The 57,671-nt window shown below is 70.2% G+C and carries 46 protein-coding genes and 1 pseudogene (1 of these 47 running past the window's edge); 16 read left to right on the forward strand and 31 right to left on the reverse strand.

The window, feature by feature from the left end:
- A partial coding sequence (locus HKD39_RS10015) for a transposase (protein ID WP_171199748.1) occupies window positions 1-196 on the forward strand: 196 nt, incomplete at its 5' end.
- Window positions 197-321: 125 nt separating this feature from the next.
- Here the strand turns inward: HKD39_RS10015 and HKD39_RS10020 are convergent.
- Window positions 322-1,233 carry an HNH endonuclease gene (locus HKD39_RS10020; protein ID WP_212754406.1) on the reverse strand — a complete coding sequence of 304 codons (912 nt, stop codon included), beginning with the start codon at window positions 1,231-1,233 and terminating at the stop codon, window positions 322-324.
- 159 nt (window positions 1,234-1,392) lie between these two features.
- Here HKD39_RS10020 and HKD39_RS10025 point away from each other — a divergent pair, with 159 nt between their 5' ends.
- On the forward strand, window positions 1,393-1,950 hold the full coding sequence (locus HKD39_RS10025; RefSeq protein ID WP_171199749.1) for an rRNA adenine N-6-methyltransferase family protein: 558 nt from the start codon (window positions 1,393-1,395) through the stop codon (window positions 1,948-1,950).
- A gap of 6 nt (window positions 1,951-1,956) precedes the next feature.
- Here the strand turns inward: HKD39_RS10025 and HKD39_RS10030 are convergent, their stop codons facing one another.
- The 13 genes from HKD39_RS10030 to HKD39_RS10090 all read right to left on the reverse strand — a co-directional run bounded on the left by HKD39_RS10030 (window position 1,957) and on the right by HKD39_RS10090 (window position 19,598).
- Window positions 1,957-3,024: a lactonase family protein gene (locus HKD39_RS10030; RefSeq protein ID WP_171199750.1), complete on the reverse strand. Its 1,068-nt coding sequence runs from the start codon at window positions 3,022-3,024 to the stop codon at window positions 1,957-1,959.
- A 65-nt stretch (window positions 3,025-3,089) separates the two neighbouring features.
- Window positions 3,090-3,824 carry a cell division protein FtsQ/DivIB gene (locus HKD39_RS10035; protein ID WP_171199751.1) on the reverse strand — a complete coding sequence of 245 codons (735 nt, stop codon included), beginning with the start codon at window positions 3,822-3,824 and terminating at the stop codon, window positions 3,090-3,092.
- Window positions 3,821-5,431: a UDP-N-acetylmuramate--L-alanine ligase gene (gene murC / locus HKD39_RS10040; protein ID WP_171199752.1), complete on the reverse strand. Its 1,611-nt coding sequence runs from the start codon at window positions 5,429-5,431 to the stop codon at window positions 3,821-3,823. The genes HKD39_RS10035 and murC overlap by 4 nt, the downstream gene beginning before the upstream one ends.
- Window positions 5,428-6,672, reverse strand: coding sequence for an undecaprenyldiphospho-muramoylpentapeptide beta-N-acetylglucosaminyltransferase (gene murG / locus HKD39_RS10045; RefSeq protein WP_343074679.1), 1,245 nt, complete (start codon window positions 6,670-6,672; stop codon window positions 5,428-5,430). The genes murC and murG overlap by 4 nt, the downstream gene beginning before the upstream one ends.
- Window positions 6,673-6,803: 131 nt before the next feature.
- On the reverse strand, window positions 6,804-8,618 hold the full coding sequence (gene ftsW, locus HKD39_RS10050) for a putative lipid II flippase FtsW (protein ID WP_171199754.1): 1,815 nt from the start codon (window positions 8,616-8,618) through the stop codon (window positions 6,804-6,806).
- Window positions 8,615-10,426, reverse strand: a complete 1,812-nt coding sequence (locus tag HKD39_RS19560) for a Mur ligase family protein (protein WP_246232405.1) — start codon at window positions 10,424-10,426, stop codon at window positions 8,615-8,617. Before HKD39_RS19560 ends, ftsW begins: the two co-directional genes overlap by 4 nt.
- A 5-nt stretch (window positions 10,427-10,431) precedes the next feature.
- On the reverse strand, window positions 10,432-11,520 hold the full coding sequence (gene mraY, locus HKD39_RS10060) for a phospho-N-acetylmuramoyl-pentapeptide-transferase (protein WP_171199755.1): 1,089 nt from the start codon (window positions 11,518-11,520) through the stop codon (window positions 10,432-10,434).
- A 199-nt stretch (window positions 11,521-11,719) separates the two neighbouring features.
- On the reverse strand, window positions 11,720-13,411 hold the full coding sequence (locus HKD39_RS10065; RefSeq protein WP_171199756.1) for a UDP-N-acetylmuramoyl-tripeptide--D-alanyl-D-alanine ligase: 1,692 nt from the start codon (window positions 13,409-13,411) through the stop codon (window positions 11,720-11,722).
- Window positions 13,408-15,186: a UDP-N-acetylmuramoyl-L-alanyl-D-glutamate--2,6-diaminopimelate ligase gene (locus HKD39_RS10070; RefSeq protein WP_171199757.1), complete on the reverse strand. Its 1,779-nt coding sequence runs from the start codon at window positions 15,184-15,186 to the stop codon at window positions 13,408-13,410. Before HKD39_RS10070 ends, HKD39_RS10065 begins: the two co-directional genes overlap by 4 nt.
- 11 nt (window positions 15,187-15,197) lie before the next feature.
- On the reverse strand, window positions 15,198-17,393 hold the full coding sequence (locus HKD39_RS10075; RefSeq protein ID WP_171199758.1) for a penicillin-binding transpeptidase domain-containing protein: 2,196 nt from the start codon (window positions 17,391-17,393) through the stop codon (window positions 15,198-15,200).
- A complete protein-coding gene (gene ftsL, locus HKD39_RS10080) occupies window positions 17,390-17,902 on the reverse strand; it encodes a cell division protein FtsL (RefSeq protein ID WP_171199759.1) in 513 nt (170 codons plus the stop codon). The genes HKD39_RS10075 and ftsL overlap by 4 nt, the downstream gene beginning before the upstream one ends.
- The gene (rsmH, locus tag HKD39_RS10085) at window positions 17,899-18,873 is read right to left on the reverse strand and encodes a 16S rRNA (cytosine(1402)-N(4))-methyltransferase RsmH (protein WP_212754435.1); all 975 of its coding nucleotides are present in this window, start codon (window positions 18,871-18,873) and stop codon (window positions 17,899-17,901) included. Before rsmH ends, ftsL begins: the two co-directional genes overlap by 4 nt.
- A gap of 287 nt (window positions 18,874-19,160) precedes the next feature.
- Entirely contained in the window at window positions 19,161-19,598 is a 438-nt protein-coding gene (locus tag HKD39_RS10090; RefSeq protein WP_343074680.1) for a division/cell wall cluster transcriptional repressor MraZ, read from the reverse strand.
- Window positions 19,599-20,286: 688 nt separating this feature from the next.
- On the opposite strand from HKD39_RS10090, the gene HKD39_RS10095 reads away from it, so the two are divergent.
- From HKD39_RS10095 to HKD39_RS10105, 3 genes are read left to right on the forward strand one after another with little or no spacing between them, the layout of a single operon-like run.
- A complete protein-coding gene (locus HKD39_RS10095) occupies window positions 20,287-21,540 on the forward strand; it encodes an AAA family ATPase (protein ID WP_343074671.1) in 1,254 nt (417 codons plus the stop codon).
- A 34-nt stretch (window positions 21,541-21,574) separates the two neighbouring features.
- Window positions 21,575-22,939 (forward strand): DUF58 domain-containing protein, encoded by a 1,365-nt coding sequence (locus HKD39_RS10100; protein ID WP_171199760.1) that lies wholly within the window; start codon window positions 21,575-21,577, stop codon window positions 22,937-22,939.
- A complete protein-coding gene (locus HKD39_RS10105; RefSeq protein WP_171199761.1) occupies window positions 22,936-25,620 on the forward strand; it encodes a transglutaminase TgpA family protein in 2,685 nt (894 codons plus the stop codon). The genes HKD39_RS10100 and HKD39_RS10105 overlap by 4 nt, the downstream gene beginning before the upstream one ends.
- A 271-nt stretch (window positions 25,621-25,891) precedes the next feature.
- On the opposite strand, the gene HKD39_RS10110 is transcribed toward HKD39_RS10105, so the two are convergent.
- From HKD39_RS10110 to HKD39_RS10125, 4 genes are all read right to left on the reverse strand, one after another.
- Complete coding sequence (locus tag HKD39_RS10110; protein ID WP_171199762.1) at window positions 25,892-26,149, reverse strand: hypothetical protein; 258 nt, start codon at window positions 26,147-26,149, stop codon at window positions 25,892-25,894.
- 52 nt (window positions 26,150-26,201) lie between these two features.
- Window positions 26,202-26,594 (reverse strand): DUF3040 domain-containing protein, encoded by a 393-nt coding sequence (locus HKD39_RS10115; RefSeq protein ID WP_171199763.1) that lies wholly within the window; start codon window positions 26,592-26,594, stop codon window positions 26,202-26,204.
- Between the two features lie 171 nt (window positions 26,595-26,765).
- Window positions 26,766-28,082, reverse strand: coding sequence for a DNA polymerase IV (gene dinB / locus HKD39_RS10120; RefSeq protein WP_171199764.1), 1,317 nt, complete (start codon window positions 28,080-28,082; stop codon window positions 26,766-26,768).
- A gap of 16 nt (window positions 28,083-28,098) precedes the next feature.
- Window positions 28,099-29,034 (reverse strand): class I SAM-dependent methyltransferase, encoded by a 936-nt coding sequence (locus HKD39_RS10125; protein ID WP_171199765.1) that lies wholly within the window; start codon window positions 29,032-29,034, stop codon window positions 28,099-28,101.
- Between the two features lie 132 nt (window positions 29,035-29,166).
- Here HKD39_RS10125 and HKD39_RS10130 point away from each other — a divergent pair, with 132 nt between their 5' ends.
- Window positions 29,167-30,321, forward strand: coding sequence for a ParA family protein (locus HKD39_RS10130; protein ID WP_425488440.1), 1,155 nt, complete (start codon window positions 29,167-29,169; stop codon window positions 30,319-30,321).
- Window positions 30,322-30,527: 206 nt separating this feature from the next.
- Here the strand turns inward: HKD39_RS10130 and HKD39_RS18790 are convergent, their stop codons facing one another.
- On the reverse strand, window positions 30,528-31,145 hold the full coding sequence (locus HKD39_RS18790) for an SAV_6107 family HEPN domain-containing protein (protein ID WP_212754408.1): 618 nt from the start codon (window positions 31,143-31,145) through the stop codon (window positions 30,528-30,530).
- 150 nt (window positions 31,146-31,295) lie between these two features.
- On the opposite strand from HKD39_RS18790, the gene HKD39_RS10140 reads away from it, so the two are divergent.
- A complete protein-coding gene (locus HKD39_RS10140) occupies window positions 31,296-31,973 on the forward strand; it encodes a GNAT family N-acetyltransferase (protein WP_212754409.1) in 678 nt (225 codons plus the stop codon).
- 40 nt (window positions 31,974-32,013) lie between these two features.
- Here HKD39_RS10140 and HKD39_RS10145 read toward each other — a convergent pair whose 3' ends face one another.
- A complete protein-coding gene (locus HKD39_RS10145; protein WP_171199767.1) occupies window positions 32,014-33,693 on the reverse strand; it encodes a DUF885 domain-containing protein in 1,680 nt (559 codons plus the stop codon).
- A 103-nt stretch (window positions 33,694-33,796) separates the two neighbouring features.
- Entirely contained in the window at window positions 33,797-34,351 is a 555-nt protein-coding gene (locus tag HKD39_RS10150; protein WP_171199768.1) for a hypothetical protein, read from the reverse strand.
- A gap of 143 nt (window positions 34,352-34,494) precedes the next feature.
- Here HKD39_RS10150 and HKD39_RS10155 point away from each other — a divergent pair, with 143 nt between their 5' ends.
- Window positions 34,495-35,160 (forward strand): GOLPH3/VPS74 family protein, encoded by a 666-nt coding sequence (locus tag HKD39_RS10155; protein WP_171199769.1) that lies wholly within the window; start codon window positions 34,495-34,497, stop codon window positions 35,158-35,160.
- Between the two features lie 197 nt (window positions 35,161-35,357).
- Here the strand turns inward: HKD39_RS10155 and HKD39_RS10160 are convergent, their stop codons facing one another.
- The 3 genes from HKD39_RS10160 to HKD39_RS10170 form a co-directional block, all read right to left on the reverse strand.
- The gene (locus HKD39_RS10160; protein ID WP_171199770.1) at window positions 35,358-38,312 is read right to left on the reverse strand and encodes a vitamin B12-dependent ribonucleotide reductase; all 2,955 of its coding nucleotides are present in this window, start codon (window positions 38,310-38,312) and stop codon (window positions 35,358-35,360) included.
- A gap of 170 nt (window positions 38,313-38,482) precedes the next feature.
- Window positions 38,483-38,992: a transcriptional regulator NrdR gene (gene nrdR, locus HKD39_RS10165; protein WP_171199771.1), complete on the reverse strand. Its 510-nt coding sequence runs from the start codon at window positions 38,990-38,992 to the stop codon at window positions 38,483-38,485.
- Window positions 38,993-39,277: 285 nt separating this feature from the next.
- Window positions 39,278-39,562, reverse strand: coding sequence for a LysM peptidoglycan-binding domain-containing protein (locus HKD39_RS10170; protein ID WP_171199772.1), 285 nt, complete (start codon window positions 39,560-39,562; stop codon window positions 39,278-39,280).
- A gap of 888 nt (window positions 39,563-40,450) precedes the next feature.
- On the opposite strand from HKD39_RS10170, the gene lexA reads away from it, so the two are divergent.
- Window positions 40,451-41,230: a transcriptional repressor LexA gene (lexA, locus tag HKD39_RS10175; RefSeq protein ID WP_171199964.1), complete on the forward strand. Its 780-nt coding sequence runs from the start codon at window positions 40,451-40,453 to the stop codon at window positions 41,228-41,230.
- Window positions 41,231-41,249: 19 nt separating this feature from the next.
- Here lexA and HKD39_RS10180 read toward each other — a convergent pair whose 3' ends face one another.
- The 4 genes and pseudogenes from HKD39_RS10180 to HKD39_RS10195 form a co-directional block, all read right to left on the reverse strand.
- A complete protein-coding gene (locus tag HKD39_RS10180; protein ID WP_171199773.1) occupies window positions 41,250-42,047 on the reverse strand; it encodes a deoxyribonuclease IV in 798 nt (265 codons plus the stop codon).
- A 275-nt stretch (window positions 42,048-42,322) separates the two neighbouring features.
- A pseudogene (gene tatA / locus HKD39_RS20480) lies at window positions 42,323-42,691 on the reverse strand (Sec-independent protein translocase subunit TatA); the annotation flags it as partial.
- A 363-nt stretch (window positions 42,692-43,054) separates the two neighbouring features.
- Complete coding sequence (gene hflX / locus HKD39_RS10190) at window positions 43,055-44,521, reverse strand: GTPase HflX (RefSeq protein ID WP_425488441.1); 1,467 nt, start codon at window positions 44,519-44,521, stop codon at window positions 43,055-43,057.
- A gap of 279 nt (window positions 44,522-44,800) precedes the next feature.
- A complete protein-coding gene (locus tag HKD39_RS10195; RefSeq protein WP_171199776.1) occupies window positions 44,801-45,331 on the reverse strand; it encodes an ArsR/SmtB family transcription factor in 531 nt (176 codons plus the stop codon).
- A 292-nt stretch (window positions 45,332-45,623) separates the two neighbouring features.
- Here HKD39_RS10195 and HKD39_RS10200 point away from each other — a divergent pair, with 292 nt between their 5' ends.
- Window positions 45,624-46,922, forward strand: a complete 1,299-nt coding sequence (locus HKD39_RS10200) for an MFS transporter (RefSeq protein WP_212754410.1) — start codon at window positions 45,624-45,626, stop codon at window positions 46,920-46,922.
- A 202-nt stretch (window positions 46,923-47,124) separates the two neighbouring features.
- On the opposite strand, the gene dapF is transcribed toward HKD39_RS10200, so the two are convergent.
- The 3 genes from dapF to HKD39_RS10215 form a co-directional block, all read right to left on the reverse strand.
- Window positions 47,125-47,970: a diaminopimelate epimerase gene (dapF, locus tag HKD39_RS10205; RefSeq protein ID WP_343074672.1), complete on the reverse strand. Its 846-nt coding sequence runs from the start codon at window positions 47,968-47,970 to the stop codon at window positions 47,125-47,127.
- Window positions 47,971-48,135: 165 nt separating this feature from the next.
- On the reverse strand, window positions 48,136-49,056 hold the full coding sequence (miaA, locus tag HKD39_RS10210) for a tRNA (adenosine(37)-N6)-dimethylallyltransferase MiaA (protein ID WP_171199777.1): 921 nt from the start codon (window positions 49,054-49,056) through the stop codon (window positions 48,136-48,138).
- On the reverse strand, window positions 49,053-49,787 hold the full coding sequence (locus HKD39_RS10215) for a hypothetical protein (protein ID WP_171199778.1): 735 nt from the start codon (window positions 49,785-49,787) through the stop codon (window positions 49,053-49,055). Before HKD39_RS10215 ends, miaA begins: the two co-directional genes overlap by 4 nt.
- Window positions 49,788-51,027: 1,240 nt before the next feature.
- Between HKD39_RS10215 and HKD39_RS20485 the strand changes: the two genes are divergently transcribed.
- The 6 genes from HKD39_RS20485 to HKD39_RS10245 form a co-directional block, all read left to right on the forward strand.
- Entirely contained in the window at window positions 51,028-52,242 is a 1,215-nt protein-coding gene (locus tag HKD39_RS20485) for a DUF349 domain-containing protein (protein WP_171199779.1), read from the forward strand.
- A 260-nt stretch (window positions 52,243-52,502) separates the two neighbouring features.
- Entirely contained in the window at window positions 52,503-53,825 is a 1,323-nt protein-coding gene (locus HKD39_RS10225; RefSeq protein WP_212754411.1) for a glycoside hydrolase family 183 protein, read from the forward strand.
- Window positions 53,826-53,914: 89 nt separating this feature from the next.
- Window positions 53,915-55,417 carry an extracellular solute-binding protein gene (locus tag HKD39_RS10230; protein WP_212754412.1) on the forward strand — a complete coding sequence of 501 codons (1,503 nt, stop codon included), beginning with the start codon at window positions 53,915-53,917 and terminating at the stop codon, window positions 55,415-55,417.
- A 26-nt stretch (window positions 55,418-55,443) separates the two neighbouring features.
- Window positions 55,444-56,433, forward strand: coding sequence for a carbohydrate ABC transporter permease (locus HKD39_RS10235; RefSeq protein WP_212754413.1), 990 nt, complete (start codon window positions 55,444-55,446; stop codon window positions 56,431-56,433).
- Entirely contained in the window at window positions 56,430-57,257 is an 828-nt protein-coding gene (locus HKD39_RS10240) for a carbohydrate ABC transporter permease (protein ID WP_171199780.1), read from the forward strand. The genes HKD39_RS10235 and HKD39_RS10240 overlap by 4 nt, the downstream gene beginning before the upstream one ends.
- Window positions 57,258-57,485: 228 nt before the next feature.
- Window positions 57,486-57,671: the beginning of a glycoside hydrolase family 43 protein gene (locus HKD39_RS10245; protein WP_171199781.1), read on the forward strand. Its footprint extends 1,611 nt past the window's final position; only the first 186 of its 1,797 coding nucleotides appear in the window; the start codon lies at window positions 57,486-57,488; its stop codon lies off the right edge, out of view.

Here is a 57,671-nt window from a genome sequence, read left to right on the forward strand (position 1 = left end):
CGCGACGATCGACACCTGGTGGCCCGCGATCCAGATCGCCCTGACCGAGGGCGTCAGCAACGCCCGTACCGAGGGCTACAACCGGATCATCAAACAAACCAAACGCGTGGCCTGCGGGTTCCGCAACATGACCAACTACCGAAGGCGCATCATGATCCACATCGCCGTCACCCGACAGCGACCGACCGCAGCATGAACGACCCACCCCGCGGAAAGTCGAAGAGCCAGCTTACGTGCATATCGAATGCACATGCTGGGCCCACCAGTGCCGCGACGACGCATCCTACCTGCGGGTATCGACGGAAGCTTCGCGACTGGAGATTAGGCACCCCGGGCGAAGGATTCATGATGAAGCGCCAGTAGGTCAGGGTTTGGCCACTCACTTCTTGACCTGGGCAACGCCCGCAACCGCTGGCCGTGGAGTCGCTTGAGCCCGTGCTCGAGCAGGGGACCGTCGATCTCGACCAGGATGTCCGAGCGAATCTGGATGTCAAGGTCAGGTGTAACACCAAGGATGCCAGCGTCGTAGGCCGCATGGTGAATCTTGCACATGGCGAGTCCATTTCGGACGGCCGCGCCTCCGAGTTCATGGCGATCCGCAACAATATGCGCGGCGTCGAGCAAGACAGCGTGCGCTAGAGCGCAGACCGAGCATCGATACTCGTAGGCACGCATCACCATGCTTCGAAACACGGGTTGATGCAGCCGTCGCATCACCTCAGCACGAACATACCGACGAAGTGTCTCCTCGATGACAGACTCCGGCTGCATGGACTGTAGGCCGTCGGTCGCGACCACGAACTGATGCGAATCCGGTTCCTCGCCGATGAGGTACACAGGGTAGATCGGCTTGTACTGGGCAGGGCCAACGCCCCAGAACCAGATCAGTGGCGCCCGCTTATTCATTGCGTGACGAAGCGCGCGGTTCTCGAAATGGTTGCCGTCCTTGCCGCGCCACTTGTACCGCAGGAACCCGTCCGCTCCGACTGCATCGTCGTATGGACGAACCTGCTCGTTGCGACGCCAGACGGTTCGTATCGATAGTGCCGCCACAAGCTCCTTCGGCTTACGGATCCCGAGCTGGCGATCCATGAGTCGGAAGGCGACCCCCTGGAACTCGAAATCAGCGATCTCGTCGGTTGACAACGCGTCACACCCGTCTGCCGTCCGTCGGGCCAACCAGTCCATCGCAGCGACGCGCAACTCGAGGTCGCGGTGATCGTCCCAGGTCATGGCTACATCGTGGCACTTCAACCCGTCTGACGCCTCAGATGTGACCCGGGTACACGCGCCGTTGGCGCACGACGAAACGGCGGTCCTTAATTGGTTGCCGACACCCAACGGCGATCCCTACCGTGGGCGACATGTTCATGGTCTTTGTGATGGTGCGTCGTGTCCGCGGGCGGGGAGAGCCGGCGGGCGTGGGGATGGCATCCGCTTACTGACAGCTGGGCGCGGCGGGTGGTCGCGGAGGCGGACGTCGGCGAGGGCGATGTGGTGGTGGATCTGGGCGCGGGAGCGGGAGCGCTCGCGGCGCCGCTGCTGCGGGCGGGAGCGCGCGTCACCGCCGTGGAACTGCACCGGCGCAGGGCCGAGCAGCTGCGGCGCAGGTTCGGCGACAACGAGAACTTCCGGCTCTTGGTGACCGACGCGGCGGCGTTCAGGTTGCCGCAGCGGCCGTTTCGGGTCGTCGCGAGTGTGCCGTACTCCTCCGCGTCGGCGATCGTTCGCCGGCTGCTGGCACGCGACAGCCTGCTGGTGCAGGCGGACATTGTCGTCCAGCGGCAGTTCGCGCGGCGCGTCGTCGAGGGCGGGCTGAACGCTCGCGGGCAGGGACGGTTCAGGGGGGAGATCGTTCGGCCACTCCCCCGGTCGGCCTTCCGGCCGCCGCCGCGGGTGGACTCGGTGCTGCTGCGGATCAGTCGCGGCCGCCCACCCCGCCGGCGTTAGCGACGCTCAGCTCGGCAACAGACACGCCGGCGAACCGGCGGGCACCCGCTGCACCGATTCGCCGGGCAGTCCGTCGGCGTCACGTGGCAGCACCGCGATGTCGCCGGAACGCTGGTTGGCGACCAGCAGCACCCGGCGGTCGCCCAGCGTGGTCGGCAGGTGATGGCGGGGCCAGTCGCCGCCGGACGAAACCCGCGACAGCACAGCGGGTTCCTGGTCAACCGACAGCGTCACGATCAGGTTCGCGCTGCGCACCCCGGCGTACAGCTTGCTGTTGTCCTCCGACAAGCACAGCTCGGCGGCCGCATCCGGCTCCCTACCTGCGCTCTCGGCGGTGTCTTCCAACAGCGACACTCGGCTGGTGATCGCATAGCCGCCACCAGCCTCGGCAACGCCCTCGGCGTCACCGTCCGGATCGGCGTCCGGCGACAGCGTGATCACCTCGCACGAATACTCGGTCACGACGAACAGCCGCCCGTCCGGGTGCAGCGCCAGGTGCCGTGGCCCGCTGCCCTCCGGCAACACCACCGCTCCGTCGTCCAGCAGCCCCACCTGATCGTCCAACCGCCAGAAGCGGATGGTGTCGTGCCCCAGGTCGGCGCTGGCCACCCGGCCGTCACCCAGATACACCGACGAGTGCGCGCGGGACTGCCGCGGACGCTCCGGCGAATACGGATCGAGCCCCGGCTCCCCCACCGCCGACTGCCCCAGCCCGCCCTCGGCATCGACGTCGTAGCGGATCAGCTTCCCGTCGCCGTAACAGGCCGCCAGCAGCGCCGAATACTCCGGCACAAACGTCAACTGGCACACGATGTCTCCGGCCGGCACCGGGTCGCCGCACGGCCGCAGGCCCTCCTCGCCGTCGGACGAGAACTCCTGCACCTGACCCGTCATCTCCAGCGCCGCGTACACCATCGGCAGCTGCGGATGCGCCGTCAACCACGACGGCGAGTCCGCCTCGACCACGTCCCAGCTGTCACCGAGCAGACCGTCGGGCTCCGTTGCCACGGCGGCGATCCCGGTGGCAGCGCCGTCGCCGGAGGCGGTGTACCCGCCGATCCAATACATGCTCATCGCTGTCCTCACTTGTTGGTACTTGTTGGTCGCCCTGTCCGCAACGACGGCAACCGGCCGGGAAACTACTTGACCGTCACCCGATCCGGGTTGGTCAGGTTGAACGTTGTCCCCTTCTCGTTCAGCAACAGCGCCAGCACCTGGGCCTTGCGCTGCGCCTGGGTGCCGTCGCCCCAGATCACCTTGCGACCGTCGTCGAGCACCAGCACCACCTCGTACGGGCTGCCGGCGGTGATGCTGGACACCAAGCGGGACACCGACTCCGGCAGGCTGTTCGCCACCGAGATGGCCGCCTTGGTGGCGGGGTCGCCAGGGCCAGGCGTCGCCAACTGCAGCACCGGCAGCGTCGCCGGCCGGCCGGTCTGCGCCAGGTACGGCAGCCCGGTGGAGTCCATCAGCCACCAGCGGCCGTTGGCCTGAGTGGTCGCCACCGGTACCCGCTGCTGCACTGTCACCTGCACCTGGTCGGGCCAGCGCCGCGTCACCGTCGCGTCGGCCACCTGCGGAATATCGGAGATCGAAGCGTCCAACGCCTCTAGATCGACCGACACCAGCGGCTTGCCGATCTCTTGTGCGGTGCGCTGCCGAACCTGTTGCGACACTTCGGCATCGGCGCCCATCACCGTTACCTGCCCGACCGCCAACCAGCTGCTGCGGTACAGCACGTACCAGCCGCCCGCCAGCAGGGTCAGTACCAGTGTGAACGCCAGCACCCACGGCCAGTTCCGGCGCCGGCGCGGCGAGCGCGGCCGCGCTGCCCTGCTCGCGCCCTGCTCCTGACGCTCGGTGGTTGCCGTCATCGGCCGTCCTCCCCACGCGCCGCAGGTCCGGTTCCAGCGGCATCATCACCAGCACCGGCAGGATCACCGGATCCCTTGACCGCCAACGCTTCCAGCAGCAGCGGGCCCACCGAGGTGATGTCGCCGGCGCCCATGGTGATGATCACGTCGCCGGGCCGCGCCAGCTCGGCGACCGCACCGGCCGCGCTGCTCAGGTGCGGGTGGAACACCACCTGGGTGTCGCCGCCGATCCGGCCGCTGATCAGCTCTCCGGTGACGCCTGGCTCCGGATCTTCTCGCGCCCCATACACATCCAGCACCACCGCCACGTCGGCCCGGCCGAGCGCCTCGGCGAACTCGTCGGCAAACATCCGGGTTCTCGAGTACAGGTGCGGTTGGAACACCACCACCAACCGGCCGCCGTCCGGCACCACCGCGCGGGCCGCCGTCAGCTGCGCCCGCACCTTGGTCGGGTTGTGCGCGTAGTCGTCGTACACGGCGACGTCGCCGGCCCTGCCCTTGAACTCGAACCGGCGCCGCACTCCCGAGTACGACGCCAACCCCTCGGCCATGGTCTGCGCCGGGACGCCGAGCTCGAGGCCGGCGCCCAGCGCCGCGGCGGCGTCCAAAAGCATGTGCTCACCAGGGAATTGCAGCTCGAGCCGGACCGGCGCCCCGCCGGGCACCGTGACCTCGGCGCTGATGGTGTGCCCGTCCCGCGTGGTCGGGCCGATGCGCAGGTCGACACCCGCACGCTGGCCGTAGCGGATCACCCGCGGCCCGGCACCAGGCGCGGCGGCCAGCCGCTCCAGCAGTTCCGCCACCCCCGGGTCGTCGCCGTCGGCGACCAGGAACCCGCCGGGTTGGATCCGGTCGACGAACTGATCGAACACCGCGGCGTAGGCCTCGGCGGTGCCGTGCTGGTCGAGGTGATCGGGCTCCAGGTTGGTGATCACCGCGCCGTGCGGGGTGAACGCCAGGAACGATCCGTCGGACTCGTCGGCCTCCGCGACGAACACGTCACCGGTGCCGTAGTGCGCGCCGGCGCCGGACTCGTTGAGCTCGCCGCCGATCGCGAATGATGGGTCCAGCCCGGCGTGCTGCAACGCCATCGTCAACATCGAGGTGGTGGTGGTCTTGCCGTGGGTTCCAGCGATGCAGACGCTGCGCAGGTCGGACATCAACGCCGCCAACGCTTCTGCCCGGTGCACCACGGGAATGCCGCGCTCGCGGGCGGCCGCCAGCTCCGGGTTGTCCGGCCGGATCGCGGTCGACACCACCACCGCGGTCGGTGGCTCGCCGAGCAGCTCGAGGTTCTCGGCGCGCTGCCCGATAGCGGTCGTCACCCCGCGCGCCGACAGGCCGGACACGATGTGGCTGCCCTTGGCGTCCGACCCGGACACCCGCGCGCCGCGGTCGGCCAGCAGCCGGGCGATCGCGCTCATCCCGGCGCCGCCGACGCCGATCAGGTGCACCCGATCCAGCGAAACCCCGCTGCTGGTCAGCGGAATCGCCGAGCGGCCGGCGCTGCCGACACCCGAGACACCGCCGGGAGCACCCGAAACATCACCGGCACCCGAAACATCGCCGGCACCGGTGCTGGGACCAGTGGGCGGGACGCCCGTCATCGGCGCCACCCCCGCCAGCGGGTGTGCCGGCGCGGACCGGACTCGGCGGCCTCGGTGACGATCTCGGCCAGCTCGGCGCCGACGTCGTGCCCACCCACCGTTGTGGCCGCCTGCTGCATGCTGCGGAAACGCTGCGCCGCAGCGGGATCCGAGCCGGACAACAGCGGAATCACCTGCTCGGCAACGGCTTCGGCGGTGAGGCCCGCGTTGTCGATGACGAACGCGCTGCCGGCATCGATCTGCCCGGTCGCGTTCAACCGCTGTTCGCCGTTGCCGTGCGGCAGCGGCACGTACACCGCAGGCAGCCCGACCGCCCCGATCTCGGCGACCGTCATCGCCCCGGAACGGCCGAGCACCAGATCGGCGGCGGCGAACGCCAGGTCCATCCGGTCCAGGTACGGCACCACGACGTACGGCGGCGCACTCTTCCCGGGCTGGGCCGATGACGCTGACGACGCTGACGACGCCGACGACACCGGTGGCAGGGTGATCTCATTCTTGCGGCCGGCGGCGTGCAGCACCCCGACACCGGCGGCGGCGAACTGCGGCGCGGCGCCACTGACGGCGTCGTTGATGCGTTGCGCCCCTTGCGATCCACCCCATACCAGCAGGGTCGGCGCGTCCGGGTCGAGCCCGAAGAACTGGCGGGCCTGCGCACGCAGCGCTGCCCTGTCCAGGTTCGCCAGCTCCGGGCGCACCGGGATGCCGATCACCTTGGCGTTCGCCAACCCCGAGCCCTCGACCGCAGCCGCGACGGTGGTGGCGAACCTGGCACCGATCTTGTTGGCCAGCCCGGCGCGGGCGTTCGCCTCGTGGATGACGATCGGCACCCGGCGGCGCGCCGCCAGGTAGGCCGGCAGCGCGACGTAGCCGCCGAAGCCGACCACCACGTCGACATTGCGGTCGGCCATCACCTTGCGGGTGGCCTTGATGGCCTTGCGCAGCCGCGGCAGCAGCGTCAGCAAATCTTTGGAAGGCTTGCGCGGCAACGGCACCGGCGGGATCAGCTCGAGGTCGTAGCCGCGCTGCGGCACCAGCGTGGTCTCCAAACCACGTGGGGTGCCGAGCGCGGCGATCTGCACGGCGGGGTCGTCGGCGCGCAGCGCGTCGGCCACCGCCAGCGCCGGTTGGATGTGGCCCGCGGTGCCGCCACCGGCCAACAACACCGACAGTGGTCGCCGGTCGGCGCTCGAACTGCCGGCGGCGCCGGCATCGCGGCCCGGTGCCGTCGGCGGGTTCACCCCGGACGGCCGCGCGCCGGACGAATGTGCGCCGGACGAGTGCGCAGTGGATGACTGCGCGCTGGACGAATTCACGCTGGGTGGGTTCACGCTGGACGAATTCACGCTGGATGGGTTCACGTTCTCAGAGTTCATGCGCTGCGCCTGCGGGGATCGCTGGGCGGATTCGGTTGCCGGGTGCGGGATTGGCCACCGCGACCGGTCGGCGGTGACACCGGCGAGGTCCGGCCGGAAGGGGCATTGCGCGGTTGCCGGAGCGGCGGTTGCTCCGGTCGCGATCGGGGTTGGTCGGTCCGCGATCGAGACTCGGCCCGGCCACCGGCGACCACCCGCTGACCGCCACGCTTGGTCCGCCGTCCGGCGGCCTGATCGGCACGCGAACTCCCGGCACGCGAACCCGCGCCGCGGGAACGATCCGCACCAGGACGATCGGCACCCGAACTCGCTGCGCGGGAACGATCGCCGCGTGGGCGGCCGGGCTGCGAACGCTCGTCACGCGGGCCGACGGGCGGCCGACGACCGCCGCCGCTCTCGGCCGTGACCGCGGCCCGGCCGGCACGCTCACGTTCAGCACGCTGACGGTCGGCACGCTGGCGGTCGGCCCGCTCGCGAGCGGCGATCTCCTTGCGCTTCTTGGCTTCCGCCCTGCGCTCGGCCCGAGCGGCGACCTTCTTCGCGGTGCGCTTGGGGGTGCTGCCAGAACCCGGCTCGGGCGGGTGAATACCGAGGAACCGGGCGACCGGCCCAGGACCACCGGCATGCAGCGCGGCCGCCGCTGCCGGCTCCCGCCGGGCCAGGTTGGCCAGCACCCCGAACGCCGTCATGGTCACCACCAGCGACGAGCCGCCGGAAGAGATCAGCGGCAGCGTCAGGCCCGTCGTCGGCAACACCCCGACCACGTAACCGATGTTGATCGCGGCCTGCCCGACCAGCCACACGGTGATCGACCCCGCGGCGATCTTGGCGAACGGGTCGACATTGCGGCGGGCGATGCGCAGCCCGGTGTAGGCCAGCGCGGCGAACATCGCGATGACAAGGCCGGCGCCGATCAGCCCGAGCTCCTCACCGATGATCGCGAAGATGAAATCGGAATCGGCGAACGGCAACCAGCGCCACTTCTGCACCGAATTACCAAGCCCTACACCGAAAATGCCGCCGCGGCCCATCCCGTACAGACCCTGGAACAGCTGGAAGCTGGCGTCCGGATCTTTCGCGGGGTTGACGAACGCCAGCAGCCGCGCCATCCGGTAGTCGGCTGAGGTGGCCAGGTACAGCATGCCGCCGACGGCCAGCACCGCCGCAAGGCTGTACAGCCACAGCGGCGCCCCGGCGAACCACATCACCGCGCCCAGCACAATGGCCAGCACAATCAGCGTGCCCAGGTCCGGCTGCAGCATCACCAACAGCGCGATCAACCCGGCCACCGGGATCACCGGGATCAGCAACTGCTTCAAAGACCCCAGCGACGAACGCTTCGCGGCGAAAACGTGCGCCGCCCACAGCAACAACGCGAGCTTGGCGAACTCACTGGGCTGCAACGAGAATCCGCCGCCCAGCGAAATCCAGCTGCGCGCGCCGTTGGTCATCTTGCCGACGACAAGCACCGCAGCCAACAGCACCAGGCTGACCATGACGAAGGCCGTTGACCAGGCCCGCACCACCCGCACCGGTAGCCGCACCGCCACCATGAAACCGATGGCGCCGATCACCGCAAAGATCAACTGCCGCTGGAACACTGAGAACGACGAGTTGTCGCAGACCTGCGGTCCGTCCTTCGGACCCAGATTGGCCAGGCACGAGGTGTACGACACCACCGACGACGAAGACAGCACCATGATCAGCCCGGTCACCAGCAGCAGCGACATCAGCGCCACCACCAGGTGGAAGGACGTCATCGGCCGGTCCAGCCAGCCCTTGAGCCGGCGGCCGACAGCGGCGGGCGTCACCGGCCGACCTGCCCGGCGAGCTGGCGGGCGGCGGCAGCGAACGCCTCCCCCCGCGCAGCGTAGGAGGCAAACATGTCCAGCGACGCCGCGGTGGGCGCCAGCAGCACGGTGACGGAATCACGCGGCTGCTCGGTCACCTCAGGTGCGTCCTCTCCGGCGGCAGCATCTGATTGCCACCCTCCGGCGGCAGCATCTGACTGCCACCCTCCGGCGGCGGTGGCCAGCTGCCACGCCGCGCTCACCGCGCGCTGCATCGTTTCATCGTCGTTGCTGGGCAGTTCGATCCGCGGGACATCGGGCGCGTGTCGGCGCAGAGCCTGCGCAATGAGCGGCGCGTCCACCCCGAACAGCACCACCCCGGCGAGCCGGTCGGCGACCTGCCGCACCAACTCGTCGACCGACGCGCCCTTGAGTTGCCCGCCGGCCAGCCACACCACCCGCGGGTAGGCAAGCAGTGACGCCGCGGCGGCGTGCGGGTTGGTGGCCTTGGAGTCGTTGACGAAAGTGACGGTGCCGCCCGCGGTTTCGCCCCCTGGCAGGACGACGGTCGCGACCGGCTCGTTGCGGTGCGCGCCGGGCGCCAGCTCGCGCACCGCGGCGGCGATCGCCTCGGGTGGGACGCCGACCGCGCGGGCCAGCGCCGCCGCGGCGATCGCGTTGCTCAGGTTGTGGTCCCCCGGCAGGGGCAGGTCGGCCACCGCGAACAACTCGCGCTCGGCGGGGGCAGCGTCGTGCGGCCACGCAACAGCGTTCTCCACCACCGACCCGCTGTGCTGATTGCGGCTCCCCACCACACCGCCGCTGTCCCCATTGCGGCTCCCCACCACACCGCCGCTGGTGACGCCGATCTGGCCGGGCGCCGGTTCACCCAGGGTGACGCCCACCCGCAGCGGCGCCGGCGACTGGGCCAGCAGGGCGGCGGCCCCTGGGTCGTCGACGACGGCGACCGCGACGTCGCCGGTCAGCGCGCGGGCCTTGTCGGCGGCGTACCCGGCCATCGAACCGTGCCAGTCCAGATGGTCCTCGGCCAGGTTCAGCACCAGACCGGCGGTCGGGTGCAGGCTCGGCGCGTAGTGCAGCTGAAAGCTGGACAGCTCGGCGGCGACCACGTCCTGCCGGCCCGGCGCGGCCTGGTGTTTTGCCGGTCGGTCGGGCAAGGAACCGGCGTCCGCGGAACCGGCGAGCACCGCCTCCAGCACCGGCCAGCCGACGTTGCCGCTGGCCGTCACCTGCTTGCCTCCGGAGCGCAGCATGGCCGCCAGCATCCCGATGGTGGTGGTCTTGCCGTTGGTGCCGGTCACCACCAGCCAGTCGCGCGGCGCGTGCTCGGCACCGGAATCAGCAGCGCTTGGACCTGCAGCTCCGGAACCAGCCGCGCCAGCGCCAGCACCAGCACCAGCAGCGCCGGCGTGGTCCAGCCGCCAGGCCAGCTCCACCTCACCAATCACGTCGATGCCGGCGGCGTAGGCCGCGGCCAGCAGCGGGTGATGCGGCGGGATCCCCGCCGACGTCACCACCAGATCTGGTGCGTCCGGGCCGGACGGAAGCTCCTGCGGATCACCCAGAAACGTCACAGTGCCGTCAGTGCCCACTGCACCGTGAGCGCCGTCAGCACCGCGAGCGCCGTCAGCACCATCAGCCAACTCGAACAGCTCAGCGGGCGGGGTCCGGTTCGCGGTGGCCAGCACCCGGCAGCCCAGCCGCAGCAGCAGCCGCACCACCGGCAGTCCGGTCACGCCGACTCCGGCGGCCAGCACCACGTTGCCGCGGCCCGGCAGCCCTGGCGGCGGATCCTGCAGGTCGCTCATCGCGGTCAGGTGCCGCTGACGCTGAGCCAGTCGGCGTAGAACAGCCCGAGGCCGAGCGCCGCGGCCATCGCCGCCAACAGCCAGAACCGCACCAACACCGTGGTTTCCGGCCAGCCGGCCAGGTCGAAGTGGTGGTGGATGGGCGCCATCTTGAACACCCGCACCTTGCGGGTCTTGTACACCACGATCTGGATGATGTCGGAGATCATCTCGATCACGAACAGTCCGCCGATGGCCACCATCAGCAGCTCGGTCTTGGTGAAGATGCTCAGCCCCGCGACCATCCCGCCGAGCGCCAGCGAACCGGTGTCACCCATGAAGATCTTGGCCGGATGCGCGTTCCACCACAGGAATCCGATGCAGCCGCCGAGCGCCGCAGCGGCGACCACCGCGATGTCGAGCGGGTCGCGCACCTGGTAGCAGCCGCTGGCCAGCACACCCTCGACGCAGGAGTTGCGGAACTGGAAGAAGGCGACGAACACGTAGCTGCCCAGCACCATCACCGAGCTGCCGGCGGCCAGGCCGTCGAGCCCGTCGGTGAAGTTGACCGCGTTGGACCACGCCGAGATCAGGATGACGGCGAACAGCACGAAGCCGACGGTGCCGAAGCTGAGCCAGGCCAGATCACGGGTGTACGACAGGTGCGTCGACGCCGGGGTGAGCCCGCTGTGCGACGAGCGGAACATCAGCGCAAGAATCCCGAAGCTGATTGCAATCAGCAGCTGCCCGACCAGCTTGGCCCGTTTGTTCAGGCCGAGGTTGCGCTTCTTGCGGATCTTGATGAAGTCGTCCAGGAAGCCGACGAGGCCGAGCCCGGTGGTGAGGTACAGCAGCAACCAGGCCGACGCCGTCGGGCCGCCGCCGTCGCCGCCGATCCAGTTGACGACGATGGTCGCCAGGTAGCCGGCCCACATCGCGGTGATGATCGCGACGCCGCCCATGGTCGGGGTGCCGCGCTTGACCTTGTGTGACTGCGGTCCGTCCTCGCGGATCTCCTGCCCGAAGCCGATGCGGGAGAACACCTTGATCAGGTAAGGGGTGAGCGTGATCGCGACGGCGAGGCCGACCACCGCGGCGATCAAGATGTTCTTCACCGGTTCGGTTCCTGGCCTTTCAGGTCAGTGGCTGTCGGGTGGCTGGCTGTTCTGGTGGCTGGCTGTCGGGCGGCTGCTGGCCAGTTCGGATGGCCCGGCTCGGTCGGGTGGCTGGGCATCCGAGTCGGTTGCTCACCCTAGCGGCGATCGGCCCGCCGCTGGGTCCGGCTCCCCGACGCTCCGCGCGCCGGTTCGGGGGTCACGGTGCCGCTCCGGTCTCGCCGGCGACGGCGTCGCCAAGGTAACGCAGCCCGCTGTCGCGGCTGGACTTGAACAACACAACGTCGCCGGGCTGCAGCAGCCGCTTCAGCTCGTCGCGCGCGGTGTCCGCGTCGGCCACCCTGATGATCTGCGGACGTGCGCCCTGGTCGGCTGCCGCTGCCGCCGTCGGTGCCGATGCCGCTGCCGGTGCCGACACCGAGGACGCCCGACGCCCCGACTCGGTTGCCTCGGCGGCGCCGTCGGCAATGTTGCCGGCCAGGTCGCCGACGGTGACGAGCACCGCAACACCCAGCTCGGCGGCCAGCCGGCCCACCTCGGCGTGCAGCCGTGCCTCGTCGGCGCCGAGTTCGAGCATCCCGCCCAGCACCGCGACGGTGCGCCGGCCGGCTGTACCTGCTCCGGTGACGCCACTGCCCTCCACCCCGGCGGCACCGTTAGTACCGGCGGCACCCATGGCGCTGAGCGCACGCAGCGCGGCGGCCATCGACTCGGGGTTGGCGTTGTACGCGTCGTTGATCACCGTGACGCCGTCCTGGCGCTGGTGGATCTCCATCCGCCAGCGGCTCAGCGGCCGGGCCGCGGCCAGCGCCTCGACGATCTGCGGGACGCCCACCCCGGCACGGTGCGCGGCGACGATCACCGCCAGTGCGTTGCGGACCTGGTGCGCCCCGGACACCCCGAGCCGCACCGCGATCGGGTCGGCAAGGCCGAGCACCGCCCCGGTCAGAGTGAAGCCGGCGCGGCCCTGCGCGTCCAGCACCACATCGGCGGCGGTGACGTCGGCGGTGCCGGTGCCGGCCGGTGCGGCCAGCCCGACGGTGATCACCTCGGCGCCGGTGCGCTCGGCCATCGCCGCCACCCGCGGGTCGTCGGCGTTGAGCACCGCAAGCCCGCCGGCACCGTCGGACGTGCCCGGCGGCAGGGCGGCGACCAACTCGGCCTTGGTCTCGGCGATGGCGTCGGCGCTGCCGAACCCGAGCAGGTGCGCGGACCCGACGTTGAGCTCGATGCCGATGTCCGGCGGCGCGATGTCGGTGAGGTAGCGGATGTGCCCCGGCCCGGACGCACCCATCTCGGCGACCAGGTAGCGGGTGCGCCCGGTGATGCGGCACACCGTCAGGGGCACGCCGACCTCGGAGTTGTACGAGCCGACCGGGGCCACCGTCTCGCCTGCGGTGGCCAATACCTGGCCCAGCAGGTCTTTGGTGGAGGTCTTGCCGGAGCTGCCGGTGATCCCGATGACGGTGAAACCCGTTGCCGCATCGGTGTTCCCGGCGGCACTGTCGACCGCATTCGCGGCATGTTCAGTGGCGGCCAGCTCGCGGCGCCGGTCGATCACCGCACGGGCCAGCCGGGCGAACGCCTCCTGCACGGCGTCGTTGTCGGCCACCAACAACAGCGGCACCGGCGTCGCGGCGTCCGTCCCGGTCAGGTCGTCCTCCCGCAGCGGCCGACTGCCCAGCACCGCCACCGCACCGGCCGCGACGGCGGCACCGGCGTAACGGTGGCCGTCGGCGTGCTCGCCGATCCTTGAGATGTACAGCCCGCCCGGGCCGCTCTCCCGGGAATCGGTCACCACCGGTCCGTCCACCAGCAGGTCACCCGCCGTCGACGGGGTCAGGGTGGCGTCGGTCACCTCGGCGATCTCGGCCAGCGTCATCGGAATCATTGCGGCGCCTCACCTTTCCCGACCGACTCACCCTTCCCAGCCGACTCGGCCGCCGATCCCACGCCACCGGCGCCCGACCGCGCGCCCAGCGCGGATTCCAGCTGGCGCAGGTCGGAGAACGGGTGTTTGACGCCGTCGATCTCCTGGCCGGTCTCGTGGCCCTTACCGGCGATCACCACAGCATCACCGTGACCGGCCAGCGCGACGGCCATCGCAATGGCCTCGGCACGGTCGCCGATCTCCAGGATGGTGTCCGCGCGCAGCCGTGCCTCCCCCAGCTCGTCCTCACCCAATTGGTGCGCACCCTCCAGCACGGCAGCGCGAATCTCGTGCGGCACTTCGGATCTCGGGTTGTCGTCGGTAACGATCACCACGTCGGCCAGCTCGACGGCGGCCTGCCCCATCAGCGGCCGCTTGCCGGCGTCCCGGTCGCCGCCGGCGCCCAGCGCCACGATCACCCGGCCGGGCACCGACGCCCGCACCGCGGTGAGCACCGCCCGCACCGCCGCCGGTTTGTGCGCGTAGTCGACCACCGCGAGAAAATCCTGCCCGGCGTCCACCCGCTGCATCCGGCCAGGCACCTGCACGGCGGAAAGTGCCTGCGCCGCTGCCTGTATCGCCGACGGATCGGTGTAACCGGCGGCGTGCACACAGGCCAGCGCCAGCAACGCGTTGCCGGCATTGAACGGCCCAGGCAACCCCAGCTCGGTCTGCAGGGCCAGCCCGTCCGGCCCGGCGATCTGCAGCTGCTGGCGGCCGGTGGCGTCGGCGGTCAGCGCTTCCAGCCGCCAGTCGGCGGCGGCACCGTCCGGCGAGATGGTCACCATCGGGCGGCCGCCGGGGCTGGGGTGCTCGGCGGCCAGTCGGGCACCGTACTCGTCGTCGATGTTGCTGACACCGGCACCGAGCGGGGTGCCGCCGGCCGCGGCGGGCTGTCCGTCGAACAGCGACGCCTTGGCCAGGTAGTAGTCCTCCATGGTGGGGTGAAAGTCCAGATGGTCCTGACTCAGGTTGGCGAAAGCCCCTACCCGGTAACGGGTTCCGCCGACCCGCCCGAGCTGCAGCGCGTGGCTGGACACCTCCATGGCGACCGCCTGGACCCCACGCTGGCACATCACCGCAAGCAACGCCTGCAGATCGGGGGCCTCCGGCGTGGTGAACGCGCTGGGTAGTTCGGTGCTGGTGCCGTCCGGCTCGGTGATGCGGGTCATCACGGTGCCGAGCAGCCCGGTGGTGAGCCCTTGCGCCCGCAGCGCGGCCTCCAACAGGAAGCACGTGGTGGTCTTGCCGGACGTCCCGGTGACGCCGATGATCTGCAGCCGCTCCGACGGGTGGTGGTAGATCGCCGCGGAGGCCGGCCCGAGCGCGCGCCGCGGCTGCTCGGTGAGCAGCACCGGCACCGAAAGACCTTGCTGGCGAACCAGTTCCCGTCCGGCAGCGTCGGTGAGCACCGCCACCGCCCCGGCGGCGACGGCCTGCCCGGCGAACTCGGCGCCGTGCACCCTGGCACCGGGCAGCGCACCGAACAGGTCACCGGGGCGGCAGTCGGCCGCGCGGACCGCTGCGCCGCTGAGCGCCACCTCGTCCGCCGGGTGGTCAACAGAACCCGGTTCCAGCCGCACGGCCAGCGCCGGGTCGAGCCCGGTCGCCACCTCGGCCAGCGGCACCGGGGTGAGCCCGGTCGGTCGGTCGGTCGGGCCGCCAGCCGCTCCGGCGGTCGGGTTACCACCGGCCGGGTCGCTGGGGCCGGCGGGGACACGGGAATCAGACGGCACGGCGGGCAAGGCTACCCGCCCAGGTTCGGGTACAGCTTCCGCAGCGGCGCCATCTTCGCCGACGGCGGTACGTTGGCCGCGTTCATCAGGTAGCTGCCGAAGTCGTGGAACAGCGGGGCGGCGCTGTCGCCACCCTCGCGGTCACCGCCCGGCCGGTCCAACGCGATCGCGATCACGTACTTGGGGTTGTCCGCCGGCAGCATCCCCGCGAATGTGGTGGTGTACAGCGACTGCGAGTAGCCGTTGGTCTTCGGGTCGATCTGTTGCGCCGTACCGGTTTTGCCGGCCACCTGATAGCCGGCGATGGCGGCCTTCGGTGCGGTGCCGCCGTAGGCCATCGAACCGCGCTGCACGGTCGCGGTGAGCATGGTGCGCAGCTGCGCTGCGGCGGTTGCGCTCATCGCGCGGGTCTTCTTGCCGGGTTGCGCCGGCGTGGTGACGCCGTCGGTCGTTGTGCTCTTGACGATCGATGGTTGCACCCGCACCCCGTCGTTGGCGATCGCCTGGTACATCGAGGCGAGCTGCAGCACCGTCATCGCGACGCCCTGCCCGATCGGCACGTTCGCGAACGTCGCGCCGCTCCACTGCGACGGGTCGGACAGGATGCCGGCGGACTCGCCGTTCAGCTGGATGCCGGTCTTGCTGCCGATGCCGAGCTTGCGGATCTGGTCGTACCAGACCTGCGGGCCGAGCTTCTCGGCGATCATCAGGGTGCCGACGTTGCTGGACTTGCCGAGGATGCCGGTCGCCGTCATGTCCACCGGTACGTGGCCCCAGGCGTCGCCGACGGTGATGCCGCCCATCTCGATCTTGTCCGGCACCGTGAACACCGTGTCGGGGGTGATCAGCTTCTTGTCCAGCGCGGCGGCCATGGTGACCACCTTCGCCACCGAGCCAGGCTCGACCGGGGTGGAGACCGCCAGGTTTCCGGTCTTCTTCGGATCCTCACCCGGCCGGTAGCTGGCCATCACCGGGACCAGGCCGGTATCGGCCTGCATCACCACCATGGTTCCGCCCTTGGCACCGGAATCGGCGACGGCCTTGGCGAGCAACTGCTGCCCGGTGTACTGCAGGTCGGCATCGATGCTGAGTTGGATGGAACTGCCGTCCCTTGCCGGGTTTTGCTGGCTGACGGTGCCGGGAATGGCGGCGCCGCCCGGGTAGTACTGCTCGGTGCGGGAGCCGTCCTTGCCGCCCAGCAGCGCGTCGAAGTGGCTCTCGATGCCGGCCAGGCCGTGACCGTCCCAGCCGGTGGAGCCGATCAGCGGATCGGCGATGCCGGCGTTGGGGTACTGCCGCATCTGCTGCGACTCGGTGACGACGGCGTTCAGCGCCTGGTTCTGCTGCTTGACGCTGAGCTTGTACTTCTTGTCCAGCAGCAGCGGGCGGACCTTGGCAAGCACCGCCTCGGCCTGCGCCGGCATCAGGTTGTCGGCGACGTAGAGGTACTTCTTGCCGGTCTGGTCGAGGTCTTTGCGGATCTTGGCCTGACTGATGCCCTCGGCCGCGGTGCTGCCCTGCAGCTGGGACCAGATCACCGCGGCCACCGCGTCACGCTGGGCCTTGTCCTGGAAAAGCTTGGGGCGCACCGCAAGTCGAGCACCCTCAATGGTGAACGCCATCGGCGTGCCGTCGGCGTCGGTGATCAGGCCGCGCTGTGCCGTCAGGGTGACGGTGCGGTCGCGAATCTGGTCACCGGCCGCGGCCCAGGCGTTGCCCTGCACGCCCTGCACCCACACCAGCTTGGCGAAAACGCCGGCGAGCAGGGTGAGCAGCACCGCCAGCGCGATGTTGCCGCGCCGCGGCAGGTTGGCCTTGACTCCGCGGGAGCGCTTGACCCGCCGGCCCCGCACCGACTTCACCTTGCGGGCCGGCCGCGGTGAGGCGACGACCCTGGCGCCGCCTGCGCTGCCGTGTCCGCGCTGGGGTGCGCGCTTGGCGCCGGGCTTCGAGCCGCTGGCCGGACGCTCGCCACGGGCCGGACGGTCGGTGCGGGCCGGACGGTCGGTGCGGGCGGGACGGTCGGTGCGGGCGGGACGGTCACTGCGGGCCGGGCGGTCACTGCGGGCCGGGCGGTCGGTGCGAGCGGCGGGCGCTGATTCCCTGCGCGGCACGGTGTTCCGGGTCGGACGGGACCCGCGCGCCTGCTGCGAACCGCTGTCCCGAGACCCGCGGCCGTGGCCGGCCGATGGGCGTCCGGCGCTCACTGACCCGGCTCCTGCCCCGGCGTGGTGAGTTCGATGACCTTGGGTTTGGGCCCGCTGGCGTCGATCACGGTGACGTCGTCGGTCGGTGCCATGCCGAGCTTGGTCGCCTCGGCGGCGATCCTGGCCAGCGAATCCAGTTGTGCCACTTCGCGTTCCAGCGCCTCAATGTCGGTGCGCAGCTCACCGGAGCGTTCTTGCGAGTTGCTGATCTGAATGCCGGTCTGGTCGGAGCGGGTGTTCAGGTACAGCACCGAGGCGGTCGCGAAGGCCAGCAGCGCGATCACCGCGATGACGAACGGCACCCTTGCCAGTCGCTCGCGGAGCGGGCGGCCGACCCGCAACAGCACCGGGTCGGTGCCGGTGTCCATCGCGGCCAGCCGCTGCAGGCGTCTGTCCCGCCTGTCATATGCCTTGGTAGCAGCGGTTTTCGACCCTGCGGTCTTGGTCGACCCCGGGGTGGAGGGCGCAGCCGGGCGGGACCGGGTGGGGCGGGGTGCTGTGGTGGTCATGCGGCTCTCCGGATGCGTTCGGCGGCGCGGAGCCGCGCCGATGCGGCCCGCGGGTTCTCGGCGATTTCGGACTCGGTGGGGGCGGCGCTGCCGCGTACCAGCAGCCGCAGCTCGGGACCGGTGCCCGGCAGCTCGACCGGCAGGTCCAGCGGCGTGGTGGACACGGTCAGGGCGGCCAGCGCACGCTTGACGATGCGGTCCTCCAGCGAGTGGTAGGACAGCACCACGATGCGGCCGCCGACGTCCAGGCAGCTCAGCGCCGCCGGAATGGCCCGCCGCAGCGCGCCCAACTCGTCGTTGACCTCGATGCGCAGCGCCTGGAAGGTGCGCTTGGCCGGGTTGCCGCCGGTGCGCCTGGCAGCGGCCGGGATGGCCTCTCTGATGGTCTGCACCAGCTCGGCGCTGGAGGCGTACGGCTGCTTCTCGCGGCGCCGGACGATCGCGGCAGCGATCCGCGGCGCGAACCGTTCCTCGCCGTATTCGCGCAGCACCCTGGCCAGCTCGCCGGCCGAGTAGCTGTTGACCAGCTCCCCCGCGGTGACCCCGACGGTCGGGTCCATCCGCATGTCCAGCGGGGCGTCCTGGGCGTAGGCGAAGCCGCGATCGGCCCGGTCCAGCTGCAGCGACGAGACCCCGAGATCGAAGAACGCACCGGCGACGCTGGGCGCGCCGACCCTCCCGCGATCGGCGAGATCGCTGACCACGTCGGCGATCTCGTCGTAGACGGCCTGCACGAGGTAAGCGCGATCGGCGAGGCCGGCAGCGGCGATCCGGTCGCCGGCGATGCGCAGCGCCTCCGGGTCGCGGTCGAGCCCGACAACGGTGAGTTCGGGGTGGGCCTGCAACAGCCGGATAGTGTGCCCGCCCATGCCGAGCGTGGCGTCGACCAGCACGGCGTCCGGCCCGGTCAGCGCCGGGGCGAGCAGCTCGCCGACCCGCTCGGCGAGCACGGGCACATGCAGCTGATCCAGTGCGGGATCGGCAGGTGCGACCGGGGCGGGCTGCGATGCCGGCTGCTGGCCCGGCGTCGGTTGGTCGCTCACCTTTCCCCCTTTCCCGGGTCGGATGGCTGAGAGTGATCGGCTGCTGATCGGCGGGATGGGTGGAACGGTGGTGCGGCTGCTGCTGGTGAGCCGTTCGGCTGGGCGGTCCTGCTTCCTGGTCCCCACCCGCCGCACCTGGCGCGGGGGAAGGCGCGCCAGGGGTCGGCGGGTGTAGGCCGGGCGGCAGGTGCGCTGTCGGGCCGGCGGCTCGGTGGCTACGGAGGGTTCAGCAGCCCCCTTTCCGGGCTGACGAACGGCGATTCGTGCTCGGACTGGTAGGCGGCGAACTCGTCGGCGTTCCAGATCTCCATCCGGCGGCCGGCCCCGGCCACCACCACGTTCTTGGTGAGCCCGGCGTACTCGCGCATCCGTGCGGGGATGCCGATGCGGCCCTGGCCGTCCGGCTCGATGGCTTCGGTGTTGGCCAGCAGGTAACGCTGGAAACCGCGGGCCTTCTCGTCGGTGATGTCGGCGTCGATGGCGCCGGCGGCGAAGCGTTCGAAGCCGTCCTCGGTGAAGACGTAGAGGCAGCGGTCCTGGCCCTTGGTCAGCATGACGCCCGCCGAGAATGCTGCCCGGTAGCGCGCGGGCAGTGTGACGCGACCCTTGTCGTCCATCCGGACCTCGGCCGAGCCGGAGAAGTAATCGCGTATTGCCACTGCACCTCCCGGCCTCCTCCAGCTCACTGCCCTGCCTGTTGCCCGTGTTGCAGCAAACTGTGCCACAGTCCCCCACTTCGCGCCACTTTCCACCCCGATTTGCCACCAAGTTTCTTGACCGCGCCCGGATCGGGTAGGCGCGGAGCGCAAATCCGCAGGTCAGTGCGGTTCGGTCGGTGGTGGGGCTGGGTGGGGCGCCAGGCGCCGGGGATTCCTACCAGTGGCCCCGAGCGAGTCGAGAGCCGCGGTTTTGCGGCCCTTTCGCGCGCCTCGCGGCCACTGGTATGAATCTGGCCGGCACTGATGCGGCGTCCGAGTGGGGCACGGTGGGTCGGCCGGTGGGGAACGGTGGGTCGGCAGGTGGGGCACGGTGGGTCGGTGGGTGGGGCACGGTGGGTCGGCTGGGGAACGGTCGCCGGGGTCATGAGCAGCCCGGGCGGCCGCCCGGCACCACCGGCGCGGCACCGTCGGCGCGGCACCGTCGGCGCGGCACCGTCGGGGCCCGAGCTGGACTCCGGCAGGGCGCAGCGTCGGACCGGGACAGCGCCGCTCGTCCGGACCGATGCGCTCGCTCCCCTGTGGCGCGACCTCCGCATTTGGCACACTGGCTTGAGCGATCCCAACTGAACCTGAGCTGACTCCAGACCCGCCTGCTCGCTCTGCACCTCGTCAGGAGGCCTTCGTGGCCCAGCACTTGTCCCGTACCGACCATCCGGCGCCTGCTGCCGAGCAGCCAGGGCCGGCGGCGCCGGCCGGGGCACCGGCCGGCGAGCAGTACCTCGGCAACGGCAGCGGCGACTGGCCCGGCTCCGGGTCGCAGGGCCACACCGCGATGCCACCGGCCGGTCCGGCGGAGCAACGGTTCGCTGGCCGACCGGGCAACCAGCCCGCGGGCCCGGCGCAGCAGCAGGCCGCGCCCGACGACGCTCCGGCCCGCCCGTCCCGCCAGCAGCGTCGCGCTCCCGCCCCGCAACAGGGGGCGCTCGGAGTCGAGGGGATCGCCAGGGTCGGCCAGCAGATCGCCAACTCCGTCGGCACCGTGATGCTGGGCAAGCCGGAGGCCATCCGGCTGATCACCATCTCCATGCTCACCGAGGGCCACCTGCTGATCGAGGACGTGCCGGGCACCGGCAAGACCAGCCTGGCCAAGGCGCTCGCCGGGTCCATTGACGGCTCCGTCAGCCGCGTCCAGTTCACCCCTGACCTGATGCCGAGTGACGTCACCGGCGTCAGCGTGTACGACCGGAACACCAGCGAGTTCGAGTTCCGGCCGGGACCGGTGTTCGCCAACATCGTCGTCGCCGACGAGATCAACAGGGCATCGCCGAAAACCCAGTCGGCACTGCTGGAATCGATGGAGGAGCGGCAGGTCACCGTCGACGGCACCAGCTACCCGCTGGCCCGGCCGTTCCTGGTGCTGGCCACCCAGAACCCGGTCGAGATGGAGGGCACCTACCCGCTGCCGGAGGCGCAGCGCGACCGGTTCCTGGCCCGCACCGCCATCGGCTACCCGGACACGCGGTCGGAGGTGGCGATGCTCGCCGAACGCGACCGGGTCGACCCGCTCGACGCGATCCGCCCGGTCACCGACATCGCCACGGTGGCCGCTATGGTGGCCGGCGTCAACCAGGTGCACCTGGCGCCCGAACTGCGCAACTACATCGTCGAGATCATCGGAGCCACCCGGCAGACTCCCGAGGTGCGGCTGGGCGCTTCCCCGCGGGCGGTGCTGCACCTGGGCCGGGCGGCCAAGGCGGCGGCGGCGCTGGAGGGACGCGGGTTCGTGGTGCCGGACGACATCGCCCGGCTGGCCCCAACGGTGCTCAGCCATCGGCTGCTGCTGACCGTCGAGGCGCACGCCGCGCACCGCTCGGCCGACGACATCGTCCGGAGCTTGATCAGCCGGGTGCGGGTGCCCCGAGGTACCGGTGGCTGATTCTTCGTCGCGCAGTTGGCATCTCGGTCGGGGCATGACCACCAGGGGTCGCTGCCTGCTCGCCGGTGGGCTGGCCGCGGCCATCTGCGCCATCCTGCTGGACGAGCGAGATCTGCTGCGGGTCGGCATTCTGGCCGCGGTGCTGCCGCTGGCGGCGTGGCTGTTCACCTCGTTGCGCCGGCCGAGAGTTGTTGCGCGGCACCAGATTCACCCGGATCGGCTGTCACCTGGTACCACCGGCGAGGTGGTGGTGACGCTGGCCAGTTCCGGCGGCGGCGGTCCCACTCTCGAGTTTGCCGCTGCCCCGGTCGCCGACCTGACGCCCGGCGCCAGGCTGGTGCTGCCCGGCATTCGTCCCGGACGCCCGGTGCAGGCCAGCTATCCGCTGTATGCCAGCCGCCGCGGGCGGTTCGTGATCGGCTCGCCGATGCTGCGGATCGCCGATCCTTTCGGGCTCTGGGAAGACGTGCACACCATCGATTCCCGCGCCGAGGTGCTGGTGGTGCCGGCGCCGGTGACGCTGACCGGGCTGCCGGTCGGAGCCGGCCACCAGTCCGCGGCGTCCGGGCGGGCGGTGGCCGGTGCCGTCGGCGGCGATCCCGACGTCGCCGTCCGCGAATACCGCAGCGGAGACGACATCCGCACCATCCACTGGCGCGCATCGGCGCGGCACGACGATCTGATGGTGCGTCTTGAGGAACCGGTCTCGCACGGCGGCGCGCTGGTGCTGCTGGACCACCGGGCCGAGGCGCACCGCGGCACCGGCCGGGACAGCAGCCTGGAGGTGTCCATCACCCTCGCGGCGTCGATCAGCCTGCACCTGTTGGACAGCGACCACGAGCTGGCCCTCCTCGGCCACGCCGGCCAGGTGATCGCCCACGGCCACGACATCTCCGACGACGTGCTCGCCGGGCTCGCGCTGCTGGAGCCGACCACCGATGACGCCGAACTGCAGCTGCCGCCGGTGGGCACCGCCGGCACCGTGATCGCCGTGCTCGGGGCGGTGGACGAGGCGTCGGTGCTGCGGTTGATCGCCACCCGCCCGCGGGGTGTGCAGGCCGTCGCGATCCTGCTGGACGTGGAGAGCTGGAATCCCTTCCCCGGCACCCGGCCCGGGTTCGAGCCGGGGCCGGTACCCGGGTCGCAGCCCGGAGCTCAGCCGGGCCGACAGCGGGCCGCGATCGACGTCCGGCGCACCGAATCGCTGCTGGACGCCGCCGGTTGGCGCACCGCGGTGCTGCGCCGCGGCGACGACCTGGCCGACACCTGGCGCCGGGCCTGCCGGCTCAGCAGCTCGAACGAGTGGTCCGGCGCGGCCGGGGCGGCCGACCTGGCCGGTGCCGGCCCGGCCAGCCACTCGTCGGCACCGTTCGCGCGGGTGGGGACGGCCGGGCGATGACGGCAACGCTGCCGGCCGCCGGCGCACCGGGAGAGCCGACACGCGCTCTGCCGCGACGCATTCCGCAGCCGGGCAGCTGGCCCCCCGGCGGGGCCGGCAGCGTCGGCGGACCTGGCGGACCCGGCGGTCCTGGCGGACCCGGTGGTCCTGGCGGGTTCTCGTCGGCCGAGCCGGACGGGTTCCAGCCGCCGCCCACCCGCGGCGACCGGCGGCTGGCGGTGTTGCCGACGCTGGTGGCGTTGCTGGCGGTGCTGGGCGCATCGACCGCGTTGAACGCGGTGGTGGCCGGCGGCGGGTTCTTCACCCCGCTGGTAGAGGTGGTGGCGGTGATCTGGCTGCTCGGCGTCGGGTGCCGGCTGCTGCGGGCACCGACGCTGGTGGCCGTGCTGGTGCAGTTCGCCGGCCTGGTCGGCGCGCTGACCGGGCTGTTCGCGACCACCGGCTGGTGGGGGTTCATCCCGAACTCATCGGCGTTCTCCGAAGCCAGCCAGCTGCTGACCGGTGCGTGGGATCAGATCCTGGCGAACTCACCGCCGGCGCCGTCGTCGGTGCAGCTGAGCTTTCTGATCTGCCTGTCGGTCGGTGCCACTGCGCTGATCGTCGACTTCCTGGTGGCCGAGGCCCAAGCCCCCGCGCTGGTGGCGCTGCCGCTGCTGTGCCTGTACTCGGTGCCGGCGTCGATCGCGACGGAACAGTTGCCGTGGTGGTCGTTTGCGCTGCCGGCGGTGCTGTACGCGCTGCTGCTGGCGTTGACCGGACGGCTGGGGTCACGGGTGCGCGGCAAGGCGACGACCGGGGTGCTGATCAGCGCGCTGGCGGTGGCCGGCATCGGTACCGCGGCGGCCGTCGTCGCCGGCGATTCGATCACCGCGATCGGCACCGAAGGACGGCTGCCGCGCGGCACCGAGGGCGGTCCAGGGCAGATCGGGCTGTCCCCGTTCACCTCGCTGGCCAACGACCTGCGCCGCTCCGAACCTCTTGAGCTGCTACGGGTTTCCGGCATGGAACGGCCGGACTACCTGCGCACCGTCGCGCTGAGTCGGTACGCCGGCGGGTCGCAGGGTGAGTGGGTGCCGTCCGAACTGGTCGACGACGGCCCGGCGTCCGGCAACCTGCCGGCGACGGACCCGACCGACGCCGACCAGCGGCAGGTGCAGGTCACCTCGCAGCGGTTCGCCGACCGGTTCCTGCCGAGCTTTCTGGAGGCCACCGCCGTCAACGGTATGCGGGGCAACTGGCGCTACGACGCCGCGGCCGCCACCGTGTACAGCGACCAACGGCAAAATCCCGGTAGCTACACCTTGCGGCGGTCTTTCGCCGAGCCCACCGTTGCCCAATTGCAGGCCGACACCGTCACCGCCGATGCGAATCTGGTGGCGCTGCCCGTCGTCCCGGAAATGGTGCGGGCCACCGCCGCGCAGGTGACCGCCGACGCCAGCACACCGTTCGACAAGGCTGACACGCTGCGCCGCTGGTTCACCAACCCGGCCAACGGTTTTCGCTACTCGCTGCAGGCCCCGGCGCAGACCACCGGCGATCCGCTGACCGACTTCCTGACCGACAAGCAGGGCTACTGCGAGCACTACGCCTCCACCATGGCGGTGATGCTGCGCACCCTCGGTATCCCGGCCCGGGTCGCGGTGGGCTTCACCCAGGGCACCCAGGTGGCGGACGGCACCTACCAGATCACCACCAACGACGCGCACGCCTGGGTCGAGGTCCGGTTCGACAACAACGGCTGGGTGCGGTTCGACCCGACGCCGCTGGTCGGCGGGCAGGGCAACGAGCAAGGCTTCTCCGAGGACACCGGCACCGACGCCGGGGCCAGCCAGGCGCCCGAGACGTCCAGCGCGGCCCCGTCGAGCGCTCCCGACTCCGCCGCCGGTGCCGACAACAACGCGCAGCTGCCGGACGGCGGCCAGACCGAGAACCCGACCCGATCGCAGGCGCCGACATCGGCGGTGGCGGCGGCCGGTTCCCAGGACGACGGCCCGAGCGGACTCGCGGCGATCCCCGCCGCGGTGTGGTGGACCGGGCTGGGAGTGTTGGTGCTCGCCGGCCTCGCCGCCGCTCCGACCATGGTGCGCCGGGGCCGGCGCAACCGCCGGCTGCGGGCCGCCGCTGCCGGCGGTCCGGCCGCTGCGACCTCGGCCTGGGCGGAGCTGGAGGACGTGATGCGTGATCACGGGCTGCCGGTCTCGGACACCGAATCGTCCAGGGAGGTCGCCAACCGGTTGGCCCGCACCTCGCGGCTGACCGAGCAGGCCAGAACCCGCCTCAAATCCTTGGTGCTGGCCGCCGAGCGTGAGTGGTACGCCGGCGCTGGTGTTAGTGCCGGGGGTTCGGCCGGTGCCGGTGGTTCGGCGGGCGGTGCTTCGACCGGGGCCACCGGCGCTTCCGCGGAAGCATTTGGTGGTGCCGGATCGGCCGGTGCTGGTGGTGCTGCCGGTGCTGGTGGTGCTGCTGATGCTGGTGCCAACACACCTGCGTCCGGCGCAGCTGCTGGGGCCGGTGCTGGTGCTGGTGGGGCCGCATCTGCGGGACCGGCGCAGAGTTCCCATGGCGAACCGTCGCTGGCCAACGCCGTCGACGTGGTCGCGAAGTGCATCGCTCAGTCAGCCCCGCTGTCGTGGTGGGACCGGCTGGTGCCCCACAGCCTGCGCCCCGCCGCCTGGAGCTGACCCGACCTCCCGCGCAGCCGGCGCCCCGCCGCCTGGAGCTGCGCCGACCATCCTGCCCCGCCCCCTCGCCGACCTCGCGCGACCCTCCGCCGCTCTTGCCCCGAGCCGACCCTCCGCGGACCCCGCGATCACAACTCTTTCGGTACGGCACAACCGTTTCAGCGCACTGAAACGGTTGCGATGTACTGAACGGGTTGTGATCGTGCTGAAGGGTTGTGATCGTGCGCGGGGCCGGAGCAGATTGCACGCGAGCTCTACCTGAGCTTGACGTTCAGAGTGCGGCGTGGTGCGCCGCCGGAGATCGGGGGTCTTCTACACGGGGCCGTCGAGTCGCGCAGTGCTCGATGTCGCGATGCTCAATGTCGCGATGCTCGAGGTCGCGGTACTCGACGTCGTGGTGCTCGAAGTTCGCGATGCTCAATGTCGCGATGCTTGAGTCGCGGTGCTTGAGGTCGCGGTGCTCGATGTCGGCGTGTTCAACGGGACGGTGCTCACGGCCGTCGGGTGGAAGTGCGCTCGCGGACAGCATGCCGGCAGCGCGAGCGAGTCAGGAATCCGAGCGGGTCAGGATCCCGAGCAGGTCAGGATTCTTGGTCGAAGCGGCGACGCAGCCGCTCCTCCATGCGCTGCGACAGCGACGAAGAGGTGGCTGGGGTTGAATTGTCGTCGTCCGGTTCGGGGACGGCGGCGATCTTGCCGCGACCGGGCAGACCGAAGACGAACAGGCCGACACCGGTGACCATGCCGAGGAAGCCGAGCACCGACACCACCACGCCGAGGGCCAGCAGCGACTGGGTGGCGATCACGCCGACCACCAGGCACACGATGCCGGCGATGAACACCGCACCGGCGATGATCGGCCGCCGCCGCCGGATGCGCGTGACATTCACGCTGGTGGCGAACTTGGGGTCGTCTTCGATGAGCGCGCGTTCGATCTGGTCGAGCATGCGCTGCTCGTGCTCGGAGAGCGGCATGGCTCCTCCTGCAGCACCGGGGCCCGTGGGCCGGATTGGTCGGCTCCCGCCCGGGGAACGCGCCCCCGTGGTCGGTCTGGCTGACGGTGGCTGATGGCCACCTACGTTCAGGATACGAGGGAAGCCGCTGAGCTACCAGTGCTTGGCCAAGACCGCTGGATAACAACCCCGTCAACGCCGGTTCTCGGTCGGCTCGGCGTGACCTGCTGGCCGGATCAGGCTGGCCGGACGAACAGCGCTGGCGCCGAACCGGGCGCTGATCGCGTCGATGGTGGTCTCGGCCTGCCGCACCCGTTCGGTGCCCCTCGCCGCCGCAGCGGCGCTGCCCTCGCCACCGCGACCGTCGCCCGCCGGCCCAGCGGCGAGCTCGTCGAAACTGAGTTGTTGCTCGTGCTGGGCGGCCTCGGTCAGCCCTTCCAGCCGGATGCCGATCAGCCGAACCGTTGGGCTGAGGTCGAGCCGGTTCAACAGCCCGGCGGCGGCGGTGTACAGCTCGGCGCCCAGGTCGGTCGGGGTGGGCAGGGTGATCGCCCTGGTGACGGTGGTGAAATCGGCGAAGCGCAGTTTCAGGCCGACCGTCCGGCCCCGCAGTCCGGCCGCCCTGGCCCGCCGCGCGGTGCGGTCGGCCAACCCCAGCAGCGTCCTGCCGAGAAAGTCGGCGTCGGCGGTGTCGGTGGCGAAGGTGGTCTCGGCGCCGATCGACTGCTCGGCGACCATCGGCGTGACGGGACGGTCGTCCCTGGCCCAGGCCAGCTCGTAGAGCTTGCTGCCGATGGCGCTGCCCAGCCGCCGGCGCAGCCACTGCGGGTCGGCGCCGGCGATGTCGCCGACGGTGGTGAAACCCAAGGCGTGCAAAGACTTTTCCGCTTTGGGACCGACGCCCCAGAGCGCGCGCACGCCGAGCGGGTGCAGCAGCCCCAGCATCTGGTCGGGCGGCACCACCAACAACCCGTCCGGTTTGGCCAGGCCGGACGCCAGTTTGGCGACGAATTTGTTCGGGGCGACACCGACGGTGGCGGTGAGCTGCAGCTCGTCGCTGATGCGCTGCCGCAGGCGGGCGGCGATCTCCGCGGGCCGACCGGAGCTGCGTCTGGCGCCGGCGACGTCCAGGAACGCCTCGTCGACGCTCAGCGGCTCCACCAGCGGGGTGACGTCGGCGAAGATCGCCATCACCTCTGTGGAGACCTCGCGGTACAGCTGCTGATCTGGCGGCACCACCACCACGTGCGGGCACAGCCGGACGGCGCGCCCGGTCGGCATGCCGGAGCGGATGCCGGCGACCCTGGCCTCGTAGCTGGCCGACAACACCACGCCGCGGCCGCCGCTGTCGCCGGCCACCATCATCGGGACGCCCCGCAATTCCGGGCGGCGCCGCAACTCGACGAAGGCGAAGAAGGCGTCCATGTCGACGTGCAGCACGGTGCAGGCGGCGTCGTCGACCGCGGCGAGGTCGGTGGTGACGACCCTGGAACCGGCGCTCTGACCCATGGTCCCGCTCCCCCGGCTACTGCTGCGCGGGGACGGCGATGATGTGCAGCTCGGCGGCCAGCTCGCGCAGCGGCGGGCTGGTGGACAGCTGCGCTTCCAGACCGGCGAGGGCGCGCCTGCCGTCCGGCCGGGCCTGCAGGATGGCGCCGGGCAGCAGCCCGGACACCACGCCGATGCCGTTCGCGCTGGTCACCCGCAATCCGGCGGCGGCCAGCAACTCGCTGAGACGGTCGATGTCGAACCGCACCCGCAGCGGATCGGCAGCGCCATAGCGACCGTCGGGGCTGGCGTGGACCGCCATCGCGTCTTCGAAGCGGCCGGCCAGCGCCATCGCGAGGACGGCCGCGGGCCGGCCCGGCACCAGCAGCGACAGTGCCCCGGTGGGCGCGAGGCATCCGGCGAGGGCGGCGAGCGCGGGCGGAACTCGCTCGAGCGAGTCGACCGATTCGAGGACGCGATGGCACAACACCAGATCGGCGTCGGCGTTCCCGACCGCGGATTCGAGCGCATCGAGGTCGGCCTGCACGGCCACCACGCGGTCGGCGACGCCGGCCTCGGCGGCGCGGCGGCGCAGGATGGCCAGCGCGTCGATCGACGGGTCGACAACGGTGACCTGGCAGCCGGCGACCGCCAGCGGGACGGTGAGGCTGCCGCTGCCACCGCCCACATCGATGACACGGGCGTTGCTTCGGCCGGCGAGCAACGCCCGCAGGGTGGCAGCGACCGGGTCGCCCACGGCAGCGTCCCGGTCAGCACTGGATTCGGCACCGGTGGCGGCCGGCCCGCGCGGGACTCGCGAGGCGGCGAGATCCCCGGGGGCAGTGCCAGCCGGGTCAGCGGTGCCAGCCGGGTCAGCGGTGCCAGCCGGGTCAGCGGTGCCAGCCGGGACGGGTGCCGGCGAGGGGACGCCGCCGCTCGGGTCGATGGTCGGCGGTGGTTGGTTGGCGGCCATGCTGGGGCGGGCACCTCCTTCCGGACAGCTGATGCCAGCAGCCTATCGACGGCCGCCGACGCCGGTGCCGCAGACGCACTCGGCGGGTGCGCATCCGGCGCCCGATATCTTGTCCGTGTGGTGGTTGCGAGCGTGCTCAGTCTCAAAGGTGGCGTCGGCAAGACGACGGTGGCGTTGGGGCTGGCGTCCGCGGCCGTGCACCGCGGCGTCCGGACCGTGTTGGTCGATCTGGACCCGCAGGCCAACGCCAGCGCCACGCTGGCCCCCGAGCACGATCCGTCGCTGCCGGTGGGGCGCCGGAAGCGGCAGTCAAGGGCCGAGGCGTCAAGGGCCGGGGCGCCCAGCGCCGGGTCGCCGAAGTCGGAGTCTTCGAGGGCGGAGTCTTCGACGGCGCAGACGGTCGGCGGCACAGCGTCCGGTGCCACAGCAGCGGGCGGCAAGACGTCGGGTGCCGAGGGTTCCAGGGCAGCGGCGTCCGGCCGGAAGGCCGCCGACGGCCGGACGACCCGCCGGCCGGGCGATGAGCCCGGCGCGGGCGGCACCGGCAAGGCGGCAGATTCCGGCGCGGCCCGGGGCGCCGGCCGCAAGGGCGCCGACGCGGCGGACAGTGACGCCGCCGGCGATGCCGGCTGGTGGCAGGGTCAGCCCGGCGCACCGACGGCCGAGACCGTGCTGGCCACCGTCGCCGACGTCCTGGCCTCCCCCAAGCGCGGGGTGGTGGCCGATGCGCTGCTGACCACCTCGTGGGGGCCGGAGCTGCGGCTGCTGGCCGGCAGCGAGCATGTGGAGGCGCACAACCACCCTGACCCCGGGTCCAAGCGGTTGTCACGGCTGGCCACGGCGCTGAGCAAATTGCCGGACGAACCCGAGCTGGTGCTGATCGACTGCCCGCCGTCGCTCGGTCAGCTGACCCGCAGCGCGCTGGTGGCGAGCGACCGCGCGGTGTTGGTGACCGAGCCGTCGCTGTATGCCGTGACCGGCGTGCAGCGCGCCCTGGAGGCGGTGCAGGCCGAGCGGACGGCGCACCGTCCGACCCTGCAGCCGCTGGGCGTGGTGATCAACCGGGTTCGCCCGCGATCCACCGAACACGACTTCCGGCTGGCGGAGCTGCGTGATCTGTTCGGCCCGCTGGTGTTGCGGCCGGTGCTGCCCGACCGTTCAGCGGTGCAGCAGGCCCAGGGCGCCGCGGTGCCGATCCACGAATGGCCGACGCCGGGTGCCCGCGAGATCGCCGGCATGTTCGACGCACTGCTGGACCGGTTGCTGCGCTCGGGCAAGCGCCGCTGACGCCACGGCCGAACAGCCGCACGAGAGCACAGCCGCACCAGACCACAGCCGGGCAAGGCCACCGCCGCACCAGACCACAGCCGGGCAAGGCCACCGCCGCACCAGACCACAGCCGGGCAAGGCCACCGTCGAACTCGGCCACGCCGAACAAGACCGGCGGCAGCATGCTGCCGGCCCGGCCGCTGGGGTGGGCGGGGTATGCGTGCTCAGCCGCGTTCAGGACCCATCCGCACCTCCACCAGTTCGAGGAACTCGGCCGCCTGCCGCAGCATGTCGTCGGCTTCTCTGGCGCCGATGGTGCGGGTGATCCCGGACTCGGCCAGCTGGCGTTTGCTCGCACCGGCGGCAAAGAACGCCGCCCATTCCGCCAGATCGGGTGCCACTCGAGCCAACAGATCCCAGGCATTGCCGATCCGGCCACGCCCGGGACGGGCCCTGGTCGCCAACAACGCCGCCGCCGCGCGCAAGGCTGCCAGATGGGCAGCCGCGTACCTCTCGCCGGCGGAGTCGGCGCGCATGGCCTGGCCCAGCCCGCGGCCGGCGTCGCCGAGCAGCCCCTGCGCCTGCCGACCGACCGGCGGGAACCGACGCGGCTCCCGCCGGGACGTCGGGTGTGAGCCGACCGGGCGCCGTGGTGCAACGCCGGGCCTGCGCCCAGCTTTCGGCGGCGGTCCCGAAGCCGGCTCCGGCGCCGGGTTGATCGCCGGGGTGCCGGCCGCCGGGGCGTTGGTCGCTGCTCTACTGATCGCTGCTGTGTTGATCGCGGCCCTGTTGATCGCTGCGGCACCGCTGGTCGCGGTGGCTCTGCTGATCACTTCTGTCATCGTTGTGCTCCTCTCCGCGGCCCGGAACTCCGTCCGCTGTCGAACATGGGTTCGATGCTAGGAGCGGGGTCCGACAGTGCCCCTTCCGGCGGCCCCTCCGGCGGCCCTTCCGGCGGTGGCAAAGCCCGGCCCGCGATCGGGCATGGTCTGATGAGAGGCATGGTCGTCGAGCACACCGACAGCGCCGCCCCGGCGGATCGGCGCGGCACCGCGGGCGGCGACCGGCCTCATCCCGCTGTCCCTACCCAAGGCCGCCGCGCTGATCCATCCGGCACCGCCGGCCCACCGGTGCTGCGGGCGCTGAGCGGATACGAGTTCGAGGCCATCTGTGACGATCTGCTCGACATCTACGTCGCCGCGATGCGCTACCCGATCGGCACCGGAACCGGCCGGCGCCGACTTTGGATCGACCACAGCCGGCGTCCAGGGTTCAGCTGTGTTGTGGCCTTCGAACCGCCGCGGGTGCCGGTGGCCTTCGGTTACGGCTACACCGGCTCAGCGGGCCAGTGGTGGCACGAGGAGGTGCGCCGCGGGCTCACCGCCACCCAGGCGGACAGCTGGCTGACCGGCGCGGAACGGTACGCCGAGCTCACCGAGCTGCACGTCCGGCCGGATCGGCAGGGCGCCGGCCTCGGCGAGCGGGTGCTCCGCGACTTTCTGGCCGGTCGCACCGAACCGCTGGTGCTGCTGTCGACACCGGAGGCGGAGAACCGGGCATGGCGGCTCTACCGCCGGCTCGGCTTCCGAGATGTGTTGCGGCACTATCACTTCACCGGCGACCCGCGCCCATTCGGGGTGCTCGGCCGCACCCTACCGCTGGCGCCGTGACGCCCACGGTCAGCATGCCGCCGCCCGTGACGGTTTCGGGTCAGAGGGTGTCGAGCAGCGCCGCGAGCGGATCAAGTCCCATGCCGCCGGCGCGCAGCGCTGCGGTGTGGAAAGCCTTGGGATCAAAGGCCTCTCCGTGTCGACGTCGCGCATTGTCCCGGCCGGTCAGCCAGACCCGCTCGCCCAGCTTGTAGGCCGGCGCCTGCCCCGGCCAGCCGAGGTAACGGTCGATCTCGTCACGGGCGTGGGCCGGATCGCTGATGGTACGGGTCAGCAGGAACTCGAGGCCGAGCTCAGGCGTCCAGCGCTCCCCCTCGTGAAAGCCGGTGCCTTCAGGGATTTCCAGCTCGAGGTGCATGCCGATGTCGACGACCACCCTGGCCGCGCGGAACAGCTGCGCGTCCAGCATGCCGAGCAGGTCACCGTCGTCGTCCAGGTAACCGAGCTCGCGAACCAACCGCTCGGCATACAGCGCCCAACCTTCGGCGTGCCCCGAGGTACCGGCGATCAGCCGCTGGAAGTCGTTCAGCTGATCCTTGGCCGCGACGGCGGTGGCGATCTGCAGGTGATGCCCCGGAACACCTTCGTGGTAAACGGTTGTCGTCTCGCGCCAGGTGGAGAACACCTCGCGGCCCTCCTCCACCGACCACCACATGGTGCCGGGCCGGGAGAAGTCGTCGGTCGGGCCGGTGTAGTAGGCGCCGACGCCGCCGCCGGGCGGGGCGATGCTGCAGGCCAGTGTGCGCATCGGGCCCTGGACGTCGAAGTGTGTCTTGGACAACTCCTCAACGGCGGAGTCGGACAACTGCTGCATCCATTGCTGCAGACCGTCTTTGCCGCGCACCTGATACGCCGGGTCGTCGTCCAGCTTGTCGGCCGCTGCGTGCGGGTCACTCTCCCCCGGCGCGATCCGCGCCGCGACCTCACGCAGCTCGGCCTCGATTGCCAGGAACTCCTGCCAACCCCACCGGTAGCTCTCTTCCAGGTCGACGGTCGCGCCGAGGAACGAGCGTGACTCCAGCGCGTACCGCTCCCGCCCGACGGCGTCCTTCTCGGGCGCTTTCGGCAGCAGTTCGTCGGTGAGGAACCGGGCGAGGTCGGCGTACGCCGACGACGCCGCCGTCGCTCCCGCGGTCAGCTCCTGCCCGACGGCGCTGCCGTCGCCGGCGCCGGCCTTGCCGGCGAGCTCGGCGAAGAAGCCAGGTTCGGTACCGCCGGCGAACACCTCACATTGCGTGATGCACGCCTGAACCTGGCGCCGGGCAACGACTTTGCCGTCGGCGGCGGCGCTCGCCAGGCTCTGCCGATAGCCGGCCAACGCTCCCGGCACGGCCTGCATGCGGCGAGCCAGCGTGCCGCGCTGCTCGTCGGTCTCGTGCGGCATCAGGTCGAAGATCTGCCTGATGTTCTGCACCGGTGAGGCGATGACGTTCAGATCGGCGAGAGTCCAACCGCTGTCGTACTGGTCTTTGGTGACCTGAAGACGTTCCAGCAGAACGTCTTTCGCCAACCGCTCGGCATCGTCGGCCGGCTCGACGGCGCTGGCCTCGGCGATCACTTCGGCCACCATGTCGGCCTCGGCCTTGCGCCCGGCCGGTGACAGGTCGTCGAGCTTGTCGTCGTGGCCGGGCACCCCGAGGTAGGTGGCATAGATCGGGCTGTGCTCGGCGATCTTGGGAATCAGGGAGTTGGAGATCTCGGTGATCGAGCGTGACGTCATGCGATCAACATACGACCAGGTGCCGGCACGCGGTCCCGCGGTAGGTTCACCGCCGGCCGACAAGGCGCCGACAACCCGCCGGCCAGCCGCCGGTCTGGTGCGGTCAGCCCCAGATGCTGCCGTAACTGACCAGCAGGACCGTCATGAGCAGGGCCATCGGCACCGCGATGATGCCGAGAACCAGCCCGGCGATGGCCAGCCCGCGCCCGCTGCCGGTGCGGTTGGCAGACACCAACCCCGACGCCGACAGCACCACACCGAGGACCCCCAGCACCAGCCCGACCACTGGTGCCCACCAGCCGATGACTCCGAGCAAGCCGCAGACGAACCCGCCCACCCCAAGGTTGTTGGCCGGTCGTGGCCCGGCCGGGTAATAGGGCGACTGGTAGGGGTAGGCGCTGGGCGGCGGGCCGTAGCCGCGCCACGGCGCCCCGGGCTCTGACGAGAGCCACACCAGCGGGTACGGAGCGGCGGGGAACGCACCGGGCGGGGCGCCGGAGTAGGCGTCCGGCTGCGGGGCAGCCGGGGTGGCGCCGGTGTCGGCGGGCGCTGCGGGCGGCGGGTGCATCGGGTAGCCGTCGCCGGGCGGCGGCAGGTAGAGACCGTCGCCGAGGTCTGAGGCCTGCCACCCGTCGCTTCCGGATGCGTTGTCGATCATCGCCCTCTCCTGACGAGCCCGTCCCGCGCAGCAGAGTGGGTATGCCGTGGCGGTGCGCTCCTGTCCATCATGCGACGCACCGGAACTGTCGCTGGTTGCATCGGCCACGGGGGTGGGCGGGTGCACGCTCGTAGACTCGGGCCATGCCGCTGATCACCGAGGAACTGTTCCTGTTGCTGCGCAATGACGAGGGCCGGCTGGAGCGGTACGGCACCGCCACCGGCTACGGGCTCACCGCCGCCATGATCACGGACCTGATGCTGGCCGGGCGGCTCGGCTTGACCGACGACAAGCAACCGCGGCTGCGCGTGCTGTCCACCCAGCCGACCGGCAACCCGGTGCTCGATCCCGGGCTGGCCCAGCTGGCCGATCGCGACGGCGACAAACTCCGGTCGCTGATCACCAAGAACTCGTTGAATCCCGAGCAGCGGGTCGCCGAATCGCTGGCCGCGGCCGGGATCGTCGAGCTGGGCGGCAAGGGCTTTCTGGGCATGGGACGCGAGCGCACCCCGGTGCTGAACCCGATGCCCGAGCAGCAGCTGCGCGCCAGGCTGGCCGCGGTGCTGGCCGGCAGCACGCCACCGACCGTCGCCGACAGCACGTTGTTGAGTGTGCTGCAGGGGCTGCAGGTGGCACGGTACGTGCTGAAGCAGGAGTCCGGAGGCGCCAACGGCCGGCAGTTGGGCAATCGGATCGAGCAGGTGGTGCGATCCACCCCGGCCGGTGATGCGGTGGCCAAGGCGGTGCAGGCGATGAACGCAGCAGTGATGACGGCCGCCATCATGCCGGTGATCGCCACCAGCAACTGACCTTCCCCCTCGACCGATCGGGACCCCGGTCGCCAGGGCGGTCACGGGCCCGCAGGCAGGCAGGACCGCGCCGCGGCCGGTGTCGGGGACCGGCCGCGGCGCGGACGAGTGGCGGTGCCGGCCGGGCCGGCTTGGCCCAGCAGTTCCTCAGCCGCCGGCTACCTCAGCCCCGGCGGTACCTGAGCAACGGCAGTACCTCAGCTGCAGCCCGAGGTGGAGCCGCAGCCTTCACACAGGTAGCAGGAGCCGGACGGGCGCATCTTGGTACCGCAGGTGAAGCACAGCGGGGCATCGGCCGACTTGCCGAGCACCAGCTCCAGCACCTCGGTGGACGAGCCGGCGGCTCCCGTGGGAGTCGCGGCACCGGCAACAGTGGCAGCGGCATCGGCGGCGGCCGGGCCCTCGGCCTCGTCCACCGCTTCGGTACCGGCGGCCTTGTTCTCTGCGCGCTTCTCGCCGGTGTCGACGGAGACCGCCATGGCCTGCACCGCGTCGTCGTTGTTGTCGTCGTCGGAAGCGGCCGGAGCGGGGTTCGCCGCGATGGTGCCGTTCACCTGGGCGGCACGCTCCTCGGCGGAGAAGATGCCGAGTTCGGCGCGCTTGTCCAGCGGCAGGTAGTCGAGCGCCATCCGACGGAACAGGTAATCCATCACCGACGAGGCGAGCCGGATGTCGGGGTCGTCCGTCATGCCGGCGGGTTCGAAGCGCAGGTTCTGGAACTTGGAGACGTAGAACTCCAGCGGAATGCCGTACTGCAGCCCGACCGAGATGGACAGCGAGAACGCGTCCATCACACCGGCCAGCGTCGAGCCCTGCTTGCCGAGCTTGACGAAGATCTCGCCGAGCCCGTCGTCCGGGTAGCTGCCGGTGGTCAGGTAACCCTCGGCGCCGCCGACGGTGAACGACACCGTCTGCGACGGGCGCTTCTTCGGCAGCCGTCGGCGCACCGGTTGGCCCGGTTCCACCGGCGCCGCAACGGTTTCGGTGGTGGCCGTTTCGGTTGCCTTGTTGTTCTTGGCGGCCGACAGCGGCTGACCGACCTTGCAGTTGTCCCGGTAGATGGCCAGCGCCTTCAGGCCCAGCTTCCAGCCCTGGGCGTAGATCTCGGCGACGTCTTCGACGGTGGCAGACTCCGGCATGTTGACGGTCTTGGAGATAGCGCCGGAGATGAACGGCTGCACCGCGGCCATCATCCGCACGTGACCCATCGGCGCGATCGACCGCTCGCCCATCGCGCAGTCGAACACCTCGTAGTGCTCGGTACGCAGGCCGGGGGCGTCGACAACGTGGCCGTTCTCGGCGATGTACTCGACGATGGCTTCGATCTGTTCCGGCTGGTAGCCAAGGGCTTTCAGCGCCCGCGGTACGGTCTGGTTGACGATCTGCATGGAGCCGCCACCGACCAGCTTCTTGAACTTGACCAGCGCAAGGTCGGGTTCGACGCCGGTGGTGTCGCAGTCCATCATCAGGCCGATGGTGCCGGTGGGGGCCAGCACGGACGCCTGGGCGTTGCGGTAGCCGTTGCGCTCGCCCAGCGCGAGGGTCTGCTCCCACACCTTGCCGGCGAGCGTCCCGATCCGCGCGGCGTCGCGGCCGAGTTCGCCCGGCACCAAACGGATCTGGTCGTTCGCGGCGGCGTGCTTGCGCATCACCCGCTTGTGTCCGTCTGCGTTACGGGCGTAGCCGTTGTACGGGCCGACGACGCCCGCCATCTCGGCGGACCGCTTGTACGCGGTGGCCTGCATCAGCGAGGTGATGGCGGCGGCGAGGCTGCGGCCACCCTCGGAGTCGTACGCGTGGCCGGTGGCCATCAGCAGCGCACCGAGGTTCGCATAGCCGATGCCCAGCTGCCGGTAGTTGCGGGTGGTCTCGGCGATCGGGTCGGTCGGGAAGTCGGCGAAGGAGATGGAGATGTCCATCGCGGTGAAGACGAACTCGACGGCCTTGGCGAACGTGTCGGCGTCGAAAGCGCCGTCGTCGCCGAGGAACTTCAGCAGGTTCATCGAGGCGAGGTTGCAGGACGAATTGTCCAGGTGCATGTACTCGCTGCACGGGTTGGACGCGTTGATCCGACCCGACTCGGGGCAAGTGTGCCAGTCGTTGATGGTGTCGTCGTACTGGATGCCGGGGTCGGCGCACTCCCACGCGGCGGTGGTGATCTTGTTGAACAGCTCTTGCGCGTCGACGGTGTCGATCACCTCACCGGTCTTGCGACCGCGCAGACCGAACTCGCCGGCCGACTCGACGGCGCGCATGAACTCGTCGGAGACGCGCACCGAGTTGTTCGCGTTCTGGTACTGCACGGAGACGATGTCGTCGCCGCCGAGGTCCATGTCGAATCCGGCGTCGCGCAGCACCCGGATCTTGTTCTCTTCCTTTGCCTTGGTCTCGACGAACTCGACAATGTCCGGGTGGTCGACGTCCAGCACCACCATCTTGGCGGCGCGGCGGGTGGCGCCACCGGACTTGATGGTGCCGGCGGAGGCGTCGGCGCCCCGCATGAAGCTGACCGGCCCCGAGGCGGTGCCACCGGAGGACAGCAACTCCTTGGACGAGCGGATGCGGGACAGGTTGAGGCCGGCCCCCGAGCCGCCCTTGAAGATCAAGCCCTCTTCCCGGTACCAGTTCAGGATGGAATCCATGGTGTCGTCGACCGCGAGGATGAAGCAGGCCGAAACCTGTTGCGGCGACGCGGTTCCGACGTTGAACCAGACCGGGGAGTTGAACGAGAAGACCTGGTGCAGCAGCATCCAGGTGAGCTCGTGGTTGAAGATCTCGGCGTCGGTGTCGGTGGCGAAATAGCCGTTGGCCTTGCCGGCCTCGGTGTACTTGGTGACGACCCGGTCGATGATGTCTTTGAGGCTGGACTCCCTGGTGTCGGAGCCGACGGCGCCGCGGAAGTACTTGCTGGTGACGATGTTGGTGGCATTGATCGACCAGAAGTCGGGGAACTCGACGCCGCGCTGCTCGAAGTTGATGCTGCCGTCCCGCCAGTTCGTCATCACCACGTCGCGGCGCTGCCAGGTCACCTGGTCGTAGGGGTGCACACCTGCGGTGGTGAACACCCGCTGCAGGGTCAGGCCCTTGCCGGTCGGGGTGGTGGCGGTGCCTGCGGTGGAGGCGGCGACGCCGTTGCTGACGGTTTCGGTCATGACGGTGAATCCCTTCGGAGCAAGACTCGGGTGTCGGGGTAGATCGATGCTGTGGCTGTCGGGTAGTCGGATGGCTGGCGATGCTGGCAGGTGCTGACGGTTGACGGTGGAGCGGTCCGTGGCCGGTCCCAGGTTCAGCGCGGCCGACCGGCCGGGGCGGCGCTGTCGGGTCAGGGACCGGCGGCGACGGGATCGGCGCTGGCGGCGCCGGCCGGTTCGGCCTGCGGACCGGGCGGATGATCGGCGCGCAGCGAGACGATCTCGGCGATGAAGTCGTCCGCGCTGGTGAAGGCCCGGTACACCGAGGCGAAGCGCAGATAGGCGACCTCGTCGAGCTCGCGCAGCGGCCCGAGGATGGCCAACCCGATCTCTTGACTCGGCACCTCGGCGGCTCCTGATGCCCGCACGGTGTCTTCCACCGTCTGGGCGAGCAGCGCCAGCGCGTCCTCATCCACCGGCCGGCCCTGGCAGGCCCGGCGGACTCCGCCGATCACCTTGCCGCGGCTGAACGGCTCGGTGACGCCGCTGCGTTTGACGACGGCCAGCACCGCTTCTTCAACGGTGGTGAACCTGCGTTGGCAGTCCTGGCACGACCTGCGGCGACGGATGGTCTGGCCGTCGTCGACCTCGCGGGAGTCGATCACTTTGGAATCGCCGTGATGACAGAACGGACACCGCATGTGATCACCTCCTGCTGCTTGCGCTCAGTCGCCGGTGCAGTTCCGGTGGACAGAGCGGCCGGTTCGTGTGGATCGATGTGGACAACCAACGGCGTCGTGCCGAGCCCGGTGGGGACAACTCGGTGGACAACCATCCAGCGTCTGACCCAACCTGTGGACAACTTACACCGTTGTGACTACTAGATGTAGGGGTGACTCTAAGCCTGCCCCTGGGTGTCCGCAAGCCTGTGCTGGCGTGTCGCCCGTCGACTCGCCGCGCGTCCAGCCGCCGGCTGCGCCGGCGCCTCAGCCGGCCGCCGGCACCGACAGCTGCACGCCGGGAACCAGCTCGGAACCCGAGCCAAGGCCGTTCAGATCGCGGATCTGCTGCACCACCTGCCTGGTGTCGGCACCGGGCGCCACCCGACTGGCGATCTGCCAGACCGACTCCCCCGGCTGCACGGTGACCGTTGACACCGACACCGGAGCCGGGGCGGCGGAACCGCCACCGAGCCACTGCGTCCCGAGCCAGACCGCGGTGAAGACGACCGTCACGGTGACGGTGAGCCGCGCCCAGCGCTGCAGCCGCACACCCGCTCCCGGCGCGCTGCCCTCGCAGCCGTACCGATACCCGGCGTCGCGCCGCCGCCCCGGCCGGGGCCGAACCGCAGTCGCGATACCGTAACTCGGCCCGGTACCGGCGGCCGCACCGCGAGGACGCAGCGGGTCCGCCGCGCGACGGCTGGCCGGCACCGCGACGGATCGGTTTCCCACCGGGCGCGCCGAATCCTGTGACGAACGCCGGCCCGAGCGTGCCGGCGAGGAAAGCCTTCCAGGGCTGATGACCGTCATCGAACTGTCCTTTCCTGCAGTGACCTGGTGCCGGCCGCCTCGGCGACCAGACCCAGGGTCGAACTGATGTACCCCTGCTGCGATGTAGTCCAACACTGGGCACCGACAGTGGTGCCTGACCTGCACAAACGACGCTGACCGGCGTTCACGCCGGGCACCCGAGGCGACCGCTGCGGCACCGCACCGGGCGCCGTGAGGGCTGCGCTGCCGAGGTACCCGCAGCCGGCGGCGACCTTGGTGACGCCAGTGACGCCAGTGACGGCGGTGACGCCAGTGACGCCAGTGACCCCAGTGACAGCGGTGCGGTCGATACGGCAGCGACCCGAAGCACGCCGCGCGCACACCTGTACGAACAGCGAACGGCGAGCGTTGATTCCATCGACGCCGCGGCAGGCGGTCGGCGCACAGCGAACGACTCCCCCGCGAACGGTGACACCCACGGGGCGGCACCACTGAGCGACCGCAGTGGATTCCCCGTTCCGACGCTGATCGAACGCGCGTTCTATCGAACACATGCCCGAAGTTTTACACAGCTAGGACGGGATTGGGAAGAAAAATCGGCGTGTCGATCGAACGCATGTTTGAATCGTGACCTTGCGCGGATTACTGTCGGTGGCAGCCCACAGAATGTGCGTCGGCCGCCCGGCCGACCGTAAGCGGAGGAGAGAGACCGTGGCCGAAAAGAAGCGCACGTCCAACGACGAGGCTGCGCCCGCCGGCGCCACCCGCGGCTCTCGCGCCGCAGGTGAGACCGTCCGCCACGAGCGCCCATTGACCATGCGCCAGCAGAAGGTGCTCAAGGTGATCAGGGACTCGGTGTCCACCCGCGGGTATCCGCCGAGCGTCCGCGAGATCGGCGAGATGGTCGGTCTCAAGTCACCGTCGTCGGTGGCGCACCAGCTGGCCGTGTTGGAGCGCAAGGGTCTGCTGCGGAAAGACCGCAACCGCCCACGGGCGGTCGACGTTCGGCCGTCGGACGATTTCGATCCGGCCGTCCCGCAGATGAACGAGCACGGCGTGGCGATGCATCCGACACCGGCCTATGTTCCCGTTGTCGGTCGGATCGCCGCGGGCGGGCCGATTCTCGCCGAGGAAGCCGTCGAAGACATCTTCCCGCTGCCCCGCGAGCTGGTCGGCGACGGCAGTCACTTCCTGCTCAAGGTGGTCGGCGACTCCATGATCGACGCGGCCATCACCGATGGCGACTGGGTGGTGGTGCAGCAGCGCCAGACCGCGGAGAACGGCGAGATCGTGGCGGCGCTGCTCGACGGCGAGGCGACCGTGAAGACCTTCAAGCGGGTGGACGGGCACGTCTGGCTGCTGCCGGCAAACTCGTCGTTCGACCCGATCCCTGGCGATGCGGCATCGGTGCTGGGTCGGGTGGTGGCGGTACTGCGCAAGGTGTGAGCCGCCGCCACGCGCGGGCTCAGTGCAGGGCGGCGCGGACCGCCGCGATGTCGGCGCGCTGCCCGGCCGGTGCGGTCTCCACGATGGCCGGCGCACCGGCCTCGGCCACCACTGCACCGATCAGTTCGGGGTCGATCTGATTGTCGGCGCCAGCGCCGAACGGTTGGCCGCCGAAGTTGGCGTGCCGGTCGCGGGTGGAACCGAACGGGTCACGAGAACCATTGGCGTGCACCAGGTCTATCCGGCCGGTGATGGACTTGATCTGCTCAATGGCTTGTGCCAACTCGATACCGGCGGCGAAGGCATGGCAGGTGTCGAGGCAGAATCCGGCGCCGAACTCCCCCACCGCGTCCCACAGCCGGCCGATCTGGTCAAGGGTGCGGGCCATCGCATTGTCGCCGCCGGCGGTGTTCTCGATGAGCACCGGTACCGGCAGCTCCCCGGCCCGTTCGAAGAACTTTCGCCAGTTGTCGAAGCCGGTGGCGGCATCGTCACTGTCGCCGACGTGCCCGCCGTGCACGATCAGCCCACGGGCGCCGATCGCGGCGGCGCCGGCCGCGTGGGATGCCAGCAGCTTGCGGCTGGGGATGCGGATGCGGTTGTTGGTCGAGGCGATGTTGATGCGGTACGGCGCGTGAATGAACACCGCGATCTCGCTGCTGGCGAAGGCGGCAGCGTCATCACGTTCCGGCGGGTCCACCCAGCCCTGCGGTTCGGTGAGGAAGAACTGGACAGCGTCCGCGCCGAGTTCGGCCGCCGCCGCCAGCGGATCGGGACTGTCGAGGTGGGCACCAACGGGTTGCGCTGCGGTGGTCATGCCGTCACGCTATCTGCCCGCTCGGACGGTGCCTTGCCCATCACGCGGTGGTGACGCTCGACCGATGTGCCGGCACCGGGCTCGGAGTCAGGGCGGTGGACGATCGCGGCCACCAGGCCGGGCGGCGACGCGGCCGAGCACAGTGCACTCGCCGGCTACCTACCAGCTAGCGGCGGCGCTGGGGTTCAGCTGCCGGAGCGGTTCGGGTCGCTGAACTGCTGATCGCCCGCGGTCGCCGGAGTGTAGGGCTGCGCCGGACGGGCCACCTGCGGCACCGCTTCGGCGACGGGCTGCTGCACCGGCACCTGCTGCGCTGGCTGCTGGTACTGCAGCTGCGCGGGGGTCGCCGGCTGCACGGTGTTGGCCGGCACCGGCTGCACCGGCACTGCCTGAGCCGGCGCCGCCTGAGCTGGCGCTGCCTGGGTCGGCTGGACCGGTTGCGGAGCGGTGAGCTGCGGCGTTTCAGCCTGCTGGGCGTCAGCGGACTTGCGGCTGTCGTCGTCCTGCATCGCACCGACCTCGGACTTGAGGATGCGCAGCGAGCGGCCGACACCGCGAGCGGCGTCCGGGAGCTTCTTGGCTCCGAACAGCAGGATGAACGCAGCGATAATGATCAACCAGTGCCACCAGGACAATCCGCCCATGATGTGTCCCTCCAAGAGTTCAGGTCGCTTCTATGACCAGGACGTCGAGCCTCAGCCTACGCTGTGTGGCCCGAGCGGGCAGCGACGGCAACACCATTCACCGAAGCCGCACAGCACCGGCACGGTCGCCGCACAGCGCGGCTTCGGCGGTACTGCTTGGGCTCCACCGGCGCTGCTGGGGCGCGGCGACTCGTCGGTCGGCGCCGGACTGCACTACTCCGGTGGAGGTTGGCGACCCACCCTGGCTCTGTGCGCCGCCACTAGTGCGTTCGGGGCCGACGCCGCGGCGGATGGGTCGAGCGGAGCACCTCGCGCCAGGACGGCGGCGGTGCGCTCCGGTCACTGAGCGACGGTGCGCTCCGGTCACTGAGCGGCGGTCGAGTAACCGGACAGCGCGCCGGCCAGATCCTGCGGAACCTTGGCGGTGAGCCGGGTTCCGCCGGCCTCGTGGTCTTGGTGCAGCACCGTGCCCTCGCGGTGGGTGCGGTCGACCAGCGCCCCCTGGTCGAACGGGACCAGCACATCGACCAGAACCGCCGGGTCGGGAAGCCGCTCGCCGATCACCGCGCGCAGCTCGTCGATCCCGGCGCCGGTACGGGCCGAGCAGAACACCGCATCGGGGAACAGGTGCCGCAGCCGCAGCAGCTCGTCGTCGGAGGCGGCGTCGATCTTGTTGACCACCAAGATTTCCGGAACCTGGGCGGCGTCGATGTCGGCGAGCACCTCGCGGACGGCGGCGACCTGTTGCTCGGGGTTCGGGTCGGAGCCGTCGATCACGTGCAGCAGCAGGTCCGACTCGGCGACCTCTTCGAGAGTCGACCGGAACGACTCCACCAGTTGATGCGGCAGGTGCCGGACGAAACCCACCGTGTCGGTCAGGGTGAACTCGCGGCCGTCATCGGCGCGGCTGCGCCGAGTGGTCGGGTCAAGGGTGGCGAACAGCGCGTCCTGCACCAGTACCCCGGCCCGGGTCAGCCGGTTCAGCAGCGACGACTTGCCTGCGTTGGTGTAACCGGCGATCGACACGGCCGGTACCTGGCGGGCACGTCTGCGAGAACGCTTGGTGTCACGAACTTTTCGCATCGCCGACAGGTCGGTGCGCAGCTGCGAGATGCGCTTGTGGATGCGCCTGCGGTCCAACTCGAGCTTGGTCTCACCCGGGCCGCGGGAGCCCATACCGGCGCCGCCGGACACCCGACCGCCCTGCTGCCGGGACAGCGCCTCGCCCCAACCGCGCAACCGCGGCAGGAAGTAGTTGAGTTGCGCCAGCTCGACCTGCGCCTTGCCCTCCTTGGACGAGGCGTGCTGGGCGAAAATGTCGAGGATCAGAGCCGTCCGGTCGATCACCTTGACCCGCAGCCGCTGCTCGAGGTTGCGCAGCTGGGCCGGGCTGAGCTCGCCGTCGCAGATCACCGTGTCGGCACCGGTGGCGGCCACCAGCTCGGCGAGTTCGGCGACCTTGCCCGACCCGATGTACGTGGCGGCGTCCGGCTGCCGGCGGCGCTGCACCACCGCGTCCAGCACCACAGACCCTGCGGTTTCGGCGAGTCGGCTAAGTTCGGCCATCGAGGCGTCCGCGGCTGCGGCGGTGGCGCTGTCGGCGCCCCAGATGCCGACCAACACCACCCGTTCCAGCTGCAGTTCGCGGTACTCGACCTCGGTGATGTCGGTGAGCTGCGTCGACAGACCGGCGACGCGGCGCAGCGCCGCACGATCGGCAAGGTCTTCCTCACCTCTGGTGACCGTGCCGCTGGTGACCGTGCCTCTGGTGAACGTCGCCGGGTGGACGTCGGGCCGCTCGGCCGGTGCGTCCTCGTCCCGGTCCGACACTTTCCGATCCGACAATGACGCTCGGCGGCCTTCGTCGTCCGGTTCCGGACGATCCGAGGCTGGACGGTCTGCTGCTGATACGGGGAGTTCACTCATCTGGCCTTCCAGGGTGCCACGTCGGCACCGGAATCTCAGCCCGATTTCTCCGCGGGCAGACCGGCGGAGATTCGACCTGAGCTGCCGCCAGTGGCGGAAAAACCCACCGCATCCGCCGCTTGGCGCCACTGGAGGCAGCTCAGGTACACGTGCCGGACGTGCGCGTCCGCAACGACAATCGCGTCACCGCGGTTCGGGGAACACCGCAAGAAACAGCGAAATCCGCTCCCCGTCCGGGTCGTGCGGGCGGCCGGCGAACTCGTTGAACAGCGCGGAGATCCTGGTGACCAGCTCGTCACGATGTTCGGGGCTGAGCTGCAGACCGAGCCTGGCGGTGTCCACCGACGTTTCCGGCACCTCGGCCACCTCGTCGAAGAACGCCCGCAGGATCGAGTTGCTGCCGTCCGGTTCGGTGCTCAGCCGCCACGATTTGCCGGTGGCGCGGTAGGGCACCTCGGTGGACCCGCGGGGCCCGCGGCGGGGCGGATCGGCCTGCAGAAATCCCTGGGTCACCAGCGTGCGCACGTGGTGCAGCACCGAGGCCGGATTGCGGCCCAACCGTTCGGCCAGTTGCTTGTTGGTGAGCGGCTCGTACAGGCACAGCCGCAGGATGCGCAGCCGGGTGACGCTGGCCAGCGCTTTGCGCTCGGCGTCGGTCGCTGGTCGTCGTTCGTCGCCCCGTGGTGAGGTGGGTGCTGGCCGGCCGCCGGTCATGTCCTCACTGTAGGCAGCACGCCGGACGGTACGCAGCGCGCCGGCAGCACAGTGATTGAGTTTTCTCAATCGGTGATGCAGACTGCTCGGCATGCCCGCCTGGATGAGCGTCCGGGATTGCCCGTGACCACCCCCGACCCCCGGTTGCCCGACGTGCTGCCGGGAGCTCACGCCCGACCTGCCCGCGCCCGACCCGGAACTCTCCGCCCCTGCCTCCACGGTGCACGCAACGCAGGCCCGCGCAACCGATTCTTCGGAGGCCGCCGCCGCACCGGCGAGAGCGGAAAGACCGGTGGACACCGCCCGGCCGAGCCTGTGGCACCACGCCGACTTCATGCGGCTGTGGGCCGGCGACACAGCGAGCCAGCTCGGTGCGGCGCTCGGTACCTTCGCGATTCCCTATCTGGCAGTGACGGCACTGAAAGCCAGCGAGTTCCAGATGGGGCTGCTCGGCACCCTCACCACGCTCGGCTTCCTGATTATCGGGTTGCCGTCCGGCGCTCTCATCGACCGGCGCGACAAGCGATCGGTGATGATCACCGCCGACTTCGGCCGCTTCCTGCTGCTGGCCACCCTGCCGGTCGCATGGTGGCTGGGGGTCCTGACGTTCGCGCAGGTGGCGATCGTCGCGACGCTGGTCGGCATGCTGCAGGTGTTCTTCGACGTCAGCTATCAGAGCTATCTTCCGTCGCTGGTGCACCGCGACCAGGTCGTCGAGGGGAACTCGAAACTGCAAGCGTCGCAATCGGTGTCGCAGGCGGTCGGGCCGGCGTTCGGCGGCTTCCTTATCAAGATCGCCGGGGCCGCCTGGTCGATCGCCATCAACGCGATCGGTTATCTGATCTCCGCGGTGTGTCTGCTGAAGATCAACCATCGCGAGACGCCGCCGGCGCGCACCGACCGTCGGCCACTGGTCAGTGAGATCCGTGAGGGCTTGGCGTTCGTGGTGCGACATCCGTTGCTGCGCAGGCTCATCGCCTGTACCGGCATCAGCAACCTGTTCAACTCGGTGAGCAACGTGCTGATGGTGCTGTACATGGTGCAGATGCTGCACCTTTCGCCGGTGACCATCGGGGTGATCGAAGCCGCCATGGCGGTGGGCGGGCTGTGCGGCGCGTTGATCACCACTCGGCTGGCCGACCGCATCGGTGAGGGCCCGACGATCATCGTCACCGCGACCCCGTTCGCCGTCATCGCCTTCGCCTGGCCGTTGTCTTCGGTGCTGCCTGCGGTGCCGACGTTACTGGTCGCGTCGTTCGTCGCCGGGGTCAGCGTTGTCGCGTACAACATCGCGACAGTCATTTTCCGGCAACGGCTTTGCCCACCGAAGCTCTTGGGCCGGATGAACGCTTCCGCCCGTTTCCTGGTGTGGGGCGGGATGCCGATCGGGTCGTTCATCGGTGGAGTGCTCGGCCACCAGTTCGGCGTCCTGCCGACCTTCTACGTTGCGGCCGTCGGCGTCAGCCTTTCGCTGTTACCGATCTACCTGTCGCCGCTGTGGCGGATCCGCAAACTGCCCGCCTACGACGAGGACGGTGAGGGCACCGACGGATCCGGCGGCAGCGCCGAGCGTGCCAGCGTTGGTGATTGATTCCGCGCCGGCGAGCCGGCAGGGCCGGGGTGGCGAGCGGACGTGCCGGGTGGAATCGGCGAGCCCATCAACCTCGCGCAGGAAACCTCAAGCGCGGCAACGGATCACCACGATCAGGAGGCGACTGCGCGCGTCCAACGCGCGAACCCGGCCGGCCGGCGGGTTCAACTCCAGCCCTCAGCGCGGGAACATAGCTCGGAAGTCAGCCGGCCAACACGGCCGGGTTCAGCGTCCCGGAGTACACCAGCACCGCCGGCCCGCGCAGGGTGGCGCGGCCGTCGTCGTCGATGGTGACGTGCACGGTGCCGCCGGGGACGTCGACGGTGACGGTACCCACGCGGCGGCCGGTACGGGCGAGCTGTACCGCGGCTACCGCCGCCGTTCCGGTTCCGCAGGAACGGGTTTCGCCGGCGCCGCGCTCGTACACGCGCATCCGCACCCTGTCGTCGTCGATCACCGAGACGAACTCGATGTTGACGCCATCGGGAAAGTCGGAAGCCGAGAAGCTCGGCGGCTCGGCCAGGTCGAGGTCGGCAAGCTCGGGATCGTCCGGCCCCAGCACGGTGACCAGGTGCGGGTTGCCGACATTGACGGCGCGGCCCCGGTGTTCGCGCCCGGCGACCACCGCCACCGGCCCGTCGGGACCGAGGGTGACCACGTCGAGGCCGACGCTGACGTCGCCGTCTCCGTCGACAGTGGCGACCCGTTCGCCTCCGCGGACATCGAAGGTGAAGGTGCCGGCGGGCTGATAACCGGCGTCGACCAGGAAGCGGGCGAACACCCGTGCACCGTTGCCGCACATTTCCGCGGGCGAGCCGTCTGAGTTGCGGTAGTCCATCAGAAATCGATCGGGGTGCTCGGGGCTGGGAGCCACCCGGATCACGCCGTCGGCACCGATCCCGCTGCGCCGGTCGCTGAGCGTCCTGGCGAGTTCGGCGGTGAGCTCCAGTTCACCGCGCGGGTCGGGCAGCAGCACGAAATCGTTCTCGGTGCCGTGGCCCTTGACGAAGGTCAGCTCCGCCGCCGGTTCGGGTTGGGGTGCGCTCACCGGACCAAGGGTAGCCACTGCCCGGCACCACCGTCGGTCAGCAACGGTCGATCAGTGCGCAGCCGGCAATGCGCAGCCCTCAGTGCGCGGCCATCGGATCGGCCATCGGATCGGCCGTCAGATCAGCACCAGGCGGGTGAGCTGCCGGTGTGCGGCAGCCGGTGCTCACCCGCCGAAAAGCTGCAGCGTGCGCTCCAGCAGCTCCGGGTCGGCACCGTCGAGTTGGTGCCGGCGCGGGTCACGGCGGAACCACGACCGTTGCCGGCGAACGAAACGGCGGGTAGCGGTGACGGTGTCCGCCGCAGCTTGTTCCATGCTGCTGCGGCCGTCGATGGCGTCGATCAGCTGCGCATAGCCGAGCGCTCGGCGGGCGGTGACACCGTCCCGGAGCCCGGCAGCCAGCAGACCGCGCACCTCCTCGACGAAGCCGGCTCGCATCATCTGCTCGACGCGCCGCTCCAGCCGCTGGTCCAGCTCGGCAGGGTCGCGGTCGACGGTGACGATGACGCCGCCGTAGCGCGCCGGCCCGGGCTTGGGAAGGTTTGCGGTGAACGGTTTTCCGGTGATCTCGATGACCTCGAGCGCCCGGACGATGCGGCGCCCGTTGCTGGGCAGCACGGCCTGCGCCGCCGGCGGGTCGAGGCGCGCCAGCTCGGCATGCAGGCGCTCGGCACCTTCGTGCTCCAGACGCTCCAGATACCGGGCGCGCACCTGCGGATCCGTTCCGGGAAAGTCGATCTCGTCGATCACCGCCTGGATGTACAACCCGGACCCGCCGACCAGAATGGGGGTGACACCGGCCGCCAGCAGTTCTTCGATGCGACTCCTGGCCTGGCGTTGATACACGGCGACGCTCGCCGTCTCGGTGACGTCCCAGATGTCCAACAGGTGATGCGGCACCGATTCCCGTTGCGCCGCCGTCACTTTCGCCGTGCCGATGTCCATGCCGCGATAGGTCTGCATGGAGTCGGCGTTGATCACCTCGCCGCCGAGGCGCTGCGCCGCCGCGATCGCCAGCTCGGACTTCCCGGTACCGGTGGGGCCGGCGATCACCAGCAGCCGCCCGGCCCGGCCCGGCCTCGTCACCGCCACCACCGGTACACGTGGTAGCCGACGCCGTACGGGGCACCGAAGAAACGTCCTGCGCCGCACCACTTCTGGCCGTCTTCCTGCCGATCGGCCATGGCCCGCAACGCCATCGGCAGGCTGGCACCGGTCGGATCGGCGCGGTGGGACGCCGGCTGCCGCCGCTCGCTCCGGCCGGCGAGCGCGTCGGCCTGCCAGTGCCGCTCGCGCCGCTCGGCGTCCGCGGAGGCGGCCACCACCTCCCGGCGCTGTTCGGGTGCCGGCGCCAGCGGGCCGCCCGGATGGCTCAGCGCCCCGTCCGCCAGCAGCAGCAGGCCGACGGATGCCGGCACGGCGTCGGCCGGGCTTGCCGTACCGGCAGAACCAGCAGCACCGGCCAGGACCGCTCGGCCCACCCACCAACCGGCCGCGGCCGGGTCCGCCGGATCGAGCGCGTCGGAGTCGGCATCGGAATCATTGTGGCGGCCGGCCCGGCCGTAGGGGTGACGCTGCCAGCGAGGGTCCGGCAGCTCGGACGGGTGCAGCACTCCCCCGGCGGTGACACCGCCCGCGGTCGCGATCAGCAACTCGACCACGCTGGACCGCTGCAGCAGCCACCGGGCCGCCTCGACTACCGCCGCCACCAGCTCGGGTTGTTCGGCCTGCAGTTGCGGTGCGACGCCCGGAATCAGCCAAGGAGCGGCGGGGATCAGCGCGGCGTTGGTGGGCGCTGGAAGCGGCGGCTGGGACATCAGCGCCGAAGGTACCGGGTTCGGGGTCCACGCCGCGTCGCCGCCTGGCGACTGTTGATATACCTCTCGCTCGACGCGGCCTGACCAGGCAGACTAGAGGTTGCCGCCGTCGCCGGATTCCGGGGACGGCCGCACACGACCGGGGGCGGTCACGCCGCGCGCGCACCGCCCGGGCCCCGCGGCCCCACGAACGACAAGGACCGAGATGACCGCCGAGCACCCCGACCGCAGCTCCGATTCGCAGCCGACCGCACCGGCCGAGCCCACCACCACCGACGACGGCTCAGCGTCAACAGCAGCGCCGTCGGCGTCGGGCGATCATCAGGACTCCGCATCGCAACAGGCAGCAGCGCAACAAACCGCACCGCAACAGGCAGCATCGCAACAGACCGCATCGCAACAGGCACCGGCCGGCCGCCCGGAGTCCGGGCCGGCGCCGTCCCAGCCCGCCGAGTCAACACCGTCCGGCACGGTGCATTCAGAGACCGTGCAGTCGGAGCCGGTGCAGCCAGAGACCGTGCATTCAGAGACCGTGCGTTCAGACACGGTGCATTCAGAGCCAGTGCAGCCAGAGACCGCGCAGCCAGCGACAGTGCCCTCGACCTCCGCACAGTCCGGCGCCGCACAGTCTGAAACAGCGCCGTCTGAAACAGCGCCGTCTGAAACAGCGCCGTCTGAAACAGCGCCGTTTGAATCAACGCCGTCGGAACCGTCGGTGCCCGCCGCAGCACCGTCTACCGCTACCCCGCCCACCGATGCACCGTCCGCCGGAGCACCAGCAGCCGATGCTCCATCCAGCGGAGCACCCTCTACCGAAGCACCGTCAGCCGAAGCACCGTCAGCCGAAGCACCGTCAGCCGAAGCACCGTCAGCCGAAGCGCCGACCTCCGAGACCGCGCCCGACGCCGACTCCGGGCCGGCCGACGCGGGTGCTGCCACGGCGCCGGACGGCGGCCGCCCACCACGCGGCGACCGGCGGCCGGCATCGGGTGGGCAGCACCATGGCCGCCCCGGCGACCGCCAGAAAGACCGGCAGAAGGACCGGCAGAAGGACCGCCAGAAAGAGGGTCAGCCAGACAACCAGGGCGACAAGCCAGGCAACCAGCACGGGTCAAAACCAGCAGGCCGCCCGGGCCGTCCCGGCAAGCCGGGGCGCCCAGGTGGACCCCGGCGCGGAGCCGGCCACGGTGCGCAGGCGCCCACCCCGACCGCTGCCGGGCATGCCGTCGTCGAGCCGACGGTGGAACCGGTCGACCCGACGCAATGGGGCCGGATCGACGAAGCCGGCACCGTCTACGTCCGGACCGGAGCCGGCGAGCGCGCGGTCGGTACCTGGGCCGCGGGCGAACCGGCGGAGGGGCTGGCGCACTTCGGGCACCGCTTCGACGACTTCTCGACCCAGATCGCGGTGCTGGAGGCGCGGCTGGCCTCCGGCACCGGCGACCCGAAAGCCGCCAAGCAGCAAGCACTTGCGCTGCGCGATCAGGTGGCCGAGCTGGCCGCCGTCGGCGATCTGGACGGTGCAGCGGCCCGGCTCGAGGTGGTGATCGGCGCCGCCGATCAGGCCATCGCCGGCGCCTCGCAGGCCCGCGCCCAGGCCAGGGCGAACGCGGTGGCCGCGAAGGAGGCGCTGTGCGCCGAGGCCGAGCAGCTGGCCGAGTCCACCTCGTGGAAGAGCACCGGCGACCGGCTCAAGGCCATCGTCGACGAGTGGCGGCAGATCCACGGCATCGACCGCAAGACCGACGACGCCCTGTGGAAGCGATTCGCCAAGGCCAGGGACACCTTCACCCGGCACCGCGGCTCCCACTTCGCCGAACTCGACAAGCAGCGCGGCGCCGCCAAACAGGCCAAGGAAGAACTGATCACCAGGGCGGAAGCGCTGTCCGACTCCAGCGACTGGGGCGAGACGGCCGGCGCCTACCGCGAGCTGATGACCGAGTGGAAGGCCACCGGGCGGGCCCCGCGCGAGGTGGAAGACAGCCTCTGGGAACGGTTCCGCGGCGCGCAGGAGAAGTTCTTCTCGCGGCGCAACCAGGTGTTCGCCGAACGGGACGCGGAGTTCGAGGCCAACGCCAAGACCAAGGAGAGCCTGCTCGCCGAGGCCGAGAAGATCGACCCGGCCCGCGATCTTGACGCCGCAAGAGCCGCCCTGCGATCCATCCAAGAACGATGGGAAGCGGCCGGAAAGGTTCCACGGGAACGGATTCGGGAGTTCGACTCGAAGCTGCGCGCGGTGGAAGATCGGGTCCGCAAGGCCGAGGATGCCCACTGGCGCCGTACCGATCCGGAAACCCAGGCAAGGGTCGACCAGTTCCGCCAACGCGTCGAGCAGTTCCGCACCCAGGCCGAGAAGGCCAGGGCGGCCGGCAACGAGCGGAAGGCCAACGAGGCCGACGCCCAAGCCGCGCAGTGGGAGGAATGGCTGCGGGCCGCAGAAAACGCCGTCGAATAGTCGCGCCGGGTAACCACGCGGTAACCGGATCGCGGGCCCCGGGAGTGCCGGCAACGCCCATGGCAACCTTCCGGTAACGGCGCGCGCCGGCGCCTTGACATGATCTGACCTGACCGGCCAGACTCTCGCCAGAAATCGTTATCTCGGGCCCACCGGGTGCCGCCAGCAGGCTGCGCACCACCGGCCACGACCACGAGAGGACGGGTGAGGGCAATGACGCCACCCGCACCGCCGGACCATCTGCACCCAGCAACGCGCGCGTGAACGGCCGCGCGTTCCGCCGCCGCGCGTTCTTCGGCTTCCTGGCCGCCGCAACGGTCGGCTGCGCCGCCAACCCCGCCGCGTCGACGACGTCGACGTCGGCGTCGACGTCCGGCAGCTCCGGCACCGCCCGCCCGGACGGCACCACCCACTCGGCAAGCAGTGCCGGAACCGCCGGGGGTTCGGCCGCCGGCGGTTCAGCAGCGCTGGCCGCTTCCGCCGCCACCAGCCGGACGTTGACCGGGGTCGACAACGTCACCAGGGTTGCGCAGCTCACCGGGCCGGGCGGCATCAACAACACCGCCAAGTACCGCATTGCCGGTACCGACCTCGGGTCGATGTTCGAGCACAACGGGAAGACCTGGTTCGTCTTCGGCGACACCTTCGGCCGGCGCGCGCCGGGCCAGACCGGCGGTGGCGGCGATGAGTGGCGCAGCAACGCACTGGCCTACTCCACCGACGCAGATCCCGCTGACGGCATCACTTTTGACGGCTTCGTCACCGACCAGAAGACCGGTTGGGCGCTGGAACCGATCCCCGGCGAGAAGATCGACAACCAAGAGATGACCAAGATCCCCACCTACGGTTTCTCCGCGGGCGGCGCGATGTACCTGGCGTACATGTCCGTCAAACACTGGGGTGAGCCCGGTGAGTGGGAGACCAACTACTCCGGCCTGGCCAAGTCCACCGACGACGGCAAGACCTGGACCCAGCTGGCGACGCCGAAGTGGTCGGGTACCAGCAACTTTGTTCAGGTCAGCGTCGTCGAGCGGGACGGCATGCTGTACTTTCTCGGCGTCACGCACGGGCGCTTCGGGCCGGTGCGGTTGATGCGGGTACCGACCGCCGAGGTGGAGAAACCCGCGTCGTACCAATACTTCTCGGGGACGGCAGCCGACGGTTCGCCGCAATGGAGCGCCGACGAGAAGGCCGCGGCGGTGGTGCTGGACGACACCGTCGGCGAGCTGTCCGCGGCCTGGAACGCGTATCTCGACAGCTGGATCCTGACCTACTCCAACGGCAACGGCGACACCACCATCCGCCAGGCCCCGCAGTTGTGGGGGCCCTGGGGTCCGGCCCGCACCCTGATCGCCCAGTCGGCGCTGCCCGGCCTGTACTCCCCCTACCTGCTGCCCAAGTACACCGCTGACGGCGGCCGCACCGTCTACTTCACGCTGTCGGTGTGGGATCCGTACCAGGTGTTCTGGTACCGCGCCGACCTGACAGCGGCGACGGGCGACTCCCCAGCGTCCGCGGCCGAAAGCAGCCGACCGGCGGCCAGTGGCGGTGTCCCGTTACCGGCCAGCACCTCCGACGGTTAGCGCCATAACACCGCTGCAGCAACACTTTCCCAGCCTTCCCCCACTCTCCACCCCCACCCCCGATGACTCATCACGCTCAAGGAGGAGTTATGAGTTCGCACCGCACCCACACCACCCGATACCGCCGCCGGCTGACCGCGGCGACCGCCACCGTTGTTGCGGGCGCCGTGCTGGCCGCCTGCGGTGGCCCGTCGCCGGCCGGACCCGCAGGCGGCAACGACGCCGGCGGCGGTAATGCCGCGGCCACCGAGAACACCGGTGACGCAGCCGGTTCCGGCGCCGCCGGTGGTGGTGACGGCGCCGCGACCACCGCCAACACCACCTCGGGCGTCAGCGAGATGAAGGGCACCGCCGCTGCCGGGGCCACCACCATCTCGTTCTGGCAGACCAAGTTCGAGGATTATCAGCAGAAGTGGTTCGCCGACCAGATCGCCAAGTACAACTCCAGTCAGAACAAGGTGTTCGTCAAGTACACCGTGGTGCCCGGCGACGTGTTCGAGACCAAGTTGAAGGCCGCCCAGCAGGCCGGCACCCAGCCGGATGTGGCGACCACCAACTACGGCTCCATCTCCGACGGTGTCGCGCAGGGTAAGTTCGCCGAGCTGGACGGCAAGATCCCGGCGGAGGCATTCGCCGACATCAAGGACAACGTCAAGGATTTCGTCAAGGTCGGCGACAAGAACTATGCGTATCCGATGTTGGTGGAGCCGTCGACGGTGCTGTACTACCGGGCGGACCTGGCGAAGGCGGCCGGCCTCGACCCGGAGAAGCCGCCGACCACCTGGGACGAGCTCATCGATTGGTCGGCGAAGCTGACCAAGGGCAAGGTCAAGGGCATGACGATCGCCTCGACCAAGGCCGATCTGTCGTGGTCGAGCTGGGGTCTGCAGTACAACGCCTGCGGGCGCCTGCCGATCTCGGACGATTGGTCGAAGGCGGAAGCCACCAGCGAGTGCTACACCAAGCTGCTGCAGCTCTACCAGACGCTGTTCCAGAAGAAGTACATGCCGCAGACCCCCAAGGTCGGCTACCCGGACGCCGCGCCGTACGTCAACGGCGAGGTGGCGATGATGGCAAACGGCTCCTGGGCCGTGGGACAGCTCAAGGACGCCAAGAAGCCGGAGCTGTTGAAGAACACCAGGGTGGCAGCGTTCCCGTCGGTGGACGGTGATCCGAAGAAGCCGACGGCAACGCTGGGCGGCTGGACCCTCACGGTGGATTCGAAGTCGAAGAATCAGGATGGGGCGGCCGATTTCATCAACTGGCTGCTGGCCTCCGACCCGCAGCGGATGGCCGAGTTCTTCAAGCTCAGCGGCTACTCCAAGTTCACCGTGCGCACCTCGGTGGACAAGGCGCTGGCCAGCACCCCTGAGGCCACCAACGACCCGTTCATGAAGATCATCAACGACCAGGTGGTGCAGTTCGGCAAGCAGGAGCCGGGCTACCCGCTGGACATCTCGAATGCCTTCGCCGACGCCATCGAGTCGTCGATGAAGGGCAAGGCCGACATCAAGGCCAGCCTTGAGGCGGCCAACGCCAAGATCGAACGCACCATCCAGCAGCAACGGCTGGCCGGCAAGGGCAACGGCTGAGTGTCGCTGTTGACGGCTGATTGCTGATGACTTCAACAACGCAGACGACGGCGCCGGCCGGGGCTGGCATCGCCCCGGCTCCGGCCGGCGCCGCGCGGCTGAGCAAACGCCAGCTGCGCAAAATGCATAGCACCCCGAAGCACCTGCGCTCGAACCTGACCGCCTTCCTGATGATCGCCCCGCTGCTGATTCTGCTGGCGATCTTTGTGATCTGGCCGCTGGTGTACGCCTTCTACCTCTCCGGGTACGAGACCTACTACAACCGGCCGGCCGAGTTCGTCGGCCTCGACTTCTACAAGTTCGTGCTCACCGATCCGCTGTTCTGGTCGGCGCTCTGGGTCGGCCTGAAGTACTCGCTGTTGGTGGTGCCGACCATCCTGGTGCTGTCGCTGCTGCTGGCCAGCTTCATCAAGACGCTGTCCGGGAAGATGGCGGCGATTCTCAAGACGACGGTGTACGTCCCGGCGGTGGTGTCGGTGGTGCTGACCGGCCTGGTGTTCGTCTTCATGTACCAGGACTCCGGGGTGGTGAACGCCTTTGTCGGGATGTTCGGCATCGAGCCGGTCGCCTGGTTGAACAACGACTCGACGGTGCTGGCGGCGATCTCGGTGCCCGGCATCTGGCTCGGCTTCGGCATCTCCACCCTGATCATGCTGGCCGCGCTGCTCGACATCCCGGAAAGCTATTACGAGGCAGCGTCTTTGGAAGGCGCCAACTGGTTCCAGCGCACCTGGTACATCACCATCCCGATGCTGAAGAACGTCTTCCTCTACCTGCTGGTGACCGGGTTCACCCTGGCGATGCAGGAGTACCTGATCCCGTTGATCATGACCAACGGCGGCCCGGTGAATGCCACCACCACCACCAACCTGTTCATTTTCAACCAGTTCCGCGACACCTCGGCGTTCGCGTTCACCTACTCGATCACCGCCGCGCTGATCCTGTTCGTGGTGCTCGGCCTGCTGTCGCTGCTGATCTTCAAGGCCATCAAGTCGGACAAGGCGGTGGACGGATGACCGGCAAACTCCTTGCCGTCAAAGGCATCAAGTTTCTGTTCGGACTCGCCATCGTCATCACCTCGCTGTTCCCGCTGGCCTGGATGGCGGTGGCCGGCTTCAAGGGCAAGAGCGAGGTACTGCGGAGCCCTTTCCAGTTCTTCCCAGACATGTGGGACTGGACCAACTACCGGCAGATCCTTGCCGACCCGGCGTTCGTCCGCACGCTGTGGGTGACCTTCGCCGGCGCGGTGGTCTTCACGTTGCTGAGCCTTTTCATCAACTCGATGGCCGCTTACGCCTTCGCCCGGCTCGACTTCTTCTGGAAGCCGCTGTGGTGGGTGGTCGCGCTGATGCCGATGTTCGTGCCCGGCATGGCGATCCTGATTACCTCGTTCGTCGTGGTCAGCAAGCTCGGGATGCTCAATACCATTGCGGTGCTGATCATTCCGGGGCTGGCCTCATCCGGGCAGATGTTCTTCCTGCGGCAGTTCTACCTGAACACCCCGATCGCGGTCGAAGAGGCGGCGCTGATCGACGGGGCGTCGCGCTGGCAGATCTTCACCAAGATCTTCCTGCCGCAGTCGAAGGCGCCGTTCGTGGTGATGGGCTTCGGCTCGTTCCTGGCCTACTGGAACGCCTACGTGTGGCCGCTGCTCACCGTCGGCGACAACCCCAATCTGCTGCAGATGCAGGTGTACCTGGCCGGTTTCCGCTCCGAACGCGGTGACGACTGGGGCCTGCTGATGGCAGGCGGCACCATTGCCGCGCTGCCGACCATCGTCCTTGTGCTGATCTTCCAGCGCTACATCACCACCGGTGTCCGCATCGCCGGCATGAAGTAGGCCATGGCGTAGGCACCCCGCCCGGTCACCCGACTTCGACATCTTGCCGTCGCCTGCTCTTTACAACGTTGCAAATTGCCGGTTGACTCGTAGCTCGGCGACCAACGGTGGGCCTGCCCGAGGTGCATCGCTGGGTGCCGAAAGCTATCCAGATCTCGACACCGGAGTTGAGGAACCATGCACCGACACCTACGCCTGCCCCACCGACCCAGCCGTCTGATCGGGGTGTTGGCCCTGGTCATAGCCCTGACGGCGGGACTGGTCAGCGGCCCGGCGGCCGGCGCTTCGGGCGCATCGGAGGCCTCCGACGCCGGCGCGGCCGGGCGGCAGCTGCCGCCCGAGTACCGCAATCCGCTGAGGTTGACGCTCCCCGACGGGCTCACCGCGGCAAGCTGCGCCGACCCCGACGTCACT

The organism is Nakamurella aerolata (assembly GCF_013002705.1).
Taxonomy (GTDB): Bacteria; Actinomycetota; Actinomycetes; order Mycobacteriales; family Nakamurellaceae; genus Nakamurella; species Nakamurella aerolata.

Excerpts from the sequence above, each read along its gene's own strand:
- HKD39_RS10020 (WP_212754406.1), bottom strand. The coding sequence starts at position 1,233 with ATGACCTGGGACGATCACCGCGACCTCGAGTTGCGCGTCGCTGCGATG.
- HKD39_RS10030 (WP_171199750.1), bottom strand. The coding sequence starts at position 3,024 with ATGAGCATGTATTGGATCGGCGGGTACACCGCCTCCGGCGACGGCGCT.
- HKD39_RS10035 (WP_171199751.1), bottom strand. The coding sequence starts at position 3,824 with ATGACGGCAACCACCGAGCGTCAGGAGCAGGGCGCGAGCAGGGCAGCG.
- murC (WP_171199752.1), bottom strand. The coding sequence starts at position 5,431 with ATGACGGGCGTCCCGCCCACTGGTCCCAGCACCGGTGCCGGCGATGTT.
- HKD39_RS19560 (WP_246232405.1), bottom strand. The coding sequence starts at position 10,426 with ATGAGCGACCTGCAGGATCCGCCGCCAGGGCTGCCGGGCCGCGGCAAC.
- HKD39_RS10065 (WP_171199756.1), bottom strand. The coding sequence starts at position 13,411 with ATGATTCCGATGACGCTGGCCGAGATCGCCGAGGTGACCGACGCCACC.
- ftsL (WP_171199759.1), bottom strand. The coding sequence starts at position 17,902 with ATGACCACCACAGCACCCCGCCCCACCCGGTCCCGCCCGGCTGCGCCC.
- HKD39_RS10100 (WP_171199760.1), top strand. The coding sequence starts at position 21,575 with ATGACCACCAGGGGTCGCTGCCTGCTCGCCGGTGGGCTGGCCGCGGCC.
- HKD39_RS10105 (WP_171199761.1), top strand. The coding sequence starts at position 22,936 with ATGACGGCAACGCTGCCGGCCGCCGGCGCACCGGGAGAGCCGACACGC.
- HKD39_RS10110 (WP_171199762.1), bottom strand. The coding sequence starts at position 26,149 with ATGCTGTCCGCGAGCGCACTTCCACCCGACGGCCGTGAGCACCGTCCC.
- HKD39_RS10115 (WP_171199763.1), bottom strand. The coding sequence starts at position 26,594 with ATGCCGCTCTCCGAGCACGAGCAGCGCATGCTCGACCAGATCGAACGC.
- dinB (WP_171199764.1), bottom strand. The coding sequence starts at position 28,082 with ATGGGTCAGAGCGCCGGTTCCAGGGTCGTCACCACCGACCTCGCCGCG.
- HKD39_RS10125 (WP_171199765.1), bottom strand. The coding sequence starts at position 29,034 with ATGGCCGCCAACCAACCACCGCCGACCATCGACCCGAGCGGCGGCGTC.
- HKD39_RS18790 (WP_212754408.1), bottom strand. The coding sequence starts at position 31,145 with ATGACAGAAGTGATCAGCAGAGCCACCGCGACCAGCGGTGCCGCAGCG.
- HKD39_RS10140 (WP_212754409.1), top strand. The coding sequence starts at position 31,296 with ATGAGAGGCATGGTCGTCGAGCACACCGACAGCGCCGCCCCGGCGGAT.
- HKD39_RS10145 (WP_171199767.1), bottom strand. The coding sequence starts at position 33,693 with ATGACGTCACGCTCGATCACCGAGATCTCCAACTCCCTGATTCCCAAG.
- HKD39_RS10150 (WP_171199768.1), bottom strand. The coding sequence starts at position 34,351 with ATGATCGACAACGCATCCGGAAGCGACGGGTGGCAGGCCTCAGACCTC.
- HKD39_RS10155 (WP_171199769.1), top strand. The coding sequence starts at position 34,495 with ATGCCGCTGATCACCGAGGAACTGTTCCTGTTGCTGCGCAATGACGAG.
- HKD39_RS10160 (WP_171199770.1), bottom strand. The coding sequence starts at position 38,312 with ATGACCGAAACCGTCAGCAACGGCGTCGCCGCCTCCACCGCAGGCACC.
- nrdR (WP_171199771.1), bottom strand. The coding sequence starts at position 38,992 with ATGCGGTGTCCGTTCTGTCATCACGGCGATTCCAAAGTGATCGACTCC.
- lexA (WP_171199964.1), top strand. The coding sequence starts at position 40,451 with ATGTGCGTCGGCCGCCCGGCCGACCGTAAGCGGAGGAGAGAGACCGTG.
- HKD39_RS10180 (WP_171199773.1), bottom strand. The coding sequence starts at position 42,047 with ATGACCACCGCAGCGCAACCCGTTGGTGCCCACCTCGACAGTCCCGAT.
- HKD39_RS10195 (WP_171199776.1), bottom strand. The coding sequence starts at position 45,331 with ATGACCGGCGGCCGGCCAGCACCCACCTCACCACGGGGCGACGAACGA.
- HKD39_RS10215 (WP_171199778.1), bottom strand. The coding sequence starts at position 49,787 with ATGTCCCAGCCGCCGCTTCCAGCGCCCACCAACGCCGCGCTGATCCCC.
- HKD39_RS10230 (WP_212754412.1), top strand. The coding sequence starts at position 53,915 with ATGAGTTCGCACCGCACCCACACCACCCGATACCGCCGCCGGCTGACC.
- HKD39_RS10235 (WP_212754413.1), top strand. The coding sequence starts at position 55,444 with ATGACTTCAACAACGCAGACGACGGCGCCGGCCGGGGCTGGCATCGCC.
- HKD39_RS10240 (WP_171199780.1), top strand. The coding sequence starts at position 56,430 with ATGACCGGCAAACTCCTTGCCGTCAAAGGCATCAAGTTTCTGTTCGGA.